This is a genomic window from Litchfieldella rifensis, assembly GCF_042646605.1.
GTDB lineage: Bacteria > Pseudomonadota > Gammaproteobacteria > Pseudomonadales > Halomonadaceae > Litchfieldella > Litchfieldella rifensis.
The window spans coordinates 1-57,671 of the sequence record NZ_JBHRUG010000044.1 but is presented as its reverse complement, the minus strand read 5'-3'; the positions used below and the strand labels follow the sequence as shown (position 1 = coordinate 57,671).

Annotated in this window: 43 protein-coding genes and 1 pseudogene (1 of these 44 running past the window's edge); 5 read left to right on the top strand and 39 right to left on the bottom strand. The window is 54.5% G+C overall.

Annotation, left to right across the window (positions count from 1 at the left end; genetic code table 11):
* The 5 genes from ACFOEV_RS19555 to ACFOEV_RS19535 form a co-directional block, all read right to left on the bottom strand.
* Positions 1-1,548 carry the 5' portion of a C69 family dipeptidase gene (locus tag ACFOEV_RS19555; RefSeq protein ID WP_386776574.1) on the bottom strand. It extends 144 nt beyond the left edge of the window, so only the first 1,548 of its 1,692 coding nucleotides appear in the window; its start codon is at positions 1,546-1,548; its stop codon lies beyond the left edge, outside the window.
* Between the two features lie 427 nt (positions 1,549-1,975).
* Positions 1,976-2,713, bottom strand: a complete 738-nt coding sequence (locus ACFOEV_RS19550; protein ID WP_386776573.1) for a hypothetical protein — start codon at positions 2,711-2,713, stop codon at positions 1,976-1,978.
* 28 nt (positions 2,714-2,741) lie between these two features.
* Positions 2,742-6,107: a T6SS effector BTH_I2691 family protein gene (locus tag ACFOEV_RS19545; protein WP_386776572.1), complete on the bottom strand. Its 3,366-nt coding sequence runs from the start codon at positions 6,105-6,107 to the stop codon at positions 2,742-2,744.
* Positions 6,100-7,023 (bottom strand): DUF4123 domain-containing protein, encoded by a 924-nt coding sequence (locus ACFOEV_RS19540; protein ID WP_386776571.1) that lies wholly within the window; start codon positions 7,021-7,023, stop codon positions 6,100-6,102. The genes ACFOEV_RS19545 and ACFOEV_RS19540 overlap by 8 nt, the downstream gene beginning before the upstream one ends.
* Positions 7,024-9,075: a type VI secretion system Vgr family protein gene (locus ACFOEV_RS19535; RefSeq protein ID WP_386776570.1), complete on the bottom strand. Its 2,052-nt coding sequence runs from the start codon at positions 9,073-9,075 to the stop codon at positions 7,024-7,026.
* Between the two features lie 222 nt (positions 9,076-9,297).
* Between ACFOEV_RS19535 and mntA the strand changes: the two genes are divergently transcribed.
* From mntA to ACFOEV_RS19520, 3 genes are all read left to right on the top strand, one after another.
* A complete protein-coding gene (mntA, locus tag ACFOEV_RS19530) occupies positions 9,298-9,696 on the top strand; it encodes a type VII toxin-antitoxin system MntA family adenylyltransferase antitoxin (RefSeq protein WP_386776569.1) in 399 nt (132 codons plus the stop codon).
* Positions 9,697-10,000: 304 nt separating this feature from the next.
* Positions 10,001-11,062, top strand: coding sequence for a glycosyltransferase (locus ACFOEV_RS19525; protein ID WP_386776568.1), 1,062 nt, complete (start codon positions 10,001-10,003; stop codon positions 11,060-11,062).
* Positions 11,063-11,083: 21 nt separating this feature from the next.
* Positions 11,084-11,806 (top strand): lipopolysaccharide kinase InaA family protein, encoded by a 723-nt coding sequence (locus ACFOEV_RS19520; protein WP_386776567.1) that lies wholly within the window; start codon positions 11,084-11,086, stop codon positions 11,804-11,806.
* Between the two features lie 16 nt (positions 11,807-11,822).
* On the opposite strand, the gene ACFOEV_RS19515 is transcribed toward ACFOEV_RS19520, so the two are convergent.
* From ACFOEV_RS19515 to ACFOEV_RS19500, 4 genes are all read right to left on the bottom strand, one after another.
* Entirely contained in the window at positions 11,823-12,956 is a 1,134-nt protein-coding gene (locus ACFOEV_RS19515; RefSeq protein ID WP_386776566.1) for a hypothetical protein, read from the bottom strand.
* A gap of 212 nt (positions 12,957-13,168) precedes the next feature.
* The gene (locus ACFOEV_RS19510; protein ID WP_386776565.1) at positions 13,169-14,305 is read right to left on the bottom strand and encodes a glycosyltransferase; all 1,137 of its coding nucleotides are present in this window, start codon (positions 14,303-14,305) and stop codon (positions 13,169-13,171) included.
* Between the two features lie 51 nt (positions 14,306-14,356).
* The gene (locus tag ACFOEV_RS19505) at positions 14,357-15,313 is read right to left on the bottom strand and encodes a hypothetical protein (RefSeq protein ID WP_386776564.1); all 957 of its coding nucleotides are present in this window, start codon (positions 15,311-15,313) and stop codon (positions 14,357-14,359) included.
* Positions 15,314-15,511: 198 nt separating this feature from the next.
* Complete coding sequence (locus ACFOEV_RS19500; protein ID WP_386776563.1) at positions 15,512-16,663, bottom strand: glycosyltransferase; 1,152 nt, start codon at positions 16,661-16,663, stop codon at positions 15,512-15,514.
* Positions 16,664-17,078: 415 nt separating this feature from the next.
* Between ACFOEV_RS19500 and ACFOEV_RS19495 the strand changes: the two genes are divergently transcribed.
* Both ACFOEV_RS19495 and ACFOEV_RS19490 read left to right on the top strand, forming a co-directional pair.
* A complete protein-coding gene (locus ACFOEV_RS19495; RefSeq protein WP_386776562.1) occupies positions 17,079-18,290 on the top strand; it encodes a glycosyltransferase in 1,212 nt (403 codons plus the stop codon).
* On the top strand, positions 18,287-19,576 hold the full coding sequence (locus tag ACFOEV_RS19490) for a PIG-L deacetylase family protein (protein ID WP_386776561.1): 1,290 nt from the start codon (positions 18,287-18,289) through the stop codon (positions 19,574-19,576). The genes ACFOEV_RS19495 and ACFOEV_RS19490 overlap by 4 nt, the downstream gene beginning before the upstream one ends.
* Here ACFOEV_RS19490 and ACFOEV_RS19485 read toward each other — a convergent pair.
* From ACFOEV_RS19485 to ACFOEV_RS19340, 30 genes and pseudogenes are all read right to left on the bottom strand, one after another.
* Positions 19,559-20,836, bottom strand: coding sequence for an O-antigen ligase family protein (locus tag ACFOEV_RS19485; protein ID WP_386776560.1), 1,278 nt, complete (start codon positions 20,834-20,836; stop codon positions 19,559-19,561). The genes ACFOEV_RS19490 and ACFOEV_RS19485 overlap by 18 nt on opposite strands.
* Positions 20,837-21,044: 208 nt before the next feature.
* Positions 21,045-22,319, bottom strand: coding sequence for an exopolysaccharide biosynthesis polyprenyl glycosylphosphotransferase (locus ACFOEV_RS19480; RefSeq protein WP_386776559.1), 1,275 nt, complete (start codon positions 22,317-22,319; stop codon positions 21,045-21,047).
* 117 nt (positions 22,320-22,436) lie between these two features.
* Complete coding sequence (locus ACFOEV_RS19475; protein ID WP_386776558.1) at positions 22,437-23,204, bottom strand: glycosyltransferase family 2 protein; 768 nt, start codon at positions 23,202-23,204, stop codon at positions 22,437-22,439.
* The gene (locus ACFOEV_RS19470; RefSeq protein WP_386776557.1) at positions 23,201-25,471 is read right to left on the bottom strand and encodes an alginate lyase family protein; all 2,271 of its coding nucleotides are present in this window, start codon (positions 25,469-25,471) and stop codon (positions 23,201-23,203) included. The genes ACFOEV_RS19475 and ACFOEV_RS19470 overlap by 4 nt, the downstream gene beginning before the upstream one ends.
* Before the next feature lie 112 nt (positions 25,472-25,583).
* On the bottom strand, positions 25,584-26,333 hold the full coding sequence (locus ACFOEV_RS19465) for a hypothetical protein (RefSeq protein ID WP_386776556.1): 750 nt from the start codon (positions 26,331-26,333) through the stop codon (positions 25,584-25,586).
* A 32-nt stretch (positions 26,334-26,365) separates the two neighbouring features.
* A complete protein-coding gene (locus ACFOEV_RS19460) occupies positions 26,366-28,108 on the bottom strand; it encodes a hypothetical protein (RefSeq protein ID WP_386776555.1) in 1,743 nt (580 codons plus the stop codon).
* 8 nt (positions 28,109-28,116) lie between these two features.
* Entirely contained in the window at positions 28,117-28,971 is an 855-nt protein-coding gene (locus tag ACFOEV_RS19455) for a hypothetical protein (protein ID WP_386776554.1), read from the bottom strand.
* A 39-nt stretch (positions 28,972-29,010) separates the two neighbouring features.
* Positions 29,011-29,817: a glycosyltransferase gene (locus tag ACFOEV_RS19450; protein ID WP_386776553.1), complete on the bottom strand. Its 807-nt coding sequence runs from the start codon at positions 29,815-29,817 to the stop codon at positions 29,011-29,013.
* On the bottom strand, positions 29,814-32,423 hold the full coding sequence (locus ACFOEV_RS19445; protein WP_386776552.1) for a glycosyltransferase family 2 protein: 2,610 nt from the start codon (positions 32,421-32,423) through the stop codon (positions 29,814-29,816). The genes ACFOEV_RS19450 and ACFOEV_RS19445 overlap by 4 nt, the downstream gene beginning before the upstream one ends.
* A gap of 37 nt (positions 32,424-32,460) precedes the next feature.
* On the bottom strand, positions 32,461-33,501 hold the full coding sequence (locus ACFOEV_RS19440; protein WP_386776551.1) for a glycosyltransferase family 10 domain-containing protein: 1,041 nt from the start codon (positions 33,499-33,501) through the stop codon (positions 32,461-32,463).
* Complete coding sequence (locus ACFOEV_RS19435) at positions 33,498-34,925, bottom strand: mannose-1-phosphate guanylyltransferase/mannose-6-phosphate isomerase (RefSeq protein ID WP_386776550.1); 1,428 nt, start codon at positions 34,923-34,925, stop codon at positions 33,498-33,500. The genes ACFOEV_RS19440 and ACFOEV_RS19435 overlap by 4 nt, the downstream gene beginning before the upstream one ends.
* 40 nt (positions 34,926-34,965) lie before the next feature.
* Positions 34,966-35,430 (bottom strand): GDP-mannose mannosyl hydrolase, encoded by a 465-nt coding sequence (locus ACFOEV_RS19430; RefSeq protein ID WP_386776549.1) that lies wholly within the window; start codon positions 35,428-35,430, stop codon positions 34,966-34,968.
* Between the two features lie 2 nt (positions 35,431-35,432).
* Positions 35,433-36,407 carry a GDP-L-fucose synthase gene (fcl, locus tag ACFOEV_RS19425; protein ID WP_386776548.1) on the bottom strand — a complete coding sequence of 325 codons (975 nt, stop codon included), beginning with the start codon at positions 36,405-36,407 and terminating at the stop codon, positions 35,433-35,435.
* A gap of 2 nt (positions 36,408-36,409) precedes the next feature.
* Positions 36,410-37,528: a GDP-mannose 4,6-dehydratase gene (gene gmd / locus ACFOEV_RS19420; protein ID WP_386776547.1), complete on the bottom strand. Its 1,119-nt coding sequence runs from the start codon at positions 37,526-37,528 to the stop codon at positions 36,410-36,412.
* A 45-nt stretch (positions 37,529-37,573) separates the two neighbouring features.
* Entirely contained in the window at positions 37,574-38,521 is a 948-nt protein-coding gene (locus ACFOEV_RS19415; protein ID WP_386776546.1) for a KpsF/GutQ family sugar-phosphate isomerase, read from the bottom strand.
* A 28-nt stretch (positions 38,522-38,549) separates the two neighbouring features.
* Positions 38,550-39,836: a 3-deoxy-manno-octulosonate cytidylyltransferase gene (gene kdsB, locus ACFOEV_RS19410; RefSeq protein WP_386776545.1), complete on the bottom strand. Its 1,287-nt coding sequence runs from the start codon at positions 39,834-39,836 to the stop codon at positions 38,550-38,552.
* Positions 39,837-39,845: 9 nt separating this feature from the next.
* The gene (gene kdsA, locus ACFOEV_RS19405; RefSeq protein ID WP_386776576.1) at positions 39,846-40,679 is read right to left on the bottom strand and encodes a 3-deoxy-8-phosphooctulonate synthase; all 834 of its coding nucleotides are present in this window, start codon (positions 40,677-40,679) and stop codon (positions 39,846-39,848) included.
* A gap of 28 nt (positions 40,680-40,707) precedes the next feature.
* On the bottom strand, positions 40,708-43,173 hold the full coding sequence (locus tag ACFOEV_RS19400; RefSeq protein ID WP_386776544.1) for a hypothetical protein: 2,466 nt from the start codon (positions 43,171-43,173) through the stop codon (positions 40,708-40,710).
* Between the two features lie 180 nt (positions 43,174-43,353).
* Positions 43,354-43,545, bottom strand: a pseudogene (locus ACFOEV_RS19395) (IS3 family transposase); the annotation flags it as partial.
* A 278-nt stretch (positions 43,546-43,823) separates the two neighbouring features.
* Positions 43,824-44,768 carry a hypothetical protein gene (locus tag ACFOEV_RS19390; protein ID WP_386776543.1) on the bottom strand — a complete coding sequence of 315 codons (945 nt, stop codon included), beginning with the start codon at positions 44,766-44,768 and terminating at the stop codon, positions 43,824-43,826.
* Between the two features lie 70 nt (positions 44,769-44,838).
* Positions 44,839-45,690 (bottom strand): FkbM family methyltransferase, encoded by an 852-nt coding sequence (locus ACFOEV_RS19385; RefSeq protein WP_386776542.1) that lies wholly within the window; start codon positions 45,688-45,690, stop codon positions 44,839-44,841.
* Positions 45,674-46,603: a hypothetical protein gene (locus ACFOEV_RS19380; protein WP_386776541.1), complete on the bottom strand. Its 930-nt coding sequence runs from the start codon at positions 46,601-46,603 to the stop codon at positions 45,674-45,676. The genes ACFOEV_RS19385 and ACFOEV_RS19380 overlap by 17 nt, the downstream gene beginning before the upstream one ends.
* A 243-nt stretch (positions 46,604-46,846) precedes the next feature.
* Complete coding sequence (locus ACFOEV_RS19375) at positions 46,847-47,707, bottom strand: glycosyltransferase family 2 protein (RefSeq protein ID WP_386776540.1); 861 nt, start codon at positions 47,705-47,707, stop codon at positions 46,847-46,849.
* Between the two features lie 46 nt (positions 47,708-47,753).
* Positions 47,754-49,076 carry a UDP-glucose dehydrogenase family protein gene (locus tag ACFOEV_RS19370; protein ID WP_386776539.1) on the bottom strand — a complete coding sequence of 441 codons (1,323 nt, stop codon included), beginning with the start codon at positions 49,074-49,076 and terminating at the stop codon, positions 47,754-47,756.
* A 265-nt stretch (positions 49,077-49,341) separates the two neighbouring features.
* On the bottom strand, positions 49,342-51,261 hold the full coding sequence (gene cysN, locus ACFOEV_RS19365; protein WP_386776538.1) for a sulfate adenylyltransferase subunit CysN: 1,920 nt from the start codon (positions 51,259-51,261) through the stop codon (positions 49,342-49,344).
* Positions 51,262-51,335: 74 nt separating this feature from the next.
* A complete protein-coding gene (locus ACFOEV_RS19360) occupies positions 51,336-51,680 on the bottom strand; it encodes a four helix bundle protein (protein ID WP_386776537.1) in 345 nt (114 codons plus the stop codon).
* A 90-nt stretch (positions 51,681-51,770) separates the two neighbouring features.
* Positions 51,771-52,688 carry a sulfate adenylyltransferase subunit CysD gene (gene cysD / locus ACFOEV_RS19355; RefSeq protein WP_386776536.1) on the bottom strand — a complete coding sequence of 306 codons (918 nt, stop codon included), beginning with the start codon at positions 52,686-52,688 and terminating at the stop codon, positions 51,771-51,773.
* 114 nt (positions 52,689-52,802) lie between these two features.
* On the bottom strand, positions 52,803-53,606 hold the full coding sequence (gene cysQ / locus ACFOEV_RS19350) for a 3'(2'),5'-bisphosphate nucleotidase CysQ (protein ID WP_386776575.1): 804 nt from the start codon (positions 53,604-53,606) through the stop codon (positions 52,803-52,805).
* Between the two features lie 153 nt (positions 53,607-53,759).
* The gene (locus tag ACFOEV_RS19345; protein ID WP_386776535.1) at positions 53,760-55,526 is read right to left on the bottom strand and encodes an SLC13 family permease; all 1,767 of its coding nucleotides are present in this window, start codon (positions 55,524-55,526) and stop codon (positions 53,760-53,762) included.
* 22 nt (positions 55,527-55,548) lie between these two features.
* The gene (locus tag ACFOEV_RS19340; protein WP_386776534.1) at positions 55,549-56,577 is read right to left on the bottom strand and encodes an NAD-dependent epimerase; all 1,029 of its coding nucleotides are present in this window, start codon (positions 56,575-56,577) and stop codon (positions 55,549-55,551) included.
* Positions 56,578-57,671: the final 1,094 nt, after the last annotated feature.

The window sequence follows — 57,671 nt, the reverse complement described above, 5'->3', positions numbered from 1 at the left end:
CGGTTCGCCCTCGGGCATGCGGATGCCGTACTTGGCGCGGGTTTCACGTTCCACCGCCTGCACCAGGTCCTCGCCAAGCTCGAGTCCTTCCAGCAGCCGCTGCTCCACGTTATAGGTCAGATGAGCGCGCGCCTGCTCATTCTGCCCCGCCTCGAACAATCCTTGGGCACGCCGCTCGACGCTACTGCGCTCCTCGATCAGGCCTTGCTCGAATGCTTCGAGCTCACCGGTCACCGGACGCAGGAAATCGGCCGGGTGCTCGCAGGTATGATAGAGCAGCCGCTTGAAGGTACGCGTGGCATAACGCGTGGCCTCCAACGGTCCGTAACCCGGGTCGATGAAGTGGGAATCGGCATCCTTGGTCATGTAGCGATGCTGCTTGAACTCCAGCGGCACGTCTTGCGTCCCGATCGGAATCGCCACGAAGGGCGTGGTGATACCGCTGGTCACAGCGACCCACAGGGTCTGCAACTCGGGATGCACATCGGGGCGCAGGTGCGCGACCTGGCCATAGCCCGAGAAATCGGTCGACCAACGCGGATCGCGCACATAGGCCATCATGTCCTCCAGGCTCAACGGTGCCATCTCGCGCAGCTCTTTCTCTCGGGCCGGCGGATTGCGGCCCTCGGTATAGAAGGCCGGGTAGGTGTCGCCCGGATCGTCCGCCGGGAATGGCGCACCATAGACCTCCTGCAGGTTGAACGACTCGCTCTCGCCGTCCCACCAGCCCTGTTCACGGGCGAACTCGACGAAGTTGTCGGACGCCAGGTAATCATCGTGCTGCTCATGATCGACCGGGAAGTCGTGGATATAGCCCGGATACATCACCCGAATCTCATCCGAGCCCAGGCGTTCGGCCGCCCACAAGCCCTGACCGCCGGCATAATTGATGAACGCCCAGCCCTCCTCGGCATCGGCGATAAGGTGCGAATTGCCGCCGTAGGTCGAGAACCCGTGCTTATCGATCAAGCCACCGATGATCTCCACCGCCTCACGCGCCGTGGTGGCCCGCTCCATCGCTGCACGCGCCAGATCGCTATACTGCGGGCCGCGCTGCGGGGTTTCCTGGGCGGCCGTTTTCGACATCTCCACCAGTTCGGGACGCGAGGGCGACCAGATATCCCGCGCCGCCACCCCGTGCTCGTTCAGCCCGCCGTTGGTCAGCGGTGGCGGGAAACCGGCAAACTCCGAATAGTTCGAGGTGATGTACTTGTAGGTGATATCCGCTTGCGGGATCTCGATCAACTCGCCCGGAATGCGCGCCTGACCGGTCACCCCGACCTTCCAGGTCGCCCCTTGAGGATGTGCCTGACGTGGCACGATCTCGATCCAGTGGCTCGAAGGCTCATGGCCGAAACCGGCCAGGAAGGTCGAACCGTCCTCGGTCAAGTCGCTACCGATGTAGATCCCGAGGCTCTTTTCGTTGGGATGCCCCAACACGGATGGCGATGGCGTCTCGGCAGAGGCCGTTCCTGCAACGACCAATGACACCAGCAGTGGCAAGACCGGCACGCGCCCCACACCGTCTCCGTTGCTCATGTATTTCATGACCGCAATCCCTCCTCTGTCTGTTTGCAAGCATGCAACAACGATTGTTATTTCGGGATGGGCACTCAGTAAGCTGAGCAAGGGGATAGAGGTTGTCAAATTAGCGGATACGGAGCGACTGAAACCAAGCTGACCCGGCTCCAAAAGGAAATAAAAAAATATAAAAATCAACCTATTGAAAACAAACAACACCGAATGGCCTACATCGATCCCTTGCTGACACGGAAGGATCAGGAGACTAGTGCTTGGACCTGTCTATCTCGGCATTCTGTTCTTCGATAGGCATAGCAACCTGCTCGGCCCACTTCCAGTGGGGTGACGTATCGATTGTCACCGGGATAGGGGGCGCCATATCCTGGCAGCATGACGCCATTGCATCCTGTTGCCAGGATCGCAACATTGTATTCAGCTCGATATGTCTGCCTGGTCAAATATCAATTTTGCCCTCTTCGTAGGCCGCACTGGGTAAATGCTTCCTGAAAAACGCGATACGTTCACCCAATTCATCCGGATGGCAATAAAGGCGCTCTGTCCTCGGACGATAGCGTGAGTTCTTACTGTAGGGTCTCCACTGGTATGTCAGCGCGATGAGGTTACGTTTTCGCCACACGCGAATGGTATCGGTTTTTGGCCATTCGATCTCATAGTGCTGCTCTCCCCTCATCAGCTTCTGATAGCCTTTAGACGAGCCCATCATCGCCGCCATCACCCCCACCCCCACTGGGCCAATAGCCGCAATCAAAAACGCTGGATCGACAAAGATAAGAAATAAAACGGCCACCCCCGAGACGATCGCCGTCCACTTCATCACCGGCTTGACCGAATCGATCTGAGGCTTCCAGGCACAAATCTCAGCGCCCTTCTCGGTAAAGCGGTAGACAATAATGGTTGTTTGGAAAAATATACTCATCGCCACTGGAATAATTAGAATATATATTCCTATAGCGCCCAACCCGATGACATCTGTGATTTTCGCACCAGCCGCTTTTGTGATTAGAAAATATACAAATATTGCACATCCAATGACCCATACCAAGAACCCGCAATTAGCCACAAAGGTATTGTAATCTCTGGCCCGGATCTGCCAACTCATCACGGCCGATTCATCAGCATGCTTCCATGGCATCCGGGAAACATAATCTTCCTTCGGTTGAATAAACCACATCACTCAGTATCTCTTCTCTCGCTTTGGTTCAGGTGGCACCGGGCACCGCCAGCGTGAAGCCTCCGGCTTTCCCACCCCGCAGTTCCGTGTTCGCTTCGATAGCGTACTTGCCGTCGCCGGCCTTCGGCTTGTAGAAGGTGAAATCAGCCCGGCCCTGGGGATTAGCCAACAGGGTATAGGCGTAGTCGACCGTCAGGGTGAAGGGATTATCCGACCCTTGTTCCTCGGCGGGCAGCCAGGCCTGCCAGACGCGCAGCGGATCGTCTGCACGGTATTGAGCCGCTGCCGATAGCGATGGCGTCGTCGTCCTGCTGCGCCGGAGGCTCTCGTCGATGCTGTCCACCGGCGCCCAGAAGCCTCGCCTGGCGTTGTCGGAGACCTGGATGGCCTCGCCACCCAGCGCGGCGGGTAGTGCGAGTTGAATCCAGTAACCCAGTTGGCCGCGACTACCGCGACGGGTACTGCGGCGCACAGGGATCAGCTTGAGCGACGGAGCGAGCAATGCTTCCGTTAACGTGCGCATCTCCGCTGCTTGGTCCTCATCGCTATCCGACCACTGGGACGCCTTGCCCCAGGTGCTCCGATAAAGCCACAGGCGCACGCCCTCGCGGTGATAGTAATCGGCGATCATCGAGGCAAAAAGATAGACCACCCCGGCAATGGCCAAGGTCCAGGTCGCCCAAGGTGCCAGAACCCAGGCAAAGGCCACCCAGCGTCCAGCAATGGCACCAATCAATTGGGCAGCACCAGTCAGAGTCATGCTCAAAGTAGCAATACCCTTTGCGGTGAGAGCGGCCTGTTCTTCGCCACTAGTTGCTCTGCCATGTTGCTGAACAACTTGCCATGTTTCCACCCCTGCACCAATCGCAGCAAAAGCCGCCATCCCTACCACGGCCGAGGCCAGCCGTGCTGCAAGACGCGCCGCTGCCAGCTTACCGCCTCGCTTCCAAGCCCGAAACGAGACCTCGGCAAGCGCTTTGGGCTGGCCGTTCAGGCGGAAGCGTCCGCTTGCGGCCCGGTTCCAATACGGCATCACCCACAGCGCCATCACTGCACTCGCAGTGTAACCGGCCTGACTGGCGATCTTCTCCAGATCGGCCTGGCTCATGCCTTCGCGGCTTGCCGTGACTACGCTGTCGGCGATATTGACCAGGTTGAGGCCGGCAATCAGCAGTGCCAGGCCGCCGCCACGGCGCTCCATCCAGGTCTTCATGCGTTGGTGGGCATTCTGGGTCAGGCGTTCGAGCCGCAGGCGATGTTGCTGCTTCAACTCGGCATAGCCCAGTGTTTCCAGGTGCGAGACCCGCACCTGGGTACCGGTGTTGCTGGGGTCGCCGCCGCTCTCGCCGGCGACGATGCGCTTGGGCTCTTCGAGCGCCAATGCCTGGTATTGCTGCTCGAGCTCGCGCAGACGATTCATCTGCGCATTGCGCTCGCCTGCCGTCGCCTCCTGGGCCAAGGCTTGCCGGGCAGCCTCGAGCTGGAGCTTATGGGTCATCATGTCGTCGAGCCACTGGGCATGGCCTGCTTCGAAGTCACCGCGGCGAACCAGATAGGCGCGCTCGACATCGGGATGCACCAGGGCCACCACCAGGCTCTGCATCAAGCCGCGGGCGATCTTGTCCGTGCTGGCCTGGGCACCCGCTCCCATGGCAGGCAACGCCTGGAAGGCCAGGGCTTCCCAGGCCCCTTTGGCTGAGCCAGCGACGACCCTTCGCAAGGTCTCGAAGGCCTCCTGCACGGGAGTCGCCAAGGCCTGATAGCGCGCACTTTGCTGGACGTGCTCCAACCCGAGTACGGCAATAATTTCGTTATACCGTGAGGCCACGTTCGCGATATCACCAACCTCGACGCCTCCCTCGGGTTGGCCATCCGCGCTCCCGGTCTCGTAGAAGTTGCGCGCAATGGTTTCGATAGCATTGCCCAAGGCGCTGTTGAAGTTGACCAACGCCAGGCCGATCAGCGAATCGCGTTCGCGGAAGGTGCCCTCCAGCCACTTCTGCCCCGACGCGGTAGCACCCACTACCTGAGCGACCAGATGGGCGAACTCGATCAGCCCCTGGCTCTGTTGAAGATCGCAGGTATCGAAGCAGAGATCCTCGGCTTCGAGGGGTAGACGCTCCAGCCAGGCAGTCAGGTCCTCGAGGCTGGCGGCGACATGAGCTTGCAAGTGCTCGAGTTCGGGTTCCTTCTCCTGGACGAAAACCATCGCGTCGTCATAACGGACATCGTTTCTCCATATCCCCTTGTTTTTCCAAGCCTCGTAGGCTTCCTCGCCGGGAGGATCGATGCCCATTTCCTGGAGTGCCGCGTCCAGCTCCCGGCGTTCGGACAGCCACCCCACCCCTTCCACTGATGGCAGGTGCGCTCCCGTGCGTGTCGCCAGGTAGTCGTCCTGCGCCTGCAGGGCCTCATACTCGCCCTGTGCGATATGCCGCCGGTGAAGCGTGTGCATGGCTTGGCGGCGTGCCTCGGCGTCCTCGCGGATCGCCTTGGGCAAGCGGCTCTCGTCAGGCCCGCACAACTGCTCCACCACCCGCGCCGTTTCCAGGCGATGGCCGTGCTCGTCGTTGAACTGCTCCAGTTCCTGCTCGCGACCGAGCAGACTCATGGTCAGGTCGTTGACGATTCCCAGGTCATCGTCCAAGGCGACGAAGATCGCTTCATCCTTGCTAGGCACCTTGGAGAGGATCTTGTTCTGGTGGATCTCCGGCTTGTGGCCCAGCACCTCGTAGACGCTCTCGTCCGCCCCGTCGCCGTCCTGCTCATGCGGCCGAGTGGCCACCGTGGTCGAGGTGAACTCCCCCGTGGCGCCGTCGGGCAGCATATCCGCTACGGATTCACCGAGCGAGGTGAGCGGTCCGATATGCGAGGGCAGCGGCGCACTGGAGTCGAGAGCGCTGGTGACCAGCCCGTCGAAGGCGGCCATGGGATCGACAACGCGCATGAGGCGCGCCCGGGCATCGGCGTTGTCACGCATCATGTCGCGAATGCGCTCAGTCCACTGCACTGACGAGTAGACGATGGCAAGACGCGCAGCGGATGGGTAGAGCAGATAGTGCTTGGTGTCACCGCCTTCGCCGGTGAATACACACCCCTCGACGCGATACTCGTCGATGTCGCGGGTCTCTTCGCTCCACACATAGAGCCAGCCGTCGCGCAATTGCCTCAGGGTATAGTCGCGCGTCTTGAGCTTGGGGTAAGCGGGGCCATTCCACGCTTCCGGCAGCGGATGCGGTCCCGGTTCGCCGGCCTGCGCAGGGGACTCGTCGATGGCATAGCGCACCGGGAAGATCGCGATATCGCGGAGCAGCGGGCACATGGCGGCCGAGCCGAGGGGCACTTCCTCGAACTCGGCATCGCGTGCCTCGCGCAGGGCTTGGATGTCAGACATGGCCGGCCTCATGCATCAACACGGGGTTCTCGAAGCGGGCCGCCTCGGGGGAGGCACGCCAGATATCCAAGGCATAGAGGCACTGCTGGTGGGACAGCTTGTCAGCCTCGGGATAGCGGCTGTACCACTGGGCATAGGGCCCATCCGCACGGGTCATGAAATCCGCCCCCCAGTACAGGCTCAGCTCGACCCAGATCGCCGCCTGGCGCTCGGTCGTGGCGCCCCAGGCAACGGCGTCGGCCAGCCTGTCGTCAAGCCACTGGCCACGTCTCGTAGGGCTCAGACCCTGCCAGATGCGAGGGGCAGTCAACGCAAAGTGCATGGCAAGGCGTTCCTTGAACTGCCAGCGGGACACTGTCTCGAGGGCATCGAGCTGAGCGGGACCGAAATGGGCGGGAGACGTTCCCGACCGCCTGTCGGGGGCGATATCGAGTGGAGCACGGAATGCCTGCCAGGCCGGCTTGGCAGCCGGCGCCCAGAGAGGTGCCCAGTGCGCCATCCACCAGGTATCGATCGGGCCCAGCACCTCGGCCGGCACACGCTCGCCATAGCTCTCCAGCCAGTGCCGGGCGACCAGGGGATCGGCGAAGCGCAATAGCCGGGGCCCTCGCCCGGTGGCCGTGATCTGCACGAACTGCCGCAGGTGATTGGCCAATGTCTGGGTCGTCTCGTGGCTGACCAGCCAGGAGGTCGCCCGCATCAGGTCGCCACTACCGTCGGCCAGCATCTCGTCGACAAGCGCGGCATTCTGCAAACGGATCAGGATCGGGCCCTGCCCCGCCATGTCCTGCCAGCGCGTCGTCCGATACAGCGGCTCGACCTCCGTCACATCGTCACGCCCATACAAACGCGTCAACGCCTCCGGGTAGCGCACCCCATCCACCAGGGCATGGGTGGCTCGTCGTAATTCGATCATTTAGCGGTTCTCCCCTCCGGAGGACTCACAGATCTCACAGCTGGGCGGAGCCTTGAGTAGTGTCCTGAGCTGTGCCGGCCGCTGAATCGGTGGCACCTCCTCATGTTCTTCCGCCACCGCATGCCCCGGCAGCAGCGGGCTCTCCGCCGCCTGGCCGCTGCCCCGGCCAGGGCTGCCTCCCGCGTTGAAGCGCACGCTGGGGCCGACGATGGTCACGCCGCTGCCGTCGAGCTTGAGGAAGCTGCCGCCGGCGTTGAGGGTGAGCTCGCTGCCGGCCTCGAGCACTACCTGGTGGCCGGCCTTGATATGCAGCTCGCGGCCGCTCTCGGTGAGCCACGCCTGGCCGGCCTTGACGTGCAAACTGCCCTGGACGATCAGGTGCTGGCTGCCGTCGGTCTTCTCATGGCGCTGGCCATGCACGGTCAGGTGGTCGTCGTGGTCGACCTCGCCAAGGCGGTCGCGGTGGACCTGGAGGTAACTATCGTGGCCGATCTGCTCACGGCGGTCGTTGAGCGTCAGCAGTTCGAGATCCCGCTGCGCATGCACCCAGATCTGCTCCTGGTCCGTGGCGTCCTCGAAGCGCAGCTCGTTGAAGCCCTCGCCCTGGTGGGTCTGGGTGCGCAGCACGGTGCGCGTCTTGTGCTCGGGCAGTGCGTAGGGCGGGGTGTTGACCGCGTGGTAGGTGCGCCCGGTGATCAGCGGCTGGTCGGGGTCGCCTTCCAGGAATTCGACGATCACCTCGTGGCCGATGCGCGGGATGGCCAGCATGCCGTAACCGCCCCCGGCCCAGCCCTGGGAGACACGCAGCCAGGCGCTGGCGGTGTCATCGGGCTCGGCGTAGCGGTCCCAGGGAAACTGGCACTTGACCCGGCCATGGGCGTCGCAGTGGATCTCCTCGCCCTCGGGGCCGACCACGAAGGCCACCTGGGGGCCGTCGACGCGTGGCTTGGGGTTGGGCACGGGGCGCCAGGCAGTGTCCCCCGGCGTCAGCACCAGGTCATTGTGAAAGCGGGTCATGCCTTCTCGGTCGCTGGCGGTGAAGCCATCCTCTTCCAGCGCCTGGGGCTGTTCGCCGTGGTGGACGACCGCCACCACCTGCCAGTCGCGGTTGAGGCTCGCCACGTCGTGGCCGGCGAGGGTAAAGCGCGCCCCCGGCACCAGTTCCGGCAGATCGCTCTGGGCCTCGGCGGTGGCGGCCTCCGCACGCAGGTGTTCCAGGCGAATGCGGGTGAAGGCCTCGCCCGAGGCGTCGGCCTTGTAGCGCCCGGGGGCGTCGTAGTGTTCGTAATCCGCCCGCTGGGCATGGTCGTCCAGCCCGTTGGCCTGGTGCTCGTGGAGCTGCGCATAGGCGGGCTGCTTGAACGAGTAGTCCTTGAGGGTCGCCGAGGCAGGCCTGACCCGGGAGGCGTGGGTCAGGCGTCGCACATGGCGCAGCGGCGCGCTGCCGCCGGCCCGCGCGTGATAGGTGCGCTCGCCAAGCTGGACCAGCGCCTGAGGGGCATCGGCGAACACCAGGCGATGGTGATCGGCCGCGAATTCGTGGAAATAGCACCAGCCCTCTTCCGCCGCCAGCCGTTCGATAAAGGCCAGGTCGGTCTCGCGGTACTGCACGCAGTATTCGCGCTCGGCCGACTCGCGGGTGACGGCGAAGGCGACGTCGGTGATGCCGCGCTCCGCGCACAGGGTATTGACGATGGTCAGCGGCGAGACGTGCTGGAAGATCCGCGAATTGTGGCGCAGCGACAGGCGCCACAGGGCCGGACGGATCACCACCGCGTAGTGGGTGCGGCGATGGCCGCGATCGCCGCGGCGGAACTCGGCGACGATGCCGTTGACCCGGCGCAGGACTTCGCCATCCTGCCAAATGATCAGCGTCACCTGGCGGTCCAACCACTCGGCGGGAGACAGATCGCCGTTGTGACTGGCGAACTTGACGCTGAGTTCGAAGGGATGGGACAGCCGTTCGCGGTGCGTGAAGTCGACCACCGCCAGGTCGAGCGCGTCGTGCCCGGCAAGTGCGAGGGTGAACTGCCACCCGGTCTGATTGGCCATGATTCCTTCCTTGTCCTCATGTGTCGGCGAGTCACGCTACGGGAAACGACGAAGGAAGGAAACGCTGGGACAGAAATCGCCGACATGGCTTACAAGGCGTGTCGGCAATCTCTTACAAATCCGGCCGCCAGGCTGGCGCTTCGGTGCCTGCTGCTGGATAAGGTACACTGTTCATGAGTGCAGCAAGCCAAACCACTGGGCAGGTGCTAAAAAGGCAACACAATGGGCCAATCAGAGGCATCCACCAAACTCGAGCAGGTAATGACAGCTTTTCCCTATCTGGAACAGGTGATCTTGTTTGGTTCCTTTGCCAGCGGACAGGCACATGAAAACAGCGACGTGGATGTTGCGGTGCAGTCAGATCGACCACTCACCGCCGAGCAGCGCCTGGAACTGATCGATGCCATTGCCCTGGCATTCGACCGTCCTGTCGACTTGGTCGATCTGTCCAGTGCCGGGGAGCCACTACTCAGCCAGATAGTGACGACCGGAATCCGCATAAGAGGATCGGATGCCGCGTGGGGCCGGTTGATCTACAAGAACATTATGGAAAGTACGGATTTCGTGCCCCTGCAACGACATATCTTGCGGACGAGACAACGAGCATGGATAGGCAAGTGATCGATCAGAAGCTGGAAATGCGCAAGTCGGTAGGCTTTCGAAATATCGTCGTACACAACTACGAGCAAGAATCGGCTGGATGATTTTCGACAGTTTGCCGAAGTATTCATCGAGAAGTGATTCCAGCATCAAGAAAAGAGCCGCTCGGCAGCGACCCGGCCACCAGGCCGGCCCAGCTCGTTCCATGGACGAGCGCCCATATTTCGCCTGATAGTCCAAATCAAGTACACTTCCATGCTCGGCAAGCGGGACCCGACGACCCGATGAGCGCCGACCATACCAACCACCAGGGCCCTTGTCTTGAATGAGCAGTAAACGCTTTGCCTTCGTGATCTCCGACCTTTATGGCGGCGGTGCCGAGAAATCGCTTCTGTACACAGCCGACGGACTTCGCCAACGCGGCAATATCGTCAAGGTCTTTATCCTGCGCGACCGTATCGAGCAGCATGTCCCCGAGGGGCTCGAGGTCGTCAACCTGGCAGTGATCACCAAGGCCACCAAGGCCCTGAACAGCGTATTGATCGAGAAGTGGCAGGCCAGCCGCATTGCCAACGCACTCGACCAATTCCAGGCGGATGTCGTGCTCACCTGCTCCTGCGACAAGATCACCCGCCACCTGAAACACCCCAACCTGTATTTCTGGATCAAGAGCGACATTTCGGCACGCTTTAGCAACTCCCCGAAGCGCGACAAGGTCTTTGCCAGGCAGCGCCGCCAATACGATCATCGCAAGGTGGTTGCCGTCTCCCATGGGGTGGAAAAGAGCTTGCTGGAGATTATCGGCCTGAAGCCTGCCGAAATCCGTAGCATCTACAACCCGTACGAACGCGCGCCATTCCTCGAACTGGCCCAGGAAAGCGTCGACCTGCCGCAGGGCGAGTATCTCATTCATGTGGGGGCTTTCACCCCGGTCAAGCGTCACGACCGCCTGCTGCGCGCCTATCAGGCCAGCGGTGTGCAAACGCCGCTCGTCTTGCTGGGCAAGGGTGAACAGGAAGCACAGATTCGGTCGATGATCGATGAGCTCGAACTGCAGGATCGAGTCACGCTGCTGGGCTACCGCACCAACCCCTATCCGTACATCCAAGGTGCCAAGGCACTGATCCTGACCTCGGACTCCGAAGGGCTGCCGCGTGTGCTGATCGAGGCGCTACTCCTCAATACTCCGGTGGTCAGTGTCGACTGCCCCAGTGGTCCAAGGGAAATCCTGACCCAGGAGCTCGCCGATTTCCTGGTGGCGCCCGAAAACGAAAAGAGCCTGGCCGATGCGATCAGACGCATGGACCAGGCTCCGGTCAAGGTAGAAGCCAAGCACTACCAACAATTCCTGGCGGAAACGGTCATTCCGCAGTTCGAAGCGCTGTAACCTGGCGAGGCAAGTGCAAGGATGCTCTCCGTGAAGCTACTCGATATCCCCTTCGACGACGCGCGTCGCCGCTACCTGGTGTTTCAGCCCTGGCGCCTGCCCGACCGATTGCGCCTGGCGAGCACCACCACCACCCAGGAATTCGAGCAGCACGCCAGCAGCCGTTTCTATGTCTCCGACGACCAGGCATTGCTGGCCAAGGTGGTCCCGGACAAGTTCGATAAACGCCGACAGCCCTTCAACTGGTTCGCCCGCGACTATCTGGAAAAGCGTTGGCTGCTGCAAACCGATGCGCACAAGGAGTTTCGCAGTCTACGCATCCTGCGCAAGGCCGGCTTGCGGACTCCCACCTGTCACGGTTGGGGCCTCTCCCTGAACCCCAGGAACCGCAACGCCTCGCTGCTGTTGATGGAGTACCTGCCCACGGCCAGGCCAGGAGGCGACTATTTCGAAAGCCTGGATGAGGCCGGCAAGCGTCGTTTTCTGGAACGGTTCGTCGGCGAGGTCATCCAACTGGCCCGTTCGGGTTTCGTGCACCGCGACCTGCACTACAACAACCTGCTGGTCACGGCGAGCGATGAGATCGTATGGATCGATGCGCATGTCCGCCCGCTGCCCGCCAAGGCATCCGCCCAGTGGCATGCCCTGGCCCAAACGCTCACCATCAACAAACTACGCGGCGAGACATACCGCGCCTATGCTGAGCAGTACATGCATGCCCTGTGGCATTCGGAAACTGGCTAGCTTCTCTAGTTCCAGCCTAGGGACCGCTGCCCCCCTGCTCACCCGAATAAGCCTTTCTTGCGATTCGGTTCGTGCCATGAGGTTTCAGGTCACAATGGCTGTCATCATGAACAAGACCTTCCGTTGATACTTCTTTCAACTTATTGAGGTCAGGTTGCCAATTAGTCGTAATTCCGAGGAAATGAAGAAAATAGGCATTCCGGCTTTGCATCGCAGAAGGCTTGTTCCTCCGAAGGCGTTTCCAGAAGCTGCGGCCGGTATATGTCCAAGTATTATGCTGGGAAATGATATCGACAGAGTCACCCTTGCAAATGAATTTTCGCGCAGACTTTTTCAGGGATTTTTCTCTATGCACAAAATCATAAAAAGAATAACTCTTCTTCCCTGGATTCACAAATGGAACATTATAACTTGAAACATACAAAGTTCCATTGCTATTGACTTCTTTCTCTATCTCAGCGCGGTCGGCAATCAATAGTTCATCGATATCAAAATTAAAAAGTACGCCGTCCTTTGCATACTTGCGCAGACAGTGATTGAGCGCCCCGGGTTGTGCAAATTTATTGAATCTTTTTTTCGGGGGCCCGTAGGGAAAACTCCACCTGATAACATGAGCACGCCCTTTTAGCTCATCTTCGAGCTCCCCTACATTATCACTTCCATTATCATATATAAAAACCTCATCTATATTATAATTTGATTTATAGTAATCCACCCAATCAGATACCCAAGCTATTTCATTATTCTTCGATATGGCTGCCAAAACCTTCAAACCCGATGGCAGATGGTTTGACTGCAGATGAATGCTTTGACTAAAGTCCTTGAAATGAAAACTTACTTCGCAAGCAGCACTGGATTTCAAACCAGCCTCAAGAAAAGAGACTTTACAATCTGGATACTCTTTGAATCGGTAGGAAACGGGCTTCCCGTTAACAACCAGCTTCATACCCTCAAGATAACTGGCCAAATTAAGCGCAGGCGGACCAATAGCGACAAGCTTCGACTCTGACTTATCAATAAAAACATCATAGAAAATTGTTTTCCCGTCGAAAAATACAAGGGAGGAAGAATCAACCTCGTCCCTTGCATTGGGCAGGCGAACAACTGAAACGTCTGCCGGAATAGCAATTGCGTTCAGAATTTTATCCATAAGGCTATATCAACACCGGCTCTTTGTTTTGACCTGACAGAATAAGCATATACTAAAGTCAACACAGAGTGAACTCGTTTACAGCCCATAGTTCGCTGCGCAGCCTAAAGGACCACCAACCAGAAAGCGTAGATCATCATGCCGCCTTTACGTTCCATCAACACACTTATGGAGAGCACACGCACCATTGCGCCTATATGCCCACTACTGGGTCACAAATCGTGGGAAACAGGCTCAGTCGACATCAGCCAGCGGTACTGATCGGCAATGGTATCCGGAGAAAACCTGGCATAGTGCCCTGGGGAAATGGTCGGCGGATGTTCGATCGCCGCAGCGATCTGACGTGCCAACGCCGCTTCATCGTGTAACGGTACCAGGTAAGCAGACAAGTCATTGCGCAGAATCTCGCGAGGCCCCGACGGGCAATCGGTACTCACCACCGGCGTCCCGCAGACGAGAGCCTCGGCCAGCACTCGCCCAAAACCTTCATAGTCAGAGGTCAATACCAGCAGCCGGGCCTGGCGGATATACGGATAGGGATTGTCTTTCTTGCCAAGCAAGATGACACGATTCTCGAGCCCCATCTCACGGATCAAGCGGCCGGCCGCCTCCTCTTCCCCGTCTCCGATCACCACCAAAGGCTGCGCTATCCCACTCGCCTGGTAGGCACGAAACAATCGATCATAGCGCTTCTGACGTAAATTCAGACGGCTCACGTACACGACATAATCATCGTATTCGACCGCCCCCTCCATCAGCGCATGAATCGCCTCAACATCGATCACATTGTAAATCACCTTGCCAACCGCGGGCGGTGCGCCGTGTTTGGCCAGCGACTCGAGAATGCCATGCGAGATGGCAATGACACGGCTGCCCTTGTACAGCGACCGTAATCGGCGACGCTGCTTGTACTGGGCGATTCCTTTCTTATTCAGCAAGGCCTCGCCCGGATCGGTGCGTATGCACAACCAAGCCTGCTGGGCCAATTGCGTATGCCGGATCACTTCATGGCTGTAGTGAAGGTTGGCCACCACAAGATCGAAGGACAACGACAGTCGTGTCAGCAGTTGATCGACCTTTCTCGCATGCAGCCGGAAACGCCGAATCTTGTCGATCACATGCCGATGCGAGAACGGTACCCGAAGAACGTTCACTCCTTCGGGAATGGGCTGCCACACCTTGTCGCTGAGGACCACGATGGTCACCGCCATGCCTTGAGTGGTCAGCACCTTGGCCAAGCCAAGAATCGAGACAGGCGCACCACCGCCACCCAGGTGATCGGTGATGAACAACACTTGCCTTGGTTCAGACACTTGGACGGTTTCCACTTCCTGCGGATATTTGGTCATCACAGCCATCACGTTGTCGATAGAAAGTCACCCCGCCCCTCGGGGGCAGTTTTACTCTGTTTCTTTGGAAAGATTCGTTGGCAACCGAGGAACCGGCCAGTCAAAGGCTTCAGGAGTGGCCACAGGATCCTGCTTACCAGGCTCGTCCTCAGGGTGACAATGTGCCAGCGCTGTCTGGACTCTAGCCAGTGCCGCAGCCCCGACTGCCCCATCGGTGACCCGCTGCCACCAAATCCGATGTACAGCCTTCACGCGCACCGGCACCGAGCGCAGACCGATACGCTGAGCCATGGCCAAGCGATGCAGACCACGGTTGATCTTGAGTATGCGCCCCTCACGCGTGATTGCCACCCCCAGGTCATCCTTGCCTCGTGAGGTATCGAAGCCATGTGTCGCCATGCCGTCGAGAAATTCCAGGTAAATCCGAAGATAAGCCAAAATCCGCTCTTCGGAATCAAGCAGCACCCCCTGCTGATGTGACGACCACGGACGGCCGGTCTCAAGCCGCTTGGATAAACTACGAAAACGCTCGGTTTGCTTCAGATTGTCGCGGTGAACGTCGATGTCACTGATAAAGCGGTAGCGCGAGCCATATCGAAGGTCTCTCCGCCTATGATCCCAGTCGCCATCCCAAATGAAAGCGGAAGATGAGGGTCGTTTGATGTGAGGGTAGCCTCGCCAATCGGTACTACGGATAAGTTTTCGCGGATCGACATGGACTACCAGAGCGTCACCCAGGCAGCACTCAACCGCACGCCGTGGCAACCCCAGACGTTCAACAACCTGGCCACCAGGCAAGCCTTGTTCCCAGAGCGTCAATAGCGCCATTTCCAATGGAATCCCGATCTTCGTCTGGAACGCTTCTCGGGTCACCACCTGCAACCAAGCACGAAGGATCTGCCAGCGCATACGCGGGTCGTGAAGAGACGCAAAGTCAAACGCGTGGAATGCGTGGAACGCGTCCATTGACACAGGCAACCGCGTCTTTTGGTTCTTGAGATTGCTCATTATAATTCACTGATTTTTCACTTATTCCCAGCGTCCATCGGTTGCTTGCGATCGGCCAACAACCCATTACCATCACGTCACTATTATCGATAACGACTTAGGTAAGTCCAAGATTGATATCAGCATCACATGGTAATACTCAATCCACAGCCTAGAACTTGGTCGGAAAACCAATAGCCCAATTACACCTTGTTTGGCCTACGACTGCCCTTCCTCGAGAAAACGCGCCACGACGGCCTGAGGCCGAAAATCGGCGAGCCAGGCATCGTCGATGGTCGGCTTTTCCCCCCGCTGCAGGGCGGCCCGCATGCCTTCGGCCAGGGACTCGGCATCGTGAGGCACAATGGCACCTCCCAATGGCCCCTTGAGAATCTCGCGGATACCGCCCGGGCAGTCGACGGAGAGCACCGGGGTGCCACAGGCCAGTGCCTCGAACAGCACGATGCCCATGCCCTCGAAGCTCGAGCTGAGTACGAACAGCCGGGCGTGGCGCATCCACGGGTAGGGATTGGCCTGCTGGCCGGCGAAAATCACCTTCTCGCGGATGCCCAATTCTTCCGCCAGTGCCTCGAGCCGTGCGCGTTCCTGACCGGCACCGACCAACACCAGGAGTTCCCGGGGCGCAGCGATAGCGTAGGCACGCAGTAACAGGGCTTGATCCTTGGCGGGCACCAGGCGCGCCACATTGACGATATAAGGCTGATCGGGAATCTCGGGGGCGGGCTCCTGCATCAGTCGGCGTATCGACTCCATCGGACACGGATTGACGATCACCGACAGCGACGCTGGCGTAAAGCCAAGCGCACGCTGCGCTTTCTCGACGTTTTCCGCTACCCCCTGCGACACGGCGACCAGATGCTTGCCCTGATACAGGCAACGGGCAAAAAGCTTGCGCTTCCTGCTTCGTCGCCCCCGATACATGATGTTTTCCAGTACATGGCGGGCACGTTCGTCACGGAAGCTCCACACCAGCTCGAAAGTGCCTACCCCGCGGAAGACGATACGGTCGACCCGGCCGTGGCGACGTTCGAACCACCACAGCCAGGCCCGGAACAGATAGCCGCCCAGGAAGCCCATCCACACGAACAGGGAACGCCGGAACAAAGGATTGAGAAACCAGCGTGACAGTGCCTCGATGAGCGCCCCCACCACGGTCAGGCGCAATGCCCAGTGCAAGGAGAAAGCATGCAACCGAACGTTGGGGTGCTCCGGTGTCAACGGCTCCCTGGCCTTACGAAACGTCAGCAGATGGCTTTCGTGACCCGCTTCCGCGAACGCATCTGCCAAGTTAACCGCGACACGTTCCATTCCTCCCATCTTCAGCGAGCGCACGACTACCAAGGTTCTCATCGATTCGCGTTATCCCACCTGCTGGAGAACCGGTTACCCACACCATCGCGACATGAGCCAAACATCACGCTCAAGTTGTTAACCACATCGGCCGATAACGAAAAGGTTGACGATGGCTGGCAACGTCTCGGCGTGGAGCCATCATCGCCGCGGTTGGCACATGGAAAATATGGGGCGCGTTTCATGCGGGCAAGCATGCATCAAAACCAGGTGAGCCACAAGCGGCCGAGGACCTGGGTGGTGCAGCGCCCGGGGAAACGGTTTTCATTACATGCATCACGCCACGCAGCACTTGGGTGGGAACGCCGAGCCGTGCAGGCAATTATTCGTGCTTCCTGTATTTAGCAGGAAAAACTCTGTATTTCTTAGTAACATTTCGCGCTTATTTTACTACCCATTGAAACAAAGCGGGCTCATGCGTAACCACACAACCACAGCGACTCGCCGGATCCTGATCGTCATTCGCCGATTGGGAATAGGCGGGATCGAACAGGCCACCCTCACCCTCGCCAATGCATTGGCTAATCAAGGTCACGATGTGCACTTGCTGGTACTCAAGGGCCATCCGAAGCAGGCACCCGCTTCTAACGTGACAGTCCACTGTCGGGACTTCGAACGTCAAGCCAGCCGCACACTACCGGGGCTGGCGTATCTCCTTCTTTCACGTACCCTGCTCAAGGCTTTACTGCCCGGTTCAGGGTTCGTCTGGCAGGGTCGAGTCGTCAGCCGGCATTTCCAGGAGTTCTTGGGCGACCTTGAGACCGAACGCGGACGGTTCGACCAGATCCTGCTCCGGGGGCAAGGGGCCTTCGAAATGTTGTGGAAAGTAGACGACCCCCGCTGCTGGCGTGTTGTGGAAGCCGTTACCGGACGCTTTCATCAGCGGCTACTGTGTAACTGGCTGACCCGCACCCTCTACGCCGACAAGCAGGTCATCTGCGTCTCGCATGGGGTGGCCAACGAACTTAGCACCTACCTTGGTGACTGCAGGGTCCCGCTACAGCGCCTGGAGGTCATCCACAACGCCGTGCCCATTGCTCACGTCCAGCAGCTCAGCAAAGCCAAGGTGATGCCGGAGATTTCGTCTCCCTATCTGGTGCACGTCGCACGGCTGGTGCCGGTCAAACAGCAGTCGCTCTTGCTCGAGGCGTATCACCGAGCGCGCCAGGCGGGGCTGGATATGCCACTGGTCATGATTGGCGGCGGTTCGGAACGGACGCGGCTGGACGCCCAGGCCGAGCAACTGGGAATCGACCACCAGGTTCACTTCCTGGGTCAGCAAGAAAACCCTTACCCTTGGATGGCCCGCGCCACGGCCCTTGTGCTCAGTTCACGATGCGAGGGATTAGGGCTGGTACTCATCGAAGCACTGGCGCTGGGTACGCCCTGCATTGCCACCGATGCCCCAGGCGGTATCCGCGAGGTACTCATCGAAGAACAACAACGCCTGATTGCCGAACAGACACCGGAAAGCCTCGCCGCCAAGATGCTGGAAGCCGTGAACGACCCCGTCAATGTCCAACCCGCCTGGGCCGAACGCTTCGATGAAGCTAATATCTGTCAGCGCTTTCTGAACCTGATCGCCCCCACACGCGTCACGTCAGACACGGCAATGGAGATGCCATGAAACCCCATGACCACCGATACCCCTTCCAGGCGGATATCGAGATCCCCACGGCCCTCGATAGCGAAGGCCGTTTGCTCGTCGAGCCCATGCCGCAGGCGCTTGATGCGGAAAGCTATAGCTGGCTGCTATGCGTCGATTATCGCGCCAACGGCCGCTGGGGGCAGCCCAGCGTGACAGTGAGCGAACGCAATACTGAACGCTTCACCCAGTACCTGGAAGCGGGACAACAAGGCAAGCGTTGGCTCAATCTCACCGGCATCCAAAGCCTCGATGATCTACGGCTAGACTCCAAGCGTTGCCGACTGGGCCACCAGGCCGTATTGCAAGGCTTTCGCGCACCGTCCCTGGACGAAGGCCCACTACTTATCGTCGCGCCACACCCTGACGATGCCGAGTTGGCCGCCTTCGGGCTCTATCGGCACTATTCCAGCCAAACGTGGATCGTGACACTCAGTGCCGGCGAGCGCCAAAAGCGCCTGGACCGTCAATACCTGCCAAACCTGGATAACGACTTGGCCTCCGCCACCCACCGCAAGGGCTGGATACGCGCCTGGAATAGCGCCACCACGCCCATGCTGGCCGGTATCCCACCGGAACGCCTGGTGATGCTCGGCTATTTCAATGACACGCTAACGAAGTTGATGGAAACTCCCCAACACCCCATAGACTCGGCAGACAATGCCGATATCACTCCCGCCACGTTCCGCTCCTGGAACCAGCGACCGCTACCCAGTGATAACCATCCAGGCAATCAGGGAGATAAGCTGATCGACGACCTGGCGACACTGATCTCTGACATTCGCCCCACCACACTGGTTGTCACGCACCCCGAGGTCGATCCCCACGCCGATCATATTGCCGCTGCCAATGCCTGCGCCCTGGCTATGCAAAAAGCCAAGCATTGCCCGCGCCAAGTTTTGCTGTATGCCAATCATCTACGGAAACAACGTGGCTTTCCGTATGGCCCTGCCCATGCGGCGGCCGGCCCATGGCCGCTCAACCAGGCAGAATCACGGCTCGGGCCATGGCACTTCTTCAGCGAATTCCTGCCACGCGACGCCCAACGCGACAAGGCCGTAGCCATGGACAGCATGCATGACCTACGGGCTAACTTACGCTTGGAAAAGCGCCTGAAACGCGCACTGCATCGGCGACTCAGCGGGCTACCCAGCAACGCCTACCAAGATTACGGCCACCATGATTACTTCCAGACCCATATCAAGGCCCATGAGACCTTCGCCATGGTGTCCGGCGAGGCTTTCCAAACCCTAGCCGACTCTTGTTAGTTCTCGCTGGCCCTGCTCCCATTGCCAGCGCCAGATATGGGTGACCAAGCCCCCAACGATCAGATTGTGCACATAAACGCCGGACCAGAACGACAGGTAGGCCTCGAACTGATTGACCACCACCCAGTAGATGAAAAAGCCAGACGCGAATAGCGCCATGTCCCCCGGCAATACACCGCTACGCCAGGCGCGCCAGGTTCCGTGACCGATCCACCAGGCCAACGCTGCCAGCAGCGCCACGCCCATCAAGCCATAGGAGACGAACACTTCCAGGAAGGTGTTGTGCAAATGGCTGTATCGGTCGCGTGTGTACTCGGGTAGCCAGTCGGTTTCCTGCACCGCCAGGCTGCGGCCGTTTTCCCCCCAGCCTACCAGAGGGCGCTCCTGGATCCACTGGGCTGCCGCAATCCAGGTATGCACGCGATTCCCGATGCTACTCTCGAAAGGCACCGCTTCGATGTCGCCATCGAGCAATGCGGCAATGATCTGGTTCTCATCGTCCAAGCGCCGTTCGATCGCCCCCTGAAACGCCACCCCCGCCAGGAACAGCACCGCCACGCCCCCCAGCAGGAGGGCAACCGACAACTTCCCTGCCCGCTCCTTATGCTGGCGAGAATAGCTCCACAGCAGACCGACCACCGCCATGACCGGCAATACCAGCGCCAACGCCAGCCACACGGCACGCGTCTGGGTGATCACCACACCACACACGCACATCGCCAGTGCCACCAGCCAGGCGATACGACGCGCCATCGCCCAACGCCCCGCTGCCAGCAGGCGTCGGGAAAAGGCTAGAACCCCCACCAGCGCCGTGCCGAAGAACATGGAGGTATGCTGGGAATTCTGCAGGCCGAAATCGACACGCTCTCCTTGCAGGCCCGCCAACCACTGATCGATTCCGCCACCCGTGAGTAGCGTCGTGAGCAAGAGCCCAAGCAGTGCCACCCCCCACAGCGCCAAGGTGGCACGCGTGCTGCCACCAAGCCACCAGGCGACACCGATGAACAAGAACCACTTCGCCATCCGGTCCAACTGCGGATTGTCGGTCATCCATTCAGGGTGGTGCCAGTAGCCAAGGGTCCAGGTGATCAGTTGGATGACAACGGCCGCCAGAAGCAGCCACAGCGCCGGGGAGGAACGCAGACGCTTCCCGCAGGCGAGCACGCACCCCAGCCCCAAAAACCCCATCAAGGTACCGCCCAGCTCGCCCACCTCGGGCCAGAGCAAACGCAGGGAGCCGTAGACGGCAAGAGACGTCACACCTAACCACCACAGAATGTTGGGCGAGCGCCACGCTGTTTCAGGTTGCCCCGGTATCCATTGATGCATGTCAATCGTTTTCTTCATCGGTGCCGTAAGGCGAAAAGCCGGGGACAATGCCTACCGCGCTTATCGAATGTGTCTCATCCAGAAACGCCACGGGCGCCCCAAGAGGCGCCCGCGCGACAGTATACCACGGCATTGCAGGCTATCTCGCCCCAAACCCGGTGAACAGGATCCGCACCGTCTTGAGAGAGATCAGCACATCCAGCCACAGCGAGAAATGCTTGATGTAGTAGAAGTCGTACTGCAGCTTCTTCGCCATGCCATCGATCTCGGCGGCATAGCCCTGCTCCACCTGGGCCCAGCCGGTGATGCCGGGACGCACCACATGGCGATAACTGAAGAACGGCACATCCTGCTCGTACCATTCGGAAAGCGAGGCCGACTCGGGCCGTGGACCGATGAAGCTCATCTCTCCCTTCAGGATGTTGAAGATCTGCGGCAGCTCGTCGATGCGATACTTGCGGATCCACTTCCCGACCGGTGTGATCCGCGGGTCATCCTCGGAAATGGTGAAGTCCTCGCCACTCATGTCGTTGTGCATGCTGCGAAACTTGTACATGAGGAAGGGGCGCTGGCGGTAGCCCATGCGCGGCTGCAGGAAGAACGCCGGCCCTGGGCTGTCGCGCTTGATCAGGATGGCCACCACCATCATCACGGGAGCCAACACCGGCAAGAGCAACAAGGCACCGCAGAAATCCACCACGCGCTTGAAGCCAACGTACAGCAGCGACGGCAACAGGCTACCGAATTCGTTTTCCGACAGATGATCGATCTGAACGCGACCGGATAGCGACTCGGAAATCTGACGAATGTGGTAGACGGGTATATGGCAGAGCGTGCAACGCGCCAGGAACCGCTCCCATTCAGGAGGCAAATCCATGGCCCGAAGGTCAGCCACTACCCCATCGTAGCGCACGCCTCCCAGGTCGGTGGTCTCCAGCATCCGCAAGTCGACCTGGCGCGATCCCCTCAGACGCTTGGTATCACCGAACGGCACCATGGCCAACTTCAACGTGCGAAAGCGCCGGCCAGTAAAGTACCCCAGGAAGAACCAGGCAAGGCTCACCAGATAGCCGCCGAGCATCACCTGCCGCGTATAGCCCTCACGAGTGAAGAACAACAGCGCCACCGCGATCAGAAAGGCAATCGACACCGTGGGCATGATATAGGCGGCCAACTGGGCACCCGGGAAGCGCGCCATACGCCGCAGCGTCAACGCCGACGCCACGAATGCCAGGCCAATGGCAATCATGGTGTTGGTGCGTACGTCCGGCAGGTAGTACCAGAACTCCCAGCCCCAGCGCTCCAGCGAGGGTAGCAGGATCACTAGCGGCAGGCCTACCAACAGATGGAAGCCCAAGCCCAACAACAGAACCTCGTACCACCGCGAATGACGGCGCTCGTACTCACGCTTCATGTTTCATTACCGCCATACGGCCTTGCTTCATCCGTGATCCTCACCGGTGTACCATCGCCCTGCGCCACGCAAGGCGTGCACATGCTCTCACAACCTGCCGCGCAAAACGACTGCACATCACTTGAGAAGTGAATTGAGCACATGCCAAGTCAGGTACCAACCCGAGCGCACGTGGTCCAAGTGCTCCTGCTTACGGTAGATGCCGTAGATGTCTGCGACCTTGGCAAATTTGTTGGTCGAGAGGCTTCCTCCTCCACTGTGGTAGACCGCCCTCATGCCCGGGTACTTACGCGCGGTCCCTCCCATGCGCGTCAAAGCCAGCCACAGTCCCCAGTCCTGCCCTCGAGTAACCTGTGGCATGTATACTTTGCCGAACGTACTTTGATCATAGGCAGCAGTCAGGCAGCCTATGGGGCAACCATTGAGCAGGTGGCGATAAGTCAGTTCGTCCGGTGGAGTATGACGCTTCATCACATTACCCGAAGCCCGATCCCGTTGCTCATAGTCACCAAAACTGAACGCCACCTGATGCGTCTTCATGAAGGCAATCTGGGCCTCCAGCTTTCCTGGTAGCCAAAGGTCGTCGCTGTCAAGAAAGGCAATAAATTGACCGGTGGCTGCCTCGATCCCCAAGTTCCTGGCCCTACCGGCTCCCGAGTGAGGCTGATACAGATAGCGGATGCAAGGGTATTGACACTGAAGCTCCTTCACAACTTCTGCTGTGGCATCAGTCGAACCGTCATCGATGATAATATGTTCAAGCAGGATGGGTCCTTGTGATGCCACTGAGGCAACCGTATGGGGCAAATGCTCTGCAGCATTCCGGGCAGGAGTCACCACAGAAACCAATACGGCTTCATCTTTCGGTTTCTGAAAAACGCTCATGTGTCAGTACCTAGCTGCCAGAACGGACGAATGCCATCATGCGGATGAAACAGCGGCTTAATGGTTTCAGCCGTTACACTCCCATGACATAAATATGCGCTTTCAAAATGGGCTCGGTAGGCATATACGAGGGGATAGAACCGCTCACTATCGAAATCATCAATCTGCCGATAAGGCCATTCAGAACTTGAATGTCCCAGTAGCCATTCCATACCCATCCGTAGACATTGTCCTTCAGGTCCCTGAAAACCCCATAGGTCCTCACCCACATGGCTGGCCAGTTGCGCTAAGTGAACCCATCCCTGCAGATTGAAACAACAGTAGTGTGCCGTAGTAGTACGTAACATCTCGTGGGGCTGACGTCCATCGGGCTCGAACTGCTCGATGATCCGGAAACGACTGTCGCGTAAGGTATGACGCAACAGTCGATACTCCTCCAGATAGGCGGCAATAGAAGCGACCTGGAGGTCATAGTAAGTGCCATGGTTGTTGGCGGATGTCCTCTCCTGTTGGCCTTGTCGGCTACTGAGCAACCAGTTCAGATACTGTTTCAACCATTCACGAAACGTTGCATCCTCGTCCTCATCAAGGAACCGGTGGGCAACCAGCAGCCGGACCGCATCGAGAAAATAGTAAAGGTCCTTCATCTCGATGACGCCGCTACTGCTCCCCCGATTGCGATCATGCCCCCTGCGTACCTGTGCGTATTCAAGATGGGGGGTCATGGCTGTTTCGGGTTGAAGGAACCAGGTTCTTACCAGCCTGGCCGCATGCGCTCCATACTGTGGCTGACCGAACCGTACTGCAGCCAACGCTAGCATGTAGGTGTCATCGAACAGGCGCTGCAAACGCGTCCGGTCATAGTTGTCACTCAACGGCTCATACAGGCGAGTACCCGGTATTCGCTTGCCATCACGCCGTACATAGGGCAATCCCGGCAGACGAAGCGGATTCGGCCAGAAATAAGGTGCCGGATGCCAGTAATCGTGCGGGTTGCGACTTGGCGGCAGGGTTTTCTTGTCTACCACGGAATAGGGGCCACGCTGTAATGCCGCATCGGCTGCTTGCTTGAGGTGATCGAGCAAGGTAGAGCCGGTATTCTTAAGCGCTTCCAGATCGGTGAACACGGGCGCCGCAGGATTCACAGCCGATGCCATCGACTCGTCATCGATCCGATCGCACAACTCCGTGATAGCTTCCACTCTAGCCAAGCCGCGTCCCACCAAGGCCTGAGTCCCCTGTTCCACCTCCAGCTCGGCTTGGCCAGAAAACAACCGGGCTACCCACCCGGCGCGACCGAATTGACCCGCCTCCTCGGCAAACTCGGGACACGGTAGATCCCACGGCTCAATGGACCAGGTATCCCATTGCCCCGGGACGCCCAATCGCCAGAACAACTCAACCTTGGGGCGACGGCCGTAGAAGTATTCAGGATCAAACATCAGCTGCGTATCAGCACGGAAAACCATCTGGGGCTCCTCCTCGGCTACTGGCCGAAACCCCGGTTCAAGCAGCTTCGCATTATCGGTGACGCGAGCCATCGGCACGACCCAGTACGGTAGCTCCGGTTGGGCCACTATGGCATGACGCAGTTCGTCCCAACCTTCAGCCGTCAGGAAGCAGTTACCATCCCACGGTAAAATCCAGCTTGCACGATCGCGGCCATCAGCGAGCGACGCATTACGTGCGCCATTATTATTAATGATATAATTGTTCTTGAAGCGATATAGCCGAGCCAGCACACGCCCTTTCTGCGACTCGTCAAGTAAAGAGAACTGTTCAGAATAAGGGGCATATTGTATCGGAACGCCTTCTATATCCCAGCCCTGTTCAATATATTTATCCTTATTGAAAGGTATGTGCAGATAAGGGACCCCTGAGCTTTCCAGCAGCGAAATGATTTTTGACTCTTCATCTTTATCCACGATACGATTGACAATAAAGCGCTTTTCGCAGCCTATCAGCACTGGCTCATTTTCAAGAATAAATTTCAAATTGTCTAATGACTGTCCTTTGCGGTGACGAGGAGTCAAGTCATTTCCCACAATTCGATAAAGAACAAAATCCACAGAATCTACACTTTCTTTCTTGTATATAGCACCATCTTCTTTCCGGCCATTACTTGATATTTTCCCACGATCAATGGCTCGTGAATAAGGCACTCTGACCTTCTTACTTCCTATGTTGTTTCTCGCACATCTATACAACCAGACAGCACCCGGAAAGGCTGCAACAAGAGGTTTCACTTTAGATAGCAAGCTAGTCATGAAGCGCCCCATCTCCGACAAAAAAACTTGACATGACAGCTAACAGTAAAGAGATGAAATAACTTATACTGGAGCAAATAAATAAAACATCAATGAAATAACAAAACCAGCCCTAAAGCATTTCGTACCCAAATCTTTCCATCAAACTTCTGTCCAATGATTGATTGATTTTATCAACAGCATTGCATGTAAGTTTGCTTCGCCACTTCTCCTCAAGATAATATTGCCGATAATAGCCGGAATCTTTTCCTTTCTCTTTGATGGATTTATTATAATCCATAAACTTTTCAGACACTCTATCCAAGGAAAACCGATTCTGTATTTTATCAACCACAGCCTCCGGACTTTCAAATATCTCCTCGGTTGTCAAATGGATAACATCCAGCCCATCAAGATTTTGGTATGATCTATTCTTTACATTCCACAAGTCCACTGGGGAGTTTAGGTTTCGACCGACATTCTCTCTTCTTACGGTTTTCCATTCGCTTTCAATAAAACCACTGAAGCTCAAGTTTTTAAGGTGAGTCTGATGGTAAGGCCGTTTGTGTAGCGACAGGAGCCAAGAATATGGATTCTTTGTTATGGTTATAAAAAAAATCCTGTTTTCCTTATATACCTTTGCACTTTCTATTTCTTTTCTTTCTTTAACCTTGGCATGCTTCCAACCAAGATTCCTGGTGAAGTTAAACATAAAATAAACATCTTTCAAAAACTCATCCCCAGGAAAAGCGCTTTGAATAGAATCTATTCGCTTCGGCACCGTGCCCGGCAACTCTTGCACATTAAGATTTCTTCTTATTATCTTGCTCAAGTAATTAGTATTAGTATTTCTTTCGCCATATATTTTAAGAAAACAATTCATCGAAATTCCTTACATTAAACAACCTTCACTTATCACAATGCTTCTACAGTCTTAATCCTGGAAAAATCTCTTACAATGCTACCCATGATGTGGATGGCGCTCTTATAGTTTTCACGTTGTATGTAAAATTCAAGCTCGCGAAATTTCTTCGCCAACAAAACATCTTGCAAACACAATTGGTCAGCATTGAAGTTTCGCATATTGCGTACGCGATCCAGGACCTCTTCCAGCGACTGGATTGGCATCCACTTGGGCGTATTTGCCCCAATTGGCTCCAGGGTCCACTCTCCCCATGTCATGATGTAATACTCACCCTGGTCCCTAACCACATTCTCCATGTTTAACTTGGGGTTATAAATAAAAAGAGGAATCCTAGATACCCTTTCGCAAACGTCCGGCCAAAGATCAATAAACTTATTATAAGTATCTTTCTCTTTCTGGTGGTCCAGTGCAACAGTGATCCTTGCCAACACATCAAGGGTCAGCCTGTTTGCCAATGTGGCTCGTGATGTGTGAAAAGCTCTCACTAATTCTTGTGGTGGTTCAGCGCTCCAGCAGTGTTCCAAAAGCTGTGGGCCAGCACTCTTCCATTCTCTGGAGGAAATCGAGTTCCCATATTGATAGATATTGCAACGGAACGGGCCTCTCGAATAAGAAGCTAACAAAGCAGGGGCCTTTAGCTCCATACGTGAAATATATTTGAAAAGAAATTCTTCATGCTCTACCAAATGCAACTGGCCTAACGGGAATACCATTTGCTGGAGTCTACTTTTCTCCCCTTCAATCTTACCGGTGAGATGAAACAGGAAAATTTTTCCTAGAGACGAGTCCTGCCATTCTGACTCCATGTCATCCATTTCGATACCCTGTGAGCGAAGTTCTTGAGCGGCATTGGTCTCACGGGCAGATTTTTCGAATAAGACACGAACTGCTTTATTGACAGTACGTTCCTGTGATTTGATTGTATGATCTCGGAAGATCATTGGATTGATCTGTGGCTTTTTCTTCCACAAGGCAGAAATCGTATTAACAGATCCAGACACAGCACTAAATAACTGGCGCAACAACAGGATGGAAAGAATGGCAAATAGAAGATTTCCATCCTGCCCTATTAGAAAAGGAACGAGAAGAACAAAGAAAGCAGCGAGAAAATTAAGAGATGAGCATACAGTAAGGAATGAAGATAGATCCCTGACCAAAACACGATATAACCCCTGAGGGTGAACACTATCCCCCGTACTCACGACTATTGCAGCCAAGCCATACTGAACCAGAAATAAAGCGACAATGACAGAAAACAGCAATGGATTGATGATGCCCAGCAGCAACAGCATCGCAACAGCCATCACACCATCTGCAATGACACCACCGAACCGGGAGAAATAACCTTGTGTCTCCTCTCTTGCTCGACTTGCAACAGCAATTTCATTGGCGCCTTGCAGTACCTCCGCGCTCCCTGCCTCTGCCAACTGCTTGGTACACCGCTCCATTACCAGCGTTAGAATGAAGAAGCCGATTGCTCCGGCAGACAACCCGATAATCCATGGCCCCTTATCATCTGGCTCGAGAAAAAACCTGAAATAACGGGGCACTCCATCAGAACCGGCAAGAAGGATGACCTTCAAAGGCAAAAAAGCAGCAAGGATAGAGGCAAACCGTTCGATGGCTATCGACAAGATTAACGCCAAGGTGGTCCATGGCCGTACAGTGAAAAATGCTCGATTAACTTGAAAAATCCATTTAACAGATTGCCATGTAACACTCATTAACTTCATGACCAGTATCAAGCCTCTTTTGCAGCACGCAAAGACCCCATCACGCTGGCAAACGGATGCTCCAAACCGACCTCTTGATAGAAACGTAGGCTCAAGTCATATAAGGAGTCATCACGAAACACTTCTGAAAGTAATGACTTATCTTCCAATTCCTCCCAACGGCTTTCAAGCGAATCAACGGAAGCCTGATACCCATCACGATCTTGAAAGAAGGTATTACCACCTCCTCCAAAACGTGAAAGCGAACGTGACCACTCAGCGCCTGACAAACCAAGCTCTTTTGCCAGGGTTTGTCGATAATCAGCACTGCGAATAAACTGGTTATAAGAAACCATATATACTTCAGCACCAAAAATATCTTGAACGTCTCTGGAAGACTCACCTAAAAAAAGGCGAGCATGCTCCATCCATGCGCGCTTTTGTCCAGCAAACTGTTTTATCTTTTCGGGCTTTTTCTCAACCACCTTGAGAAAACTGGCAAACGCATTGACAGGATCGCGGATAAAAACAATCAGCCGGCGTGTGCGTTCACTCTTTAAAAGAAGCTCCTGTTCCGCCATAAAGGCATTACTCGACAAAACACTTCTCAATGGTTGGTTTTCGTAACTAAGTATTACATTGTCATACCGCTCAACTTTTTCGGAGCTAATCAACTTGTGCTCTTTATAACGGTGTGAGTCAATCTCACCGCCTTTCCCTTCTTCTCTTGCCTCCAGGAATTTTACCTGCACCTCGTCTTTTCGCAGTGGCAGATTATTCAGATACAGATAGCTACTATCAAGGTTATTACAAATCCACTCGATGAAGGCATGGTGTCCGCTTCTTTTTGTTGCCACTACTGTGATCGCTTGTCCGTTACTCATCAAACAATTCCTTGAAGCTAATATAAAAAATGAAAAAACTTAAAGGCAAGTGGGAAATTTCACTTTTACCGTCTCAAACGGCACATCATCAAGCTTTGAGACTTTACGCACGGTACGCTTTGCACTATCAGAGTGCTCGTGAACCGTGCGGATATAGGCAGGTTGGCGTGAATCCAGTATCACTGGTACGCGACGATCAATCTTGGTGTGATTGCCTAACTGAAAAATCTGCTTGGCTTCACCAGTTTTCTTTGTAAGCTGCTGTTTATCATGTATCGAAGCAAGACCAAGCGCCACATTGGGCTGGTAATACTGCTTGAAACGCGTGTAGCCTTCACCATTATGAAGTCCCGCGTATCCTGACGCGAATGATACGGCAAAATTCCTGAATCGAGGGGCTAAGTACGGCGATAGCCGCGCAAAGTAGTCGTTTGCCAGAGCATCATCATCATCTAAACGTAATGTTGCATATACCGGTGTATCGACACGTGCTTTCAAACACTCCATCACCGCCGCGCCCATACCAGGATTCTCGGGGGGTAATGCCTTGATCTCCATCCAATCACGTGATGCATTGAGTTGCTCAAGGAATGCTCTATTTTCTTTCGGCAACTCGGTGGAAGTGAGCACCAATAGAGTAAACCAATCCTTGCTTAGCTCAACACTTTGACTATCCAAGGAAGCCAGAGTCACCTCCGAGAACAAACGCTGGTGAAGCGCAAGGCGACCCGGATCGAAAAGCTTGCGCTGGTATTCGTCCAAATCTTGACTGAATGTTTCCCAGCCTCCACCTTGCGTATAACTCAGAATGCTATAACGAACAATTCCTACACAATAAGCGTTCACTTAGGCTCCACCGTCGTACTTGAAACACCGAAAGTTGTAGTCTCACCGTTACACACCAACTCTCTCATCAGTTGACTGCGGCACCTACACTTCACCCAATTCCTCGCCAGCTCTTGCTGGCGCTGATAGCTTGTAGCATCGTTCCATAGCTTGTCGACCGTAGGCCATACTACTGCAGCGTCGGCATACACGGCCGCTTCTTCAAGCAAGGGGCTGAATTCCGGCGAAGCGATAACTACCTGACCGACCGCCATCGCCTCGTATAAGGCGAGGCCTGCAGCCTCAAGCCCTTCTTCACCCGGGTAGTAAAGGAAAAAATCCAGTTCGGGATGTTCAGTGCCAATACCAGCCGCTTCCCGATCCATCAAGCGAGGGTCGACCTCCCAGTTGGCTGGAAGTCGGCCAACCGCATGGTCAAGCTCCTTCGGTAAACCAACAAGCCGCACTTTGCAAGGCTTGTCGGCGCAGTAAGCCTGGCGTAGCTCCTCAGGCATGTCAGGCCAAGTGCTGCCGCCCATACTCAAGCTGAAGCGCCCGACAACCGGCTGACGAGCTTCTCGCTGCGGAGCCTTTGCCTCGAATAGATGATCGGGCACCAAGCCAGGCAGAATGAAGTCCGCCACGGCGACGAAGGTTTCATCCGCCTCCATTAGGGCCTTGTCCCGGCTGGAGATGGGCAACCATTCGGGAGCAGCGATACCAAAGGCGGTGGCGACATGCTTACTGACAATCTCGGGGTCATATTCAACGGCATCCGGAAAGCCACTACCCTCAGTATGTCCGGTGGCGATCAGCACTCGAGCGGCTTGCCACCCCGGCACCGCATCCAACAGATGCCGCGCTACCATGGCATCTGCCACAATCGCAGTTTGAGTGACCAGCTTGTCTTCCGCTGCGATGATATCGATTTTGCCCTCGGCAGCCAACGCTTGATAGCGCTCCCGTATGGGCCGCATCGCGGGTTTTTCATAACGCCGCCAATGGAACAGCGCCACCCGCAGCCCCTCAGCAATAGCGGCCTCGACGATGCTCTGTACATACTGGCCTACACCCACTCGCATGGTGAAATCCGCCACTACCAGCAGATCATAATCGCGCGGCTCTGGCCGCTTGCTAAGCAGATTCGGCGGTGCCGGAAAACACCTCTTGTTTTCTCCTGGCATGATCGCCAGCTCAGCCTTGGAGGCGTGCATGTGCCACCAGCGCTGCGTCTCACGGTATACCCGGCGCGTGCCATAGAATATGGTCTTGACGTGGGTAGGCCCGGTTTGCGTCAGTGAATCCTCCTGGCTCAACGAGAACGACAGGGGCACCTCAGGGTGCACGACACTCACTGCCTGCTTCCCGTAGGCGACCTGAAGCCGCCAGATAAACTCGGTGTCCGCCGCAGCACGTACCTTGTCCCAAGCCCCGATCTCATCCACCAACGAACGCCGGAACATCAACGACGACTCATTCTGCCGCTGCAGGTTGGCACTGGGTATCACCCCCACACGCGTCACATACAGGTTGCGTGACACCCGGCACCAGGAACTCATCGTGGCGACCAGCTCGGCATTTGCCAGCATGGCCTCTACCTGCGCCTCGATCTTCTGCGGATGGGACCAGTCATCGGCGTCATGGACCGTGATGAACTCCCCACTAGCACTCTGCAGCGCCGTGAGGCGCGCGCCATAAGCACCGGTGTTTATCTGGTGCTTGATGGGGCGAATGCGGCTATCTAGCGCGGCGAAGCGCTGAAGCACCTGCCAGGTGTCATCGGTGCTGCAATCATCGACCGGGATGATCTCCAGGTTTTGCCAGGTTTGCTGAAGCAAGCCTCGCAGGGCTTTCTCGATGGTGGTGGCAGAATTGTACGCAGGCATCAACACGCTCACCTTCGGCCCTTCACCCCGGTTTCCTGGTCTGGCGCTTGGGGCGGCGAGATTGTCGATCGCAATCGGCCTTCCTGGATCAAGCCGCTCCACTGAGGCAAACCCATATTCCGTCAGCGCCCGATTGATCCACTCAAGGCGTTCATCGGCGTCGGGCGCAGCATAGCCATAGGTATTGGCATAGGCCAGGCAGTAATCCGGCTGCCAACCCTCCACCCCGGCCACCAGCTCAAGCACTGACCGAGCTTCCTGCTCGCGCCCCAAGTGGTTAAGGCAATCCGCCTCCAGTATCACCTGCCCCTTGTTCCAGGCTTCCGCCGGCCGCACTGAGCGCATCAGCAACGCATAATACAGTCCCTTCTCATACTCATCATGTGCTGTATGCCACCTTGCCAGCACCCAGCAAGCTTCAGAGCGAAATAGAACGGAGGCTGCGCGCGAACAGGTAATGCGCTCGAGCTCCGGGAGTGCATAACGCGAATAGCCGGCCCAAAGCTGATGTTCCAACTCCTTGGGACGGCGAATGGGCTCCGCCGACGCAACGGAGACATGCAGCAAAACCTCTGGCTTCAGACCTGCTTGCAGCACAGGAACAGGCTCTGCCGTTGTCCTGCGCACGACGCGCCGAGCTAACAGCAAACCAGAAACAGCAGGTCGCAACAAAGGCCACACACGACTACCCATGACCCAGGTCAGCACTTTTTCCAGTTGATTCAGCTGAGTGAATAGCATAATTGGCTTCTGATTCCTGTGTGTAATCTTAGATCGCCTAAATTTTATAGCTTAAACAGTCAGTTAACTCTTTCAGCAGAGAAGATGCCAAACGCTCACGCTCTTCAATGAGGATTCGAGGCGTATTGAAAAGGTCTGCAAGCATCATCTGAGAATCTGCATAATACCTCAAGAACTCCTTATCAAATATTAACTGATCAACAGCCACTGCCGCTTCGCTTGCTGGCAAATCATATATATTGACCCAACTGTCACAGGGAACAATTCCATGCACGGAATGCTGACGATCAGCATAATAGATTGGGACAGCGCCAACAGCAAAAGCGTCAAAAAACTTTTCGGACACATAATGATGCTGATGAGTATTTTCTAACGCAGAAACAAACCGACAACGAAAATCAAGCGCAAGAAGCTTTTCCAAATGCCAATCTTCGGAATCCTGACGGACAACTCCCTCTTGCCAGCCAGTTCCTTGTCTTAGCACCTCACCTTTACAATAGAGATCAGCTAACTCAGTGCGATAGGCGGAAAGCCCATAGACAGATTGCTTATCATAACGAACCGAATATCGTGGTTGAGTTCGCTTTCTCGCCATGAAGACAGCTTGCAGAGATGCGTTCTGAAAATGCTTGGCCCACGCAGTAATACTTAAACGAGCGTTACGAGAAAACCGATAAGAGTACCTAGAATAAAAATAGTATTCAGCTAACAAATAATAGGGAATTCTAGAGAACTGGAAGATGGGCGATGTATGATGGTTCAAATATATAAAAGATAGCTCATTATCAGCATGGGCGAGGCATTGGTGTCTATTCATGAAATTAACACCCCATACCGTGTCCCAGAATGGCTCTTCAGAAAGCAGAACGACAGTCTTCTCTTTATTGTCCTGAAGATAATCTATCAGTTTTCCTGCATTATCGCTAACATCCTCGGGATGGGCAAAAAGAAGAATGTCCGCGGCATCAGGGGAGTTGACAATGTTTACATGGTCAGTGAGCAGTCCATATATTGAAGCATACGCCAACGGTTGGCGCCGTATGCGATGTGCCTGACCCATTGGGTAAACATTAATCAAGCTACCGAACTCCCAATCGACGCTCTCCCATAATGGTCATGATAGCGAACAATATCATCTTCACCCAAGTATGAACCTGATTGGACCTCAATCAGCTCCAACGGTATTTTCCCAGGATTTTCAAGAGAATGAATTTGACCAATGGGAATATAAGTCGATTCATTTTCCGCAACTAGATAGGTCTCTTCCCCATTGGATACCTTGGCCGTACCACTAACAACGATCCAATGTTCAGCACGATGATGGTGCATCTGCACAGAAAGCTTCGCACCAGGTTTTACTGTAATGCGCTTTACTTGGTAGCGAGCACCAGCATCCACTGAATCATAAACACCCCAAGGACGATAGACTTCCCGCCCATTCAAATGCTCGCTTCGACCATCCAGTTTTAGTTTTTCAACAATCTTTTTGACACTTTGCACATCATTTTTATGAGCTACCAGCACCGCATCCTTTGTTTCCACAATCATCAGATTTTCGACACCGACGGTAGCAATCATGCGATATTCTGCATGGACAAGTGAGTTGCGCGTATTTTCTGCAACCACATCGCCAATGAAAGCGTTGCCAACATCATCTTTTCCACTGACATCCCACAGGGCAGACCAAGAGCCAATATCACTCCAGCCGGCATCTAATGCCACCATGGCCGCCAAGCTGGTTTTTTCCATCACTGCGTAATCAATAGAATCTCCAGGACATGCTGTGAACTCCTCAGCCCCTACCCTTATGAAATGAAGGTCCTGCTCTGAGTTACTCAAAGCTCCTTGGCAGGCCTTGAGTATTTCAGGTTGGAATTTCTCTAGCTCTTCCAAGTAGCGGCTGGCACGAAACATGAACATGCCGCTATTCCAGAAGTACTCTCCACTTTCGAGGTAACCCCGTGCCGTTTCTACATCAGGCTTTTCCACGAACTGTTTGACAGCATAGCCGCCACTTTCCAGCATCGTCCCACGTTGAATGTAGCCATAACCAGTTTCTGGCTGGTCAGGTACAATGCCGAACGTTACCAGATGCCCCGCTTCAGCCATAGGCAAAGCTTGACGTATGCTTCCCTCGAATGCCTCGGTATTTTCAATAAAGTGATCCGCTGCAAGCACAAGCAGGACGGGGTCATTTCCGTGAGCTTTCGCATGAAGAGCTGCCAAAGCAATGGCAGGCGCCGTATTGCGCCCGATCGGCTCAAGCAAAATTTGCGCATCCTCATGGCCTGCCTGGCGCAACTGCTCGGCCGCCAAGAAACGGTGCTCTTCATTGCAAATCAATAGTGGCGCTTCATGCGATAGCCCATCAAGGCGTCGAAGAGTCGCCTGGAGCATAGATTCACTGCCAGCAAGACACAGAAACTGTTTCGGGTTCAATTGACGGGACAATGGCCAAAGACGCGATCCGGAACCACCGGCCATGACTACAGGTAAGAACATACGCCACTTCCTTCTTGAATAATCTTTCCCTACGGAATCTTCAACGCTTGGTCAAATCTAGGACATAGTCTTTCGTATAGGAATGAACATGCTCAGAAAAAAGAGTCTGCTCCAATGATAACCATTGATAATCAACGTGTTGCTCACACGGCAGCTGATTATCAGTAGGAGACCAACACAATTGGTATGCAAGCACTACATAGTGCGTCTGGATGTTATTCCCGACAGCACTATCTGCATAGTGATGCTCGTAGACCCCCAAGAATTCCGCCTCACTCCTTTGCTTACTTATCATCAACTCTTCTTGACATATCCTGGAAAAAGCAGCATCCAGAGTTTCCCTTTTGCGTATACGCCCGCCTGGAACAAACCAGAACCCCAACGCTGGCCGATTCGAGCGCAATCCAAGCAATATCTTACCTTGATCATCCCTTAGAACAAGATCTATCGATACCAGCGGCGTACAGTTAATGATGTTACTGAAGTCATCTCGTGAAAGAAACACACCTAACTCCGAAAATTCTCTTGATGCGCCAAGAACCACTGGTAGGTATCTCGCAAGCCATCTTCCAGACCAATAGTAGATTCCCACCCTAAGCTTTGCAGACGAGATACATCCATGAGCTTGCGCGCCGTACCATCCGGCTTGCTGGTATCAAAGCTCAACTTGCCCTGAAACCTCGTCACCTTAGCCACGGTTTCCGCCAATTCACGAATGGTACAATCCGTTCCGGTACCTACATTTATGTGCGATAGCATGGGCTGGACGTTAGCCTGATAAGTGGTGGTATCCAATTCCATCACATGTACGCTGGCGGCAGCCATGTCATCAACATGCAAAAACTCACGCATGGGTTTTCCGCTCCCCCATACCACCACTTCGTTATCGCCTTGCCGCGTGGCTTCATGAAAGCGGCGCAGAAGTGCCGGTATCACATGGCTGTTTTCCGGGTGGAAGTTATCGTTAGGGCCGTAGAGATTTGTGGGCATTACACTGCGGTAATCACGGCCATACTGGCGGTTGTAGCTTTCACATAATTTTATGCCGGCGATCTTGGCAATAGCATAAGGCTCGTTGGTGGGTTCAAGAGTGCCCGTCAACAATGCCTCTTCACGCATGGGCTGCTCGGCATGCTTGGGGTAAATGCACGATGAGCCCAGGAAAAGTAGCTTCTGCACACCGGCCAGGTGCGCCGCATGGATGATATTGGCCTCGATCATAAGGTTCTGATAGATGAACTCAGCGGGGTATTCATTATTGGCGTGAATCCCCCCTACTTTAGCCGCCGCCAGGTAGACCAGATCGACCTCGCTCTCACGAAACCAGGCCTGCACCGCTGCTTGATCTGTCAAATCCAGCTCACAGCGAGACGCCGTGAGAATCTGTACCCCACCTTGCCGTTTCAGCTGACGTACAATGGCCGAGCCGACCATGCCACGGTGTCCAGCCACGAAGATACGAAGCGGTTGGCTAGCCGACATTTTCAGTTCTCCACCGAGATCGACACATGATGGCCATTGGCCTTGAGGAAAGCATGGCGCTGGGCGACCTTGAGGTCTTCCGTCACCATTTCGGCACACATTGCCTCGGTCGTGATTTCTGGCTCCCAACCAAGCTTGTGCTTGGCCTGGGAGGGATCCCCCAGCAGGGTTTCCACTTCCGCGGGACGGAAGTAGCGTGGATCCACGCGCACGATCACATCCCCCCGCTTCACGGCGGGTGCTTTATCGCCGCTTACAGAATCCACCACGGCCTTCTCTTCCACACCCACACCTTCAAAACGTAGTGTGATACCCAGCTCAACTGCAGACCATTCGATGAACTGGCGCACCGAGTACTGCGTCCCGGTGGCGATCACGAAATCTTCAGGGTGATCTTGCTGTAGCATCATCCATTGCATACGCACATAGTCCTTGGCATGGCCCCAGTCACGCAACGCATCCATATTGCCCATATAAAGGCAATCTTCCAGCCCTTGGGCGATATTAGCCAGGCCACGCGTAATCTTGCGGGTGACGAAGGTTTCGCCACGTCGTGGCGACTCGTGATTGAATAGAATGCCGTTGCAGGCATACATGCCATATGCCTCACGGTAGTTGACCGTGATCCAATAGGCATACAGCTTGGCTACCGCATAAGGAGAACGCGGGTAGAACGGCGTGGTCTCTTTCTGAGGGGTCTCTTGTACCAAGCCATACAGTTCCGAGGTTGAGGCCTGATAGAAACGAGTCTTCTTCTCTAATCCGCAAATACGAATGGCCTCCAGAAGGCGTAGCGTACCCATGGCATCAACATCCGCTGTGTACTCCGGCGACTCGAACGACACCGCTACGTGCGACTGAGCACCGAGGTTATACACCTCGTCCGGCTGCACTTCCTGGATGATACGGATCAGGTTGGTGGAATCCGTCAAATCGCCATAGTGCAGCACAAAGTGCTGGTTTTCCACATGCGGGTCTTCATAGATATGATCGACGCGCTGAGTATTGAACAAGGAACCACGGCGTTTTATGCCGTGGACTTGGTAGCCTTTTCCTAATAAAAATTCGGCAAGATAGGAGCCATCTTGGCCAGTAACCCCAGTGATTAGTGCTTTTTTCATTTTTTCAACCTTAAATCAACAAAATATCAAGCTTTAAAAATGGTATTACCCAATCTTATTGGCATCCTGCAGTTTGAGAACGCCCTTCAAAGCACTATTTGCATCCACAACCAACAGAGCCGTTACACTAGCCTTGAGCATAATATTCTCTGCATCAGAAAACATTTCAGTTTCGCTAATGGTCAGCGGTTTTCGTGTCATCACACTGGATGCAGTCAGACCATCAAGTCCATCATGATTAAACAGGGCCCGGCGCAAATCTCCGTCTGTAATCACCCCACTGATCAAGCCCTTTTCGACGACAACTGCTAGCCCGAGCTCCCCCATCGTAATCTTCATGATGACTTCCTTGATGCAGTCCGAGGGACAGCAAATCGGTACCTCCGCATGCATGACATCCTTGACCCGCGTCAGCAGCCTGCGCCCCAGGCTGCCACCGGGATGGAATGCGGCGAAATCCTGTGGCTGGAAGTTGCGCTGCTCGATCAACGCCACCGCCAATGCATCTCCCATGGCCAATGTCACGGTAGTCGAGGTGGTGGGTGCTAGATTATTGGGGCATGCTTCACGCTCAACTGAGACATCGAGCACCAAGTCAGCGTTACGGCCCAACGTTGACCTGGGATTGCCCACTACAGCAATTGTTTTAATCGCAAAATGGCGCAGCGACGGAATCAGCCGAATCACTTCCTCGGTTTCCCCGCTATAGGAGATCAGGATGGCCACATCCTGACGTGTAAACATGCCCAGGTCACCGTGATAGGCCTCAGCCGGATGCACCGCGAAACTGGGTGTTCCCGTGGAAGCCAGTGTGGCTGCAATCTTGTTGCCGATGATGCCCGACTTCCCCATACCCGAAACGATAACCCGCCCAGGGGTATCCAAGATCATGCCCACCGCCTGATCGAATGATTCCCCCAGCCGGCTGGCCGCGCTCTGCAACGCACTGGCCTGAACCTCGAACACCCGCCTACCGACCTCGATACTCGACATCTCTGCAACCCTAATTAACGAAACTACTTTATTGCACAGCAGACTGCGCTACGCCTTGAAAACCATTAGCGGACTCGAATACGGATGCCTTACCCTGAACTTCGAGAATCACATCGGCGAGCTCACGTAGTGCCCCGTGGCCTCCAGCCAAGGTCAGAACACCGGAAGCTTGACGCTTCACATAATCCGGTGCATCGGCCACGGCATAAGAATGGCCGCAAACAGCGAAGGCGGGAAGGTCAATGGAGTCATCGCCGATGCAGGCCGTTTGTTCTGCTGTCACTCCTGCCTGTTCCATCAGGGCACGACAAGCCGCCTCCTTGTCTTTGACGCCGAACTGGTGAAGCGTCACCCCCAGATCGCTGACGCGCTTGCGCAACGTGGCAGAATCACGCCCTGAAAGCACCGCCACACGAATGCCACTCTCTTCCAACAGCCGTATTCCCAAACCATCGCGAACGTGGAAACGCTTTAAGCACTCGCCCGTCGAGTCGTAGTAAAGGCCGCCATCGGTCAGCACTCCATCCACATCGGTGATCAACAGTTTGACCTTAGCGAGTGGAGACACAGGCGCATAGGGTTGGCCAGAGAGAAGTGCGCGCACCTTCTCCAAGCACTCCGGGGTATCCACGCCGGGCCCAGTAGGCAACACTTCAAATGCCTGTATACGTATCCCAGCTGAGAGTAAGCGAAGCTGCTCCAACTGCTCGGTCTGTTCCAGCATGGAGTCCGGCAGCGTGGCGTACTGCTCCAATACTCGCCGCCGATAGGCATACACGCCGACATGCTTATTGAAGCCGGGGTGCTTTTCGCCATCACGCGGGTAAGGAATGGGAGAACGGCTGAAATAAAGCGCATTACCTTGATAGCCCAACACCACCTTCACTGCATTGGGGTTCTGCGCCTCTTCTGGTTCAATGGCGTGGTATAGTGTCCCTACATCAGTGGCCTCATCTGCCAGCATACCCTGTGCCAAAAGCTCGATATCTTCAGGCCTTACCAAGGGTTCATCTCCTTGCAGGTTGATGTATACCTCCGCATCCACATGCTCCATCACCTCAACGAGCCGATCCGTACCGGACGAGTGATCAGGAGACGTCAAGCTGACCTCACCGCCAAAGCTTTTGACTACCTCGACGATACGCGTGTCATCTGTGGCAACGACCACACGGCTGGCGGAAGGTACTTGCAGCGCTTTCTCGTAGACCCATTGCACCATGGGCCTGCCTAGCAGATCCGCTAAGGGTTTACCTGGTAAGCGGCTAGAGCTATAACGGGCAGGAATTATCAAAGCGATGTGTTGAGGTTTAGACACACGGGCTCCTTAGCCGATCTCAAGTTTTGGCTTAGATTTCACCACATCATCGATGGCCTTGACCTGAGAGAGGAACGGTTCAAGTAGGTGCATTGGCAAGGCGCTTGGGCCATCACACTTGGCATTGTCCGGGTCGGGGTGCGCTTCCAGGAACAGGCCAGCAATGCCCACAGCCATACCCGCGCGCGCCAACTCCAGAACCTGCTTGCGGCGTCCACCAGAAGCTGCTCCAAAAGGGTCACGCTGCTGAAGCGCGTGGGTCACATCGAAGATAATTGGCAAGTCGCCGCAGGTCTCCCTCATCACCCCAAAGCCGAGCATATCGACAACTACGTTATCGTAACCAAAGCAGGTACCACGGTCGCAGAGCATCAACTGATCATTGCCGGCTTCTTTAAACTTATCGACGATATGCACCATCTGGCCTGGACTGAGGAACTGGGGCTTTTTAATGTTGATCGGTTTACCGGTTTTCGCCATAGCCACGACCAGATCTGTCTGTCGGGCTAAAAAAGCAGGAAGTTGCAATACATCAACCACTTCAGCCACGGGTGCAGCTTGCCAGGGTTCGTGGACATCAGTAATCACCTGCACCCCAAACTCTCTCTTCACGTCTTCGAAAATCCGAAGGCCTTCTTCCAGTCCAGGGCCACGGTAAGAATGAATTGACGTGCGATTGGCTTTATCAAAGCTTGCCTTAAAAATATAAGGTATTTTTAATTTTTGTGTGACACGAATGTATTCCTCGCAAGATTGGAAGACCAAATCCTTAGACTCTATGACATTAATTCCACCCACCAAAGTAAATGGAGAATAATTTCCAATGCTTTTAAACTTTCCCATAAGTTCTCCAAAGTCCGGCTCATTGATTTCAACAAAGATCAAGCTTATTCTTTTTCCTAACAAAATCTAGCGCTTCTATAAAGCTTTTCTGATACTCCAAAACACCGCTTTTCCCTACAATAGTGTTGTTTTTCTCAGTGGACAACAACGACTTCCCTTTTAGAAAAGTATCAAAGTCTTTAAATTGAAATATTTTAGGATGGTGGTATATGTCTTTTTTTTCTAGCAAGTCGCTTGATACATATTGAAATGTTTTACTCCCCACTCTATTAAAATCGTAACCTAGACTTGAAGATATAAAAACAACATTTTCATAGCTGCTGCCAAATTGATTTATAACCTTTCCTTTAAACTTTTGGTTTATCTCATTTACAAAATCTTGGCTATGGTAAGGATGCACCTTAATGTCGTAGCAAGAAATTTTTTTATTATCAACAAGCTTGTCACAAATATCTAGTAGCTGCAAGTTATATGCATGATGATTCGGACCATCTAGTATTGCTAGAAACTCAGACTTCTTCTGATTGAAGTCCATGTTTTTGAACAAAAAAGAAGGAATGGGATGTGTATTAACAGCCACTTTGCGTGGGTTGTGTTTACAAACAATGCTAGATACATGATCATCCCAAAAAAAAGAATATGCACTAGGACTTACACGACTATTAACGATATTTAAATCATTTTCATCATTTGTATCATAGAATAAAGCATGTTGTAATGAAATTGTCGATACATCTTTTTCTAATTCATTTATTAGTGAGCTTAAAATTGCTTCAGTTGACTGCATGTCTGCGTGAAAAATTATATTTGATATTTTTAAATTTTGAATTAACTGATGCGCCACTAGGTAAAGTCTATATGTTAGCTTTAATTTGTCAAATAAGCGAGATCTTTGGGACGGAGCCAAGTAAGAAAACTTACCCTTAACAAGGTTGACCAAAATAAAAAAATCTTCTTTTGATAAATTATGCTTGATTTTATAACCAAAAACATTACATTCGCCATGATTATGCAGATATATAAAACCGCTGTCTAAAAAACTGCTTTTTTGATTTTTTCTGATCAGACTCTCAGCAGAGCACTCTACTTGATAACTGTAATCAGCACGATCCAATGTTTGAACAAAAAGACAGTCGCCTGAGAATATTAACCTAAATTTAATTCTTTTTATTGGCTGTGGCCTTAGATTTTTTAATATGCTGAAATGATCAGCCATCAAATTGTTTTCTACATCATTTCTTATAGATTTTAAACGTTTTGCATCTCGGAATCTACTATCAGTCGCCAAATTTTCTTTATTCACACTAAACGCAATATATTTTACAAGCTCCTTAGATACTTTTTTAATGTTGAAATGTTTCTGCGCAAACTTGTATGCTTCTTGCTTAATAGAATTATCACTTTTTTTCAAGAAAGATCTTTCTAAGGCATCGCACCAGTCTAGAGTAGTGTTTTTATAGCAAATTATAGAATTTATCTCATCTGATAGAGAATTACCAAAACCGGCACTTGGTGTGATAATTATCTTCTTAAGGAACATTGCTTTTACAAGTCTAGACGGAAGCCTTTTTTCATCAAACTGTCCTCCACCAATAGAAACAACATAAGTGGCTTTTGCCAAAATTAGCTGGTAATCATTGTCGTCCTTTAAATCAAGAAGCTTAATATTAAGCCTACCTTGGTACTTTTTATCAATCACATCGAGAACTTTTTTGGATGTTCTGGACTTTGATATATTAAGAACAGCTTTGTTTTCATTAGCCTTGAAGCGCATCCAAGCTTTCAGAAATATTTCAGCATCTTCAACTGAATAAATGCTGCCTGCTAAAAAGTAATGAACATTATCATCTTCTTCATTGCAGCATATTATTTTTTCTAAATTATAAATTTGGCTTTCAGAGCAAACTGGTGGAAGTTGAAACCATCTTTTGTTTTTTATATAGCCTTCCTCATCATATTTCAATCCGCCCCAAATTTTGGCATACCCATCTAGAGCAGACAAGGTCAAACCTTTTAAGTAAGGATCAATAATTCTGTAATTAGATTTATGCAGCCCTTCTAGATCTACATTTGAAATATTTTCCTTTACAGATTCTTTAATTAATTCTTGATACCTTCCAGAATTTTCTTTTGGATTGCAATTAACAAAAATTGTTTCCTCGTCATCCTCAAATTGCTTAATGTAAAAGACGCCTGATTTTTTCAAATGAAGACTAATAAGGTCTATTTTTACTCTCGACCCAATTGAAATCACTACATGTATTTTTTCCTTTATTATGCTTGAAATGTAGCTATTGAAATATGAAAAATTTTCTATGTTAGGTAGTTTTATATTATTGACGCACTTATTTTTATTTCTATGTATAACACAGCTTTCACTTTCTGATGATATCAATACATCTAAATTTGATTTTATTAGCTCTAACGAAAGATCTATAACATACCTGGCTGAAGGACCATCTAATTTTGAAGGTACTAAAAAAAGTATTTTCATGAACGCGCCTATTACTACATTTTTCTCAGAGGATAAACTAGAGGTGGCGTGCTATGATCTTAGCTATCATATAACACTGCCCGTAAGATTTAATTAGATTACATAACTTTTTAAATGGTTGCTTGCGGGCTTTGATTTATGCGTTTATATCCAACGGAAGACAGATAGGGCCGACTAGGGCCGACGACCCACGGCCATCTCAAGAGCGTCCAACACAGCTGCGTGCGCATGTAGTCGAGCATCGCCCAGCCCACCAACTGCCGGTCGTGGAGGTCGAGCGCCGCAGCCAGCCCTCCAGCGTCCAGATCGCCGTGTGTCGGCCACCCAGGCCCGATTCGATTTCGCCACCATGAACTGACGGTCCAGCACGCTGCGCTTAAGTCCCAGCCACCGGGCGGCCTCGGATACCGAATACCCTGATCAAACACCAGGCTCACCGCATCCGCCTTGAATTCATCGGAAAACCGACGTCGGGTTGTAATGATCCCCAGGTTTCTGCACACCTCAAGCGACTTATGCTGGGCGTGCCGTGGCTGTTCCTGTTCTGTTGATTGCTAAACTTGTGGCTAAACATTAAAAAGATAGCATTTCGCTTTAATCCGGAATAAATATTTCTTTCACAAGCCAGTTAGGTATAGCAAAATAAGGCATTAGGAATGCGGCTCATAATTCATAAGTTCACAAAGCTTATTAAATGCTGGGGATTCTAAAGCTTCCTCATAAAGTATCGCGGGGATTTCTCGACGAGGCCGCTCTGATATTTCTTCACTTTTACGACCACTATCCCCGGTTAACTTTATAAGATTAAATGTTTCAGTGAAACTGGAGTCGTAGGGTAAACATAAAATTTCGCATAAGCTTTTCATTGTTTTCTGTGGGCTTCTTACGAAATTTTCGTACTTTATTAAAGGGACATTATTATATTCCTTCAAAAAACAGAGGTAGCGTATTGAGTATTCTTCTAATGTCGCAGGTTCAAAATGAATCCACCCATTATTTTTAAGGGATATAAAAGAATCTAGCGGATGCCGCACAGTGATTGCTGAACATAGCGAAAACCTTTCTCTCATGATAGCTCTAAATGTTAATCTTTCTGACAAAAACTGTTCAGTGCAAAAATGGCTATGTGTATGGTCCCTTAAAATCAAATACTGCCCATCACGCTGCATAGCATTATGCAATGCCTCTATTCCGCTCACGAATATTTCAGTAAAAACTTTCTGAGAGAGGGGACGCACGCTAAAATTTAGCAAGCTGATTATATCAGTAGGTGAAAACCTGGGTTTTCCCGATTGAATGTGTAAAGTACTAAGTGGATCCACTTCACTGATTAGCTGAGTGTTCGGCATGCTTGCTAAGCACTTTGCCACTAAGGTTCCACCAGTACATGCAAAATGGTGAATAGTTCTTATTGGCTCTAAGGCAGTACTTTTGCGCAGAACCTGAAGCTCATCACTCTTATTGAGTAGCCATGAAAGAGATTCAACTTGCTTGGGGGATGAGACCGTGTCTTCATTATAATCTACTAGCATTTCGAGCGCATCGCTTATGCTATTTTCAATAATATCTATTTCTTTAGCTGGAATACCATTCATGATAACATCCCCGCCTCAGGTAAATTTTAAAAACCTAGCATTAGCTCACACTACACAATCATCTAAACTCTTACTGCTTCTTAGTGAAGCGATCTTCTAATAAATGAAGATATTCCTTAGCAACTAATAGGCTTTGCTTTATTCTTATCAATAATTCATGCTGCCTTTTTTCCGCCTCACGGACTTCCAAATAACGTTTTTTTAATTCCTCCAAGTCAGCTTCCTGCAAGCTTTTTTGTCGCAACGACGCCGACAAATCGCTTTTTAACTTTATGTTTTCTTCCTTTAAAGCCCTATTTTCAACCCTCAAAACATCTAATGAAAAAAGCAAAATAATTGAATCAGGGTCTGAATCATCTGTCTGATTTACCTTATACCCTTGCTGAACCAACCAACATTTTATATCTATACTTTCTATAGACTCTCTGTATGAATTTAAAACACTACAATGTAGGGTGACAAATTGGAATTTATGGAGATGATTGTTTTTTTTGCATGCTTGAAGGATTTCCAATTCATCCCCCGGCGCATCAACAATCAACCAATTCTTCTTTCTTGGATTCAATTCAATTTCATTAAAAAAATTTGTTGCACTTTTCGTTTCCACTTCCACCTGCTTGGCACAAAGCAAACCAGGAAACAATGTTCTCAATTGTATTGACTCATGAAGACTGCTGAATGCCGGATAGTTGAGTACTTTGAACGGAGCTTTACCATCGCTTTTTGAGACTGCCATTTCATGAATGTTAATACGCGAAAAATGAGCAGCGGATTGCTGACGTAGCTTTGTGGCAGCTTCTGGGTTTGGCTCAACCAACACAACAGTTTCGGCAGACGTCTCCAGATAGTAGCTCAGCTCTTGGCATTCCCCAGCACCAATATGCAGGATCGTCCCGTTGACATCATCAGTCGGCTGTATCATTAGCCCTCTCACCTTTTTTCTTACTACCCAATACCTTAATACCATTCCGAAGTGGGGCTGTTATCTTCCATGATTTTGAATTTCGCAAGCGATCAATTTCGCTTTTTAACTTTTTATTTTTCTGAGAAAAGCTTTTAATCTTATCATTCTTCTTACTAATCTCTACCTCAGTTTTCTTTAGTGAAAGATAGTATCTCTCCAACTCTTCTTGCGTGTGATGAAGCTGTTCCAATAGCAATGCATTCTCTGCTTCTAGTTCTTTATTTCCCTCACCCACCTGCGACTGAATGGCGTCGAACGCCTGATCAACTACAGTTACGACTGCCTCTGAATCAACCAACGGAAGTGAACTGGCCTCAAGCTCTTGAGCAAGGTGTTTGCCTTTCTGATCTTGGAGAGCCTGCAGTGCTAATGCCTGGAAGATTGCTTTATCGTCTTGATGTTCGAAGCTCGGTTGGTACGTGCTTTGAGCTAGTGTTTCCAACTTAATTCCCGTCCGTTCATCCAGAAGACGAGATAGTGTCTCCGAGTTAGCCTCAGCTCCCCTTCGCTCTACCAACGTCATCTGTCGCCGGTGATGGCGATAGATATTCAGCAACTCATCTGCTTCACCCCGCCAGATTGTCAATGCTTGTGTGGGCCGAGCACCATTGATAATGGCCTCCGCAATCACGTCAGCTGGCTTCCGGTAGAGTACCAACAAGTGCACGCCCTGCTTCTTGGCCTTAGCAAGTACTGCCTTGGCATCTGAAAGCGTTTCAAGCACGTCATCCGTCCAAGGCTGACCTGCTCGCTGCATGGCATTCAGCCAGTTATCGCATGCGCTACCTGTCAGGTTGACCATGATCAACTGTTCAGCCTTTGTTCTGCTGCTACCCCCGCTCAAGGCTTGCGAATCATGTTCGCTTAACATGTCGTATTCTCCTAGACTCTATGAGACTGCTCTAGTAGTTGCGCGTTTCTTCCTTGAGTTCCGTTGCAGATTCGAGTAATTCTCCTGCTATTCTTTAAGAACGCGCGCGGAATGTACCGTTTGACACAAAGTACGAAGGAGCAACGAGCTAGCCGTCCTCTCTACGACCACTTAAATTCTTCGGTAGACTCCTGAATAACTTGTGTCGCGATATGCCGGGTTCTTCATTATGGCCTTAAAAGACTATCGCCTTTCAGCACTTACCCGCATGAGGCGAATGACTTCCCATAACTCCAGCCTCCATATGCGAAACTGGATAACAACCGCCGTTACACGATAACCAAAGGGATGCTTCGTGTTTGTTGCGAAACGCCAGATTGCCACTGAGGGGGGTGTCAGGGTTCTAAGCAGCCACAGAGTGCGACGGGTCAAGGATCCAGCAATTATCTGTCCACCCTTGATCCTTTTGGCCTTAGTGGCCAAGGCTTGCCAAGTATCGCGTGCTGGGTGATTGACCACTGCCGAAGGCACAAAAGCAAGGGTGTAACCGGCCTTGCATGCTCTACGGCAGAAATCAGTGTCGCCTCCCGAATAGCGGCTGGCATCGAAACCGTTCATGGCCGCGACTACCCGGCTGTGCACCGCCAGATTGGCTGTGGCGGCATAGCCCCGGCTGACATACCAAGCCTGGGGTATCCCTTTTACCATGTCGTATTTTTCATAAGCGTTGGGGCGAGACGATGCACTTATTACGTTTACAGCCCCAGCAAGAATTGTGGTTCCGTCAGATAGTGCATCAATAGCCAGATCTAGCTGTTCTAACCAATCGGGGTATGGCTGGCAGTCGGCATCGGTGAATACATACCAGTCACCTTGCGCATGCTGTATGGCGTGGTTTCTAGCGGCGTAAGAACCCGGCGTGTCACACCGCAGTACTGTCACATTCTCTGGCAGCCCTTGAGGTGGTTGAAAATCCTGTGAGCCGTTATCCACCAGCAATACTTCGAAGTGCCGTTGGGATAGGCTCTGTGCCTGCAAGCATGCAATGAGTGCAGGCACTAGATGCCAGTGTTCATATACCGGGACGATCACCGAGTATTTCATTTGTTGTAGGTTGCGCCGTTAGGCATGGTAACCGACTCCCCGCTGATCAGCGACCAACGCTGTAGTAGGTGATGCCTTTCCTGGCCATACGCTTGGGCTCGAACAGGTTGCGGCCATCGAAGATGGTTGCCTCGCCAAGCTGTTGCTTGATCATGTCGAAATCCGGCGCCTTGAAAGCCTGCCAATCGGTCACGATCACCAACGCGTCCGCATCCTTCAGGGCGCTTTCCTTAGTACCACATAGGGTTAGCTTGTCACGGTTCCCATAGATGCGCTGCGCTTCTTCCATGGCTTCAGGGTCATAAGCCTGCACCCTGGCACCCGCTTCCCAAAGGGCCTCCATCAGCACCCGGCTCGGTGCTTCACGCATGTCATCAGTATTGGGTTTGAACGACAAGCCCCAGAGTGCGAAGGTCTTGCCTTCTAGCGCGCCCTGAAAATGCTTGTGCATCTTCTTGAATAGCGTGGTCTTCTGGGTATTGTTACGCGTTTCCACGGCCTTCAGCACTTGGGCATCGAACTCGATGCTGCTCGCAGTGCGAATCAAGGCTTGCACGTCCTTGGGGAAGCAGGAGCCGCCGTAGCCCACCCCGGGATAGATAAAGTGGTAGCCAATACGCGGGTCGCTACCGATCCCTTGGCGCACCATCTCGATATCGGCACCCAACAGTTCGGCCAGGTTAGCGATCTCGTTCATGAAGCTGATCTTGGTCGCCAGCATGCAGTTGGCGGCATATTTGGTCAGCTCGGCGCTGCGCACATCCATGACGATGATCTTTTCATGGTTGCGGTTGAATGGCGCATAGAGTTCACGCATCGTCTCTTCGGTGTCTTCGCTTTCCGTCCCGATGATGATGCGGTCGGGCTTCAGGCAGTCCGCCACTGCGGAGCCTTCCTTGAGAAATTCCGGGTTGGAGACGACATCGAAGCTCAGATCCTGACGGCCGCGCTTCTCCAGAGTAGCAGCGACCGTGGCCTTGACCTTGTCGGCGGTGCCTACCGGCACGGTGGACTTGTCGATGATGATCCGGTGGCTTTCCATATGCTGGGCGATGGTGTCGGCTACGGCCAGTACATACTGCAGGTCCGCGGAGCCGTCTTCATCAGGAGGAGTGCCTACGGCAATGAATTGTACCTCCCCATGCCTAACTCCCAGCACCGCATCGGTCGTGAAGTCCAGGCGCCCCGCCTGATAGTTTTCCTTGACCAACGGTTCCAGGCCGGGCTCGTAAATGGGGATAATGCCCTGCTTCAAACGTTCGACCTTCCCGGCATCTACATCCACACAGATCACATGGTGACCAACCTCGGCCAAAATCGCACCCTGAACTAAACCTACATAACCCGTTCCAAATACTGTGACGTTCATTGCGATTTTTTAATCCCTAAATTTAACCAATAATAGCAGCACTAATTTGCATCCAATACTCAGAGTATCGCCAGACATTGCGCAGTCTTTTGGGTGATAAGGCAATGGCTAATCGGCATAGCACCACCGGCAAAACAGCAGCGATTGAGATCGCCAACCGGCCGGAAGAATTAGCGGCAACCACGTGACATCTAGAACTCTCAATGCCAAGAGAGCCTCAATTTTTCACTTGGAGCTTGTGGCCGTTCCTTCTACAAAACATCCATTACAAGGCAAGCCGCTTGATGACCTGGTTCACGAGTTCGTGCTGCTCATGGTCCATCGTTCTTAGCGTTAGCTCTGCGGCCTTGGGCACCTCGTACGGGCTGTTGATGCCGGTGAAGTCCTTGATCTTCCCTTCGCGCGCCTTCTGATACAGCCCTTTCGGGTCGCGCTGCTCACAGATATCCATCGGCGTATCGACGTGCACTTCGATGAAATCGCCTTCCTTGAAAAGCGCCCGTACCGCCTCCCGGTCAGCCCGGAAGGGCGAGATGAAGGCTGTGATCACGATGATGCCCGCCTCGGAAAACAGCTTGGCGATCTCGCCCACGCGGCGGATGTTCTCGGTGCGATCCTCTTCGCTCATGCCCAGGTCCTTGCACAGGCCATGGCGAACGTTATCGCCGTCGAGCAGCATGGTGTGGCAGCCGCGGCGATTGAGCTCGACTTCCAGCGCATTGGCGATGGACGATTTGCCGGCGCCGGAAAGCCCGGTGAACCAGATGCACTTGCCGGCGTGCCCCTTGATCTGCGCACGCATGGCCGGCGTGACGCTGGTGCGGTTCCACACCACGTTGGCCTTGCTGTCGTGCGCGCGGAATTCGTAGGGCAGTTCGGTTTCCAGCATGCGGTGGATCATGCCGGCGCCCACCGTGACGTTGGTCAGGCGGTCGATGACGATAAAGCTGCCGGTGCCAGGGCTCACGCGGTAGTCGTCCACCGGCACCGGGGTGGTCAGTTCGACCCGGCAGCGACCGATGGCATTGAGATCCAGGTGATCGGCATTGCGATGTTCCAGGGTGTTGACGTCGACCTGGTAGTCGATTTCGGCAACCTGCCCCGCCGCATCGCGTGTCGCCAGCTTGAAATCATAGAGCTTGCCGGTTTCCAGAGCCGTGTCGTGCATCCACACGATATCGGCTTCGAAGACGTTGGACAGCGGCACTTCGGCGTCCGCCGCCACCAGCCAGTCGCCGCGCGAGATGTCGATCTCGTCGGTAAGCGTCACGGTGATCGCCTGGCCGGGATAGGCGATCTCCAAGTCACCGTCGTAGGTGACGATGCGCTCGACGGTCGAGGTCTTGCCGGATGGCAGCGCCTTGACCGCCAGGCCGGGGCGCAGGATGCCTGCCGCCAGCGTGCCGCAGTAGCCGCGAAAATCCAGGTTGGGGCGGTTGACGTACTGCACCGGTAGGCGCAAATCGCGGAGGTTGCTGTCGTGGGCGACCTCCACCGTTTCCAGCAGTTCGAGCAGTGCGGGGCCTTCGTACCACGGCGTCCGTTCGCTTTGGTTGACCACGTTGTCGCCTTCCAGCGCCGACAGCGGCACGAAGCGCAGGTCGCGGGCATTGAGCTTCTCGGCGAATTCCTGGTAGTCGGCGACGATCTCGTCGAAACGCGCCTGCGAGAAGTCGACCAGGTCCATCTTGTTGACCGCGATCACCAGGTGCTGGATGCCCAGCAGGTCGGCGATGAAGCTATGCCGCCGCGTTTGCGTCTGCACCCCGTAACGGGCGTCGATCAGGATCACCGCCAGGCTCGCCGTCGAGGCCCCGGTGGCCATGTTGCGGGTGTACTGCTCGTGCCCCGGGGTGTCGGCGATGATGAACTTGCGCCGGTCGGTGGAGAAGAAGCGGTAGGCGACGTCGATGGTGATGCCCTGCTCGCGCTCCGACTGCAGGCCATCGACCAGCAGCGCCAGGTCGACGGCGTCGCCGGTGGTGCCGCTGGTCTTCGAGGCCTTCGTGATCGCCGCGAGCTGGTCCTCGTAGATCATCTTGGAGTCGTGCAGCAACCGCCCGATCAGGGTCGACTTGCCGTCGTCGACACTGCCACAGGTGATGAAGCGCAGGAGGTCTTTTTGCTCGTGCTCCTTGAGGTAGGCTTCGATGTTGTCCGAGATGAGGGCTGATTGATGTGACATAGTAAAGTCCTGAGCTGTAAGCCGTAAGCTGTAAGCTGTTAGAAACCCCAACAGCAAACGCCTACAGCGCTGGGTTATTCGTTGTCCAAGGTGGTGATCAGGCCAGCGAGCATGGAAGACACCTCACGGGTTTCCTGCAACCACTCTCGCCCTTTGTCCTGTGCTACGTAGCCGATTTCCATGCCGATATAGATCTGTGTGCGCAATTCGGCGCATGAACCTCGGGCCACCACCAGAAAATGCCGTTTATCCTTTCTGGTGGCTCGGCTCATTCCTTCAGCGATATTGCTGGGCACCGACAAACCGGAGCGCGTAATTTGATCCCGAAAACCAAAATCCCGTAATTCCCGCAGTGTTTGATAGAGATCTGCCGATAACCTGGCGGATCGCTTCCATACCAACAACCTCTCAAAATTCATGGGTTCCCTCCCATGCCCTGGTGTTTGCTTTTGGGGTTTCTTAAGGCTTAAGGCTTACAGCTTACGGCTCTCTAACTCGCCTCCGGCAAGTTAGAAGTACCCCTCCCTCTTCTTCTTTTCCATCGACCCCGCCTGGTCGTGGTCGATGGCGCGGCCGCTGCGTTCACTGGTCTTGGTCAGCAGCATCTCCTGGATGATCTCGGGCAAGGTGGTGGCCTTGGATTCCACGGCCCCGGTCAGCGGGTAGCAGCCCAGGGTGCGGAAGCGTACCCACTTCTCCTCGGGCACTTCGCCGGGTTCGAGCGGCAGGCGTTCGTCGTCGACCATGATCAGGATGCCGTCGCGCTCGACCACCGGGCGCGGTGCCGCGTAGTACAGCGGCACGATGGGGATCTGCTCGAGGTAGATGTACTGCCAGATGTCGAGCTCGGTCCAGTTGGACAGCGGGAACACGCGGATCGACTCGCCCTTGTTGACCTTGGCGTTGTAGACGTTCCACAGCTCCGGGCGCTGGTTCTTGGGGTCCCAGCGGTGGTACTTGTCGCGGAACGAGTAGACCCGCTCCTTGGCCCGGGAGGCTTCCTCGTCGCGGCGCGCGCCACCGAAGGCGGCATCGAAGCCGTGCTCGGAGAGCGCCTGCTTGAGCGCCTGGGTCTTCATGATGTCGGTGTACTTGGCGCTGCCGTGGTCGAAGGGGTTGATGCCAGCCGCCACACCGTCCTGGTTGATCTTCTCGATCAGGTCCATGCCCGTCTCCGCCGCCATGCGATCGCGGAATTCGATCATCTCGCGGAACTTCCAGGTGGTGTTGACGTGCATCAGCGGGAACGGCGGCGTGCCGGGGTAGAAGGCCTTGCGCGCCAGGTGCAGCATCACCGAGGAATCCTTGCCGATGGAGTACAGCATCACCGGGTGGCGGAACTCGGCGGCCACTTCACGGATGATATGGATCGACTCCGCTTCGAGCTGCTTGAGGTGGGTGGCGCGTTCGGGAGTGAGTTCGGTCATAGGGTTTTCCAGGAATTCACGATAAGGGGCAATAGAAGCAAGCTGTAAGCTGTAAGCTTGAAGCTGTAAGAAAAACCACCCGTGGTGGTGTTGGGGTTACTTACAGCTTATGGCTTAACGCTTAACGCTGGCCCGGAGGGCCTTTTCCCAACGTTCATCCCGCTGCCCACAGACGAGAAACCAGGGGTTGAGTACGCTGTCCTGCTGGTTGCAGCGCAGCGGCTCGAGCGTGTGGGCATCGAGCACTTCGCCACCGGCAGCGGTGACGACGGCCTGGGCGGCGGCGGTATCCCATTCGCTGGTCGGCGCCAGCCGCGGATACAGATCCGCTTGGCCTTCGGCGACCAGGCACAGTTTCAATGAACTACCCATGGAGACCCGCTCGTGATGGGGAAGTTCTGCACAGAATGTCTCGAAGGCTTCGGCACCATGACGGCGGCTGCCGACGACCTTCCACGGGGCGAGCTCCGGGTCCGGCAATTGGCGGACCTGAATGGCTCTTTTTCTCTTGGCGTCGATCTTGTACGCGCCCAGCCCTTGCTGCCCCCACCAGGTGGCATCGAGAACCGGGGCATGCACGATCCCGAATACCGGTACGCCCTCTTCGACCAGCGCCACGTTCAGGGTGAATTCACCGTTCTTGCTGACGAACTCCTTGGTGCCATCGAGCGGGTCGATCAACCAGTAACGCCGCCACTGCTGGCGAGTGGCGAAAGAGACTTCGTCCGACTCCTCGGATAGTACCGGGACCCCCGGGCTGACCTCTTCCAGCAATGCCACCAACGCATGGTGAGAAGCCATATCCGCTGCGGTCAGCGGGCTCTCGTCGGCCTTGGTCTCGACCTCGAAATCTTCCTGATAGACCTTCAGCACCTGCTTACCGGCTTCGTGCACGCCCTCGATCAAGCGCACCTGCATGTCGGCAGTTACAAAATTCGTCACGGGAACTCCTTGAAAACACAGCGCTAAGCTGTAAGCCGTAAGCTGTAAGAAAAATCCCATCAACGGCTGTTTTTTGGGTTACTTACAGCTCACAGCTTATAGCTAAAAGCTCTTCTCGCTTACCACGAGTCAAAATCGCCAAACCAGGGGAATCAGCCCCACCGCCGTTATCGCCACCAAAACGCTCAGCGGCGCGCCGAGGCGCATATAGTCGCTAAAGCGATAGCCCCCCGGTCCCAGCACCATCAGGTTGGTCTGGTAGCCCAGGGGGGTCATGAAACTGGCGGAAGCGGCGAACATGATGGTGAGCGCGAAGGGCATGAAATTGACGCCCAGTTGCTCGGCCACGGCCATGGCGATGGGGAACATCAGCACCGCCGCGGCATTGTTGGTGATCAGTTCGGTGAAGGCCACCGTCATCGCATAGACCAGTGCCAAGGCCAGCCAGGGCGATAGGTCATCGGCGAACATCAGCCATTGGGCGATCTGGCCGGCGGCGCCGGTCTTGTTCATCGCCGCCCCCAACGAGAACGAGGCGGCGATGACGATCAGGACGGACAGGTCGACATAGCGCCGGGCCTTGCTGGCCGGCAGGCACTGGGTCATCAGCATGGCGCCACCGGCGAGGAACGCCGCTTCCAGAATGGTCAACAGCCCCAGCGCACTGGAGGCGACCATGGCCCCCAGGATCGCCAATGCCCAGGGCGCCTTGCGGAAATTGGGCGGTGTGGAGTCGTTGAGCGCGCTGACCAGCAAGAAGTCCTTGCGGTAGCGATACTGCTCGACGAATTCCTGGCCGGTTTCCAGTAGTAGCGTATCGCCCACCTGAAACCTGATGCTACCGACCTTGCCCGGCAAGCGGCGCCCGCCGCGCGAAATGGAGAGAATCACCGCCTGATAGCGGCTGCGAAAGCGCGATTCCTTGACGGTTTGTCGCAGCCCCGCGAAATCCGGCCCGATCACCGCCTCCACCAGGCAACGGTGATGATGCGCGATGTCCAACTTGTGCACGTCGCCGGTGGCGGGCTTCAAGCCGTGGATGCGACGCAGCTCCCGCGCGCATTCCGGCGCGCCGATAAACACCAGGATATCGCCGGCCTGAAGCTGGGTGTCTGGCGGCACCGCGGTCATCAAGCGCCCGTCGCGCTCGATATCCGCCAGGTAGCCGTGACTGAGGCTACGCAGCCCCGCTTCCTGAATCGTCTTGCCCGGCAGCGGCCCCTTGGGCTCCACACTCACTTCCACGCTGTATTCGCGAGCGCTCTCGAGCTGTTCGAGCACCCCCAGGCGATCAGGCAGCAAGCGGTCGGCAAAGCAGTACAGGAAGATGCCTCCCACGAACAATAACGGCACCCCGACCCAGGCCAGGTCGAACATGCCGAGAGATACGCCTTTCTCGCTCTGCAGCAGGCCATCCACCACCAGGTTGGTGCTGGTGCCGATCAGGGTGCAGGTGCCGCCGATGATGGCCGCATAGCTGAGCGGCAACAGCAGCTTGGAGGGCGGCAGCCTAAGTCGCTGCGCCCACTCCTGCACCGCCGGGATGAACATCGCCACCACGGTGGTATTGTTCATGAAGGCGCTGAGCCCGGAGGCCGGCAGCAGCACCCGGAGCTGGGCCTGTTGAAGGCGCTTGGGCTGGCCCAGCAAGCTATGGGCAACCCATTGAATCGCGCCGGTCTCCTTCAGCCCTGCCGCCACCACGTAGAGCACGGCGATGGTCATCACGCCGGGATTGGAGAATCCCACCAGGGCTTCGCCGGGGGTGAGAATGCCGGAAATGACCAGAAAGGCCAGCGCCGCCATCAGCGTCACATCCGGAGCAATACGCGTCAGCGCCAGCGTGAACAGGACAGTCGCAACAACGCCCAGGGTAATTAACGCCGTCAACTCCATTTAACGCTGGCCCGCCTGTCTATTACCCACGGCTATAAAATTCCTGATACCACTCGACGAACCTTGCCACCCCTTCCGTCACCGGCGTGGCGGGCTTGTAACCCACGGCCCTTTCCAGCTCGGTGCTATCGGCGTAGGTATCCGGGACATCGCCGGGTTGCAGCGGTAGCAGGTCCTTGATGGCCTTCTTGCCCAGGGCTTCCTCGATCGCTTCGATATAGGCGCTGAGTTTCACCGGGTTGTTATTGCCGATATTGAAGAGGCGATACGGCGCGTTGCTGGTTGCCGGGTCGGGGGTGTCGCTGTTCCATGCCGGGTTGGGCCGGGCGATGTCGTCGCTGGCGCGAATCACCCCTTCCACGATGTCGTCGATATAGGTGAAGTCGCGGGTGTGGTGGCCGTGGTTGAACACCGGGATCGGCTCACCCGCCAGTATCTTCTTGGTGAACATGAACAGCGCCATGTCCGGCCGGCCCCACGGTCCATAGACGGTGAAGAAGCGCAGGCCGGTGGTCGGCAGCTTGTACAGGTGGCTATAGCTGTGTGCCATCAACTCGTTGGCCCGCTTGGTGGCCGCGTAGAACTGCAGGGGGTGATCGACGCCGACATGCTCGCTGAACGGCATGTTGGTGTTGGCACCGTAGACGCTGCTGGTGCTGGCATAGGTCAGATGCGGTATCCAGTTGTGCCGGCAGGCTTCGAGGATGTTGGTGAAGCCGACGATATTGCTCTGCACATAGGAGTGCGGGTTCTTCAGCGAATAGCGTACCCCTGCCTGGGCAGCCAGGTGGATCACCCTGTCGAAACGGTGGTGCTGCGCGAAACAGTCTTCCACTGCCTGGCGGTCGGCGAGATCGGCGCGGATGAAATGGTATTCGCTGCCACTGCGTTCGGCCGTTTCCTCGAGGATCTCGAGGCGAGCTTCCTTTAGGGTGACGTCGTAGTAATCGTCGACGTCATCGAAACCGACCACGCTGTCGCCGCGCTCCAGCAGCCTCTTGGCGGTGTGGAAGCCGATAAAGCCGGCGTTGCCAGTGACGAGTGTTTTCATGAAGAGAGAGGTTCCGTTCCATCGCGCAGCAAGCCGGGACGCCGGACCGTGCGCTCCTACGTGGCTGTGGTGCCATACCAGGCTGCCGGATCGTTGAAGCGCCGCTTATGCTATGGCTGCTGTTTTAGGGTTCTATCAGGGTAGCCAATTACACACAATTACACAGGAAATGCACAACCCACCCTGGCCACCCTCTGCGCGGGGGTGAATACACCACCGCAGCAAATGCATAACCCACCCTGGCCACCCTCTGCATGGGGATGAATACACCACCGCAGCAAATGTAGGAGCGACTTCAGTCGCGATGGGGTAACGCCATCCGGGCTATGCCTAATAACCACCGCCGCCGGCAGGATTCGCGGATCGTCTTGTCGTGAGGCACTGGCCACTAAGCCGGCCTGACGGCCGGATCGCGGCTAAAGCCACTCCTACATTAGCACACTGCTTGTATGCGAATACGGTGCTACTAGGCCCGGGCTGACGTCGCTCCTACGAAACCCACTCTGACCACCCTCTGCGCAGGGGTAAACTCCAACGCCGCAGCAAATGGACAACCCGCCCTGGCCACCCTCTGCACGGGGGTGAATACACCACCGCGGCAAATGCATAACCCACCCTGGCCACCCTCTGCATGGGGATGAATACACCACCGCAGCAAATGTAGGAGCGACTTCAGTCGCGATGGGGTAACGCCATCCGGGCTATGCCTAATAACCACCGCCGCCGGCAGGATTCGCTGATCGTCTTGTCGTGGGGCGCTGGCCACTAAGCCGGCCTGACGGCCGGATCGTCGGAACGCCGCCCGGACTAAAGCCACTCCTACATTAGCACACTGCTTGTATGCGAATACGGTGCTACTAGGCCCGGGCTGACGTCGCTCCTACGAAACCCACTCTGACCACCCTCTGCGCAGGGGTAAACTCCAACGCCGCAGCAAATGGACAACCCGCCCTGGCCATCCTGCACGAAGGTGAATACACCACCGCAGCAAATGATAGGGGTCGGGAAGGCATAGCCTCCCCGCCCTCCGAACCGTGCATGCGGTTCTCCCGCACACGGCTCTCCAGTCGATGGTTTCAACATCGTGATTGGCT

Coding starts and splice junctions, on each gene's coding strand:
- ACFOEV_RS19415 (WP_386776546.1), bottom strand. CDS start 38,521: ATGTCGAGTATCGAGGTCGGTAGGCGGGTGTTCGAGGTTCAGGCCAGT.
- ACFOEV_RS19525 (WP_386776568.1), top strand. CDS start 10,001: ATGAGCAGTAAACGCTTTGCCTTCGTGATCTCCGACCTTTATGGCGGC.
- ACFOEV_RS19540 (WP_386776571.1), bottom strand. CDS start 7,023: ATGATCGAATTACGACGAGCCACCCATGCCCTGGTGGATGGGGTGCGC.
- kdsA (WP_386776576.1), bottom strand. CDS start 40,679: ATGGGAAAGTTTAAAAGCATTGGAAATTATTCTCCATTTACTTTGGTG.
- ACFOEV_RS19435 (WP_386776550.1), bottom strand. CDS start 34,925: ATGTTCTTACCTGTAGTCATGGCCGGTGGTTCCGGATCGCGTCTTTGG.
- ACFOEV_RS19515 (WP_386776566.1), bottom strand. CDS start 12,956: ATGGATAAAATTCTGAACGCAATTGCTATTCCGGCAGACGTTTCAGTT.
- ACFOEV_RS19360 (WP_386776537.1), bottom strand. CDS start 51,680: ATGAATTTTGAGAGGTTGTTGGTATGGAAGCGATCCGCCAGGTTATCG.
- ACFOEV_RS19385 (WP_386776542.1), bottom strand. CDS start 45,690: ATGATACAGCCGACTGATGATGTCAACGGGACGATCCTGCATATTGGT.
- ACFOEV_RS19400 (WP_386776544.1), bottom strand. CDS start 43,173: ATGAAAATACTTTTTTTAGTACCTTCAAAATTAGATGGTCCTTCAGCC.
- ACFOEV_RS19550 (WP_386776573.1), bottom strand. CDS start 2,713: ATGTGGTTTATTCAACCGAAGGAAGATTATGTTTCCCGGATGCCATGG.
- fcl (WP_386776548.1), bottom strand. CDS start 36,407: ATGTCGGCTAGCCAACCGCTTCGTATCTTCGTGGCTGGACACCGTGGC.
- ACFOEV_RS19465 (WP_386776556.1), bottom strand. CDS start 26,333: ATGAATTGTTTTCTTAAAATATATGGCGAAAGAAATACTAATACTAAT.
- ACFOEV_RS19345 (WP_386776535.1), bottom strand. CDS start 55,526: ATGGAGTTGACGGCGTTAATTACCCTGGGCGTTGTTGCGACTGTCCTG.
- ACFOEV_RS19380 (WP_386776541.1), bottom strand. CDS start 46,603: ATGTTAAGCGAACATGATTCGCAAGCCTTGAGCGGGGGTAGCAGCAGA.
- ACFOEV_RS19505 (WP_386776564.1), bottom strand. CDS start 15,313: ATGAGCAATCTCAAGAACCAAAAGACGCGGTTGCCTGTGTCAATGGAC.
- ACFOEV_RS19495 (WP_386776562.1), top strand. CDS start 17,079: ATGCGTAACCACACAACCACAGCGACTCGCCGGATCCTGATCGTCATT.
- ACFOEV_RS19545 (WP_386776572.1), bottom strand. CDS start 6,107: ATGTCTGACATCCAAGCCCTGCGCGAGGCACGCGATGCCGAGTTCGAG.
- ACFOEV_RS19460 (WP_386776555.1), bottom strand. CDS start 28,108: ATGAAGTTAATGAGTGTTACATGGCAATCTGTTAAATGGATTTTTCAA.
- cysN (WP_386776538.1), bottom strand. CDS start 51,261: ATGTCACATCAATCAGCCCTCATCTCGGACAACATCGAAGCCTACCTC.
- ACFOEV_RS19470 (WP_386776557.1), bottom strand. CDS start 25,471: ATGACTAGCTTGCTATCTAAAGTGAAACCTCTTGTTGCAGCCTTTCCG.
- ACFOEV_RS19500 (WP_386776563.1), bottom strand. CDS start 16,663: ATGAGAACCTTGGTAGTCGTGCGCTCGCTGAAGATGGGAGGAATGGAA.
- ACFOEV_RS19340 (WP_386776534.1), bottom strand. CDS start 56,577: ATGAAAACACTCGTCACTGGCAACGCCGGCTTTATCGGCTTCCACACC.
- ACFOEV_RS19445 (WP_386776552.1), bottom strand. CDS start 32,423: ATGCTATTCACTCAGCTGAATCAACTGGAAAAAGTGCTGACCTGGGTC.
- ACFOEV_RS19480 (WP_386776559.1), bottom strand. CDS start 22,319: ATGAAGCGTGAGTACGAGCGCCGTCATTCGCGGTGGTACGAGGTTCTG.
- ACFOEV_RS19375 (WP_386776540.1), bottom strand. CDS start 47,707: ATGAAATACTCGGTGATCGTCCCGGTATATGAACACTGGCATCTAGTG.
- cysD (WP_386776536.1), bottom strand. CDS start 52,688: ATGACCGAACTCACTCCCGAACGCGCCACCCACCTCAAGCAGCTCGAA.
- ACFOEV_RS19390 (WP_386776543.1), bottom strand. CDS start 44,768: ATGAATGGTATTCCAGCTAAAGAAATAGATATTATTGAAAATAGCATA.
- ACFOEV_RS19370 (WP_386776539.1), bottom strand. CDS start 49,076: ATGAACGTCACAGTATTTGGAACGGGTTATGTAGGTTTAGTTCAGGGT.
- gmd (WP_386776547.1), bottom strand. CDS start 37,528: ATGAAAAAAGCACTAATCACTGGGGTTACTGGCCAAGATGGCTCCTAT.
- cysQ (WP_386776575.1), bottom strand. CDS start 53,606: ATGCAGGTGCGCTTGATCGAGGGCGTGCACGAAGCCGGTAAGCAGGTG.
- ACFOEV_RS19520 (WP_386776567.1), top strand. CDS start 11,084: ATGCTCTCCGTGAAGCTACTCGATATCCCCTTCGACGACGCGCGTCGC.
- ACFOEV_RS19535 (WP_386776570.1), bottom strand. CDS start 9,075: ATGGCCAATCAGACCGGGTGGCAGTTCACCCTCGCACTTGCCGGGCAC.
- ACFOEV_RS19475 (WP_386776558.1), bottom strand. CDS start 23,204: ATGAGCGTTTTTCAGAAACCGAAAGATGAAGCCGTATTGGTTTCTGTG.
- ACFOEV_RS19490 (WP_386776561.1), top strand. CDS start 18,287: ATGAAACCCCATGACCACCGATACCCCTTCCAGGCGGATATCGAGATC.
- ACFOEV_RS19455 (WP_386776554.1), bottom strand. CDS start 28,971: ATGAGTAACGGACAAGCGATCACAGTAGTGGCAACAAAAAGAAGCGGA.
- mntA (WP_386776569.1), top strand. CDS start 9,298: ATGGGCCAATCAGAGGCATCCACCAAACTCGAGCAGGTAATGACAGCT.
- ACFOEV_RS19510 (WP_386776565.1), bottom strand. CDS start 14,305: ATGACCAAATATCCGCAGGAAGTGGAAACCGTCCAAGTGTCTGAACCA.